The following is a 57,671-nucleotide window of genomic DNA, read 5'->3' on the forward strand; positions in this document are numbered from 1 at the left end:
GGCTTCTGGGTCTGTTCGTGCTCGGCTACACGCTGTTGGAATGGTCGGTCGGAAACGTGCTGCCCGGCTGGACCAGCCTTGCCGCGATCATGCTGATCCTCGGCAGCGTCCAGCTCATGGTGCTTGGCATCTTCGGCGAGTATCTCGGGCGCATGTACATGGAGACAAAGCGGAGGCCGCTCTACTTCGTCAACGAGGTCGTTTCGCGCAGCCAGGCAGCCGAGGACGGGGAACTGCCCGTCCATCGCTTGCAGGAGATGGCAAAGAGGGCCGCACGTGCTTGAGGCGGAGTTCGACCGGGCGCAGCGGGAACGGCATGGGCAGGATGCGATCGGCTTTTCCGTGTGATTTCTCGCGGATGCTGCGATTTGGTGCCATCGGGCTCCTTAACACGGCGCTCGGATATACGCTCATCCTGGCTGGGCTGGCGCTCGGCTTCGGCGATGTCGCCTCCAACGCGGCGGGCTATGCCGCCGGCCTCACCCTCGGTTTCTTCCTCAACAGCCAATGGACATTCAGCCGTGCCGGTCGCTTTCGCCCAGGCGCGGTCGTGCGATACGCGATCACCTTCCTTATCGCCTACGGTGCCAACCTGGGCGTCGTGGTCACCGCCATGTCTGCCGGCTACATCGAAAACCCGTTGGTCCATCTGGCGGGAAACTGCCTTTACTCAGTCATCTTCTATGTCGGCTCGGCCCGTTTCGTGTTCGTCGGCAGCGCGGATGATCCCGATCCCTTGACCGGAAAGAACGCAAAATGGCCTGGAGCTGCGACATGAACCAGACCAAGGCAATCTTGCTGGCCACGCCGTCAATCGAGGACGCACAGCGCACCCGGCTGGTCTTCTGCCTGCTCGCGGCCTTGGCGATGGCGGGGGCCCTGGCTGCCCAGGCCGGTGCCACCCTGCAGGATCCCGACAGTTGGTGGCACGTCAAGGTCGGGCTGGATTTCCTGGCAAACCGGACATTTCCGATGGTCGACCCTTATTCCTACACGTTTGCCGGCCAGCCATGGATTGCCAAGGAATGGCTGGGGCAGATCCTGCTGGCTCTTGCCTACCGGGCAGGAGGCTGGAACGGGGTGGTCACCCTTATCATCACCTCGATTTCCCTGACGGTTTTCCTGATGGGGTGGTTTCTCAGCGCGTGGCTGAAGCCGATCCTGGCGATTACACTGGCCTTCGCCGTGGTGTTCCTGATCAACCCGATCTTCACGGCGCGCCCGCATGTCTTCACTTTCCCGATCATCGTCATCTGGACGGAGATGCTCTTTCGTGCGGCACGGGAAGAACGGGCGCCGCCCTGGTGGCTGCTCGTGCTGGTCGTGTTGTGGGCGAACCTGCACGCCACCTTCACCTTGAGCTTCGTCATCGCGGCTTTCGCCGGTCTCGATCTGCTGGCGCGCACGGGCCTGTCAAAACCGGCCCTCCTGGCGAAATGGATCGCATTCGGCCTGCTTTGCCCACTGGTCAGCCTGATGCATCCCTACGGCGTGAAAGCCATCCTAGCCACGCTCACCGTCGCCTACGGCAACGAGGCGGTGCCGCTGATCATGGAATGGAAACCGTTCAGCCAGCCGGACAGCCCCGTCCAGGAAGTTGCGATACTGCTGGCGCTTTTCGGGCTTCTGGTGTCACGGTTGCGGATTGGCTGGGCCAAGGCGTTGTTCGTCGTCTTCACCTTGCATGTCTATCTCGCCCATGTGCGTTTCATGTATCTGTTCTTCCTGCTGGTTCCCCTGGTGATCGCGGTCGATGTCGCGCAGCAATATCCCTCTCTTTCAGCCACCGCATGGCTGGTGGAAATGCGCGACAGACTGGAAACATTCCTCGCAAGGCGGTTCTACGGGATCTGCGGTGCGGCGGCCGTCTTAACGATCGGCGGGATCGGCCTGCTCAGCAGTGCCTATCAGGTCGCGCCGAGCCCGAAGACGTCGGCCAGCGGCGCGCTGGCCTTCGCAGAAGGCCACCATCTGTCCGGCAACGTGCTGAATTCCTACAATTTCGGCGGCACGCTGATTTTCCACGGCATCAAGACCTATATCGACGGACGGACGGACCAACTGTTCCTGGGCGGATTCACAAAAACCGATGACGAAACGGGACACAGCGACGGCAAGCCGCTCCTCGAGGCCCGGCTGAAGAAATACGCGATAGGCTGGGCACTGCTGTCGACCGGCGACAGCCGTATTCCCTTCTTCGACCAGCTGGGCTGGAACCGGGCCTATGCGGACGATTACGCGGTGATCTACCTGCCCGGCGCCTGATCCTGCCGCGTGCCGGCGCGAACCGGCTTCGCCAGCATTCGAACCTTGGCATCCGGCCTGCACTGATCGTCAGAAAAAATCAGAGAAATAGTCCGGGAAAGTCGTCGGCGTTAACTTCATGCCTGGCTAATTCATGCTATCGCTGCCGGCTGGTGATGCTGGAGGGCTGGCATCCCACAGGGGATGACGTCAATTATGTTTATGTTAAAGCGACGGGTCGGAAAATTTTCCAGGGCCGTTTTCAGTCTGGCCTGGGCGCTGCATCTGGCAGCAATTCCGATTTCCTATTCGACAAACGCATACGCGCTCAACGGCGATGTCAAGCTGCCCAAGCCTTATATTTCCAGGGCGATCGAAGCGGTCCTGCTGCCAATCAATGGCACTGTACGCAAGGAGTTCAAACTCAAGCCACACGCCCACGGCGTCCTTGTGCTGTCGGTGAAGCCTGGTGGCACCGGCGAAAAGCAAGGCATCAAGCCGGGCGATGTGATTGCCAAGGTCCACGGCCACAAGATCTACAAGCCGATCGATGTCGATACGGTGGTCTACCATTGGGCCAAAGCAGGCAAATCCGACTTCCGATTCGACTGCTATCGCGATGGCAAGTCCTACAACTCCAACGGCACGATCACGCTTAGCAGCTACGAAACCGCCGTCGATGTCGTCACTGTCGCAACGTGGACAAGCTGGTCCGTCGCAACTGCCTTCAGCTATTCGGAGTTCTACAGCGAATATAGCCAGGAGATGACTGCCACCTACGAATCATCCGAGACGACGGTGGAGGCGACCGCCTCTTCCGAGGAATTCACCTCCGAGGCCAACAGCGAGGCTACCGACGAAAGCGCGGACAGCAAAGCGGACGCGACAACTGACGGCGCGAGCGATTCGGCGACGGAGCCGAGCGATCAGGCAGAGGCTTCCGGAACCGACGACACCGATGCTCCCGCCGCGGAAGACAATTCTGACGGCGGCGACGATGGCGATGCCGCCGACGACAGTTCCGGCGACGATGATTCCGGTGGCGGGGACGACGGCGGTGGGGATGACGGCGGTGGCGACGATAGCGGTGACGACGAGTAATCCGCCAGCCTGAGCGCTACCGGATCGGCAGAGATATTCAGATGTTGGGTTCGAGCGCACGGCAATCGCTTCGGGCTAATTTTCACCTTGCCGATGTCGACACTCAGTCTGACGCGATTGGCCTAGGTTCGGGCGGCTTTGCGGTTGCCCGAGCCTGTGCCGTCATGATAACCAGAACGCGCGCGGGTATGATGTAATGGTAGCTTGTCAGCTTCCCAAGCTGAACGCGCGGGTTCGATTCCCGCTACCCGCTCCAGCTTCTTCTGTCATCCCACCTCTCTCAGAATGAAATCATGTAGCATCTTGGCGGCTGGCGACAGCGCGCGGTTCCTCACAGTGATCAGACTGTAGGGCCTGACCTCAATGTCGAATTCCGTTTGGACGACATCGATGGCACCGGCCAGCCCATCGGGATTCTGGATGAACTTCGCCACCTGGATCGATACCGGCGCAATGGCATCGGACTGCGCAACCATGACCAGGGTCAAGAGCAGTGAGCTGGTGTTGAGGATGCGATCCGGCAAGGCGATGTTGCGGTTGAGGAAATTGCTCTCCATCGCCTGGCGCAAGGGCGAGCCGCCCGACTGGAAAACCCAATCATAGGCGGCGGTGTCTTCCAGCCGCACCGGCTCGCCCTTGGTGAGCGGATGGCCCCGGCGCACGATCAGGCAAGCCTTCTCGACGCCTATGACGCGCGACTCGAACAGCCGCGGGTTGAGATCATCGGGGATGCGCGCGATGATGAAATCATGGCGCGTGGCGATCAGCTCGCGCGCCAGCACGTTGGAGGTTTCGACCTGCATGGTGATCTCGATGCGCGGATAGATGCGGCGGATTTCGCGAATTGCCGGCACCGCCAGCTCGATCGCCGGCGCCGTAACGGCACCCAGGAACACCGCCCCCCCCTTGCCCGCCTTGAGCTCGGAAATCTCGCGATCGACCTCGCGCATCTCCAGCAGGATCGACCGCGCGCGCCTGGCCAAAGCTTTGCCGTAGGGCGTCAAGGTTATGCCGCGCGGCAGTCTCTCGCACAGCTTGACCTCCAGCACCGCCTCCATCTCGCCGATCATGCGCGAGGCCGCCGGCTGCGAAATGTTCATCACCTGGGCCGCCGCGCTGACCCGGCCATGGTCGTCGAGCGCGACGATCATTCGCATGTGACGTAGACTGAGACCGCTGCGCAGAAGCGTTTCGCCATCGCCCGGTTTTTCTTTGTAACGGTTTGAACCTGAACCAGAATTCCGCAGCGCAGGCATTGCGTTTCCCCTACTTGCCCTTACCGTCGCCAGAGAACGCGCCGGTCGATCTCGCCTCTTAGTGCATACCAAATGTGATATAGCAACCATCAAAGATCGCATTTGACAGTTATGGCAAAGGATCACACCCTTCGCGCGTTCCGAGACGTGACGGTCGATGACGAGAAAAATCGTATCGATTGAAATCAGCGCCTCGGGGCCATGGGAGGATACCGGAGATCCATATGACGGCAGCAGTGCTTTGGCACTTCTGCACGATTGCGCGGCCCGCGACCCCCGGGGTGCCGCGTCCATCAACCAGGGAGAGTTATAGTGAAAATCATCAAGACACTGGCCGCCGTCGCGGCCCTTGGCATCGCTGCCATGACCTACTCGGCGCATGCAGCCGATAAAGGTCTTGTCGGCGTGCTGATGCCGACCAAGACCTCGCAGCGCTGGATCAACGACGGCGACGCCGTCAAGTCCCAGCTCGAGGCTCTCGGCTACACTGTCGACCTGCAGTACGCACAGGACGATATCCCCAACCAGCTCAGCCAGTTGGAAAACGAGATCACCAAGGGGCCGAAGGCGCTGATCATCGCCTCGATCGACGGCACCACCCTGTCGGATGCGCTGCAGAAGGCCGCTGATGCGGGCGTCGTCGTCGTTGCTTACGACCGCCTGATCAAGAAGACCGGCAATGTCGACTACTACACCACCTTCGACAATTTCGGCGTCGGCGTCATCCAGGCGAATTCGCTGGTCAAGGGCCTCAAGGAGCGTTTCCCGAACACCAAGCCGTGGAACGTCGAACTGTTCGGCGGCTCGCCGGACGATAACAATGCCTTCTTCTTCTACAACGGTGCGATATCCGTCCTGCAGCCGCTGATCGACGATGGTTCGATCAAGATCAAGTCCGGCCAGACCGGCATGGACAAGGTCGGCACGCTGCGCTGGCTCGCCGCCACCGCCCAGGCGCGCATGGACAACCTGCTGTCGGCCAACTATTCGGATGGCAGCCGCGTCGATGGCGTTCTGTCGCCCTATGACGGCCTGTCGCGCGGCATCACCGCCTCGCTGCGCGCTGTCGGCTACGGCACGGACGCACAGCCCTGGCCTGTTGTGACCGGCCAGGATGCCGAGACCGCCTCGGTCAAGCTGATCATCTCGGGCGAGCAGTACTCGACCGTGTTCAAGGACACCCGTGAACTGGCCAAGGCCACCGTCCAGCTCGTCGACAAGGTGCTCTCGGGCGGCAAGCCGGACGGGCTTGATGAAAAGACCTACAACAACGACGTCAAGGTCGTCCCCTCGATCCTCTTGACGCCGCATGACGTCGACAAGTCGAACTACCAGGCACTGGTCGTCGACTCCGGCTACATCAAGGCCGACGAACTGAAGTAACCCCGGTTACAAAGTCAGGGGTCCTGCGCAACGCAGGGCCCCTTTTCGTTAACCAGCGAGCCCGGTATTGTTCACCGACCTCGCCGGCAGTGTTTGCCGACCTCTCAAGGAGCGGTAGTCCCCATGGTCTCGACGATTTTGGAGATGCGCGACATCACCAAGACGTTCCCCGGCGTGAAGGCGTTGTCGAATGTCAACCTCAGCGTCGAGGAAGGCGAAATCCACGCCGTGGTCGGCGAGAACGGCGCCGGCAAGTCGACGCTGATGAAGGTGCTGTCGGGCGTCTATCCCACAGGCACCTATGACGGCCAGATCATCTTCAACGCCCAGGAATGCCACTTCAAAGGCATCCACGACAGTGAACACAAGGGCATCGTCATCATCCACCAGGAGCTTGCCCTGGTGCCGATGCTGTCGATCGCCGAAAACATTTTCCTCGGCAACGAGCACGCCAGATACGGCGTCATCGACTGGAATGCCAACGAGGCGCGCACCAGCGCCCTGTTGAAGAAAGTGGGCCTCAAGGAGGACCCCAAGACGCTGATCACCAATATCGGTGTCGGCAAGCAGCAGCTGGTCGAGATCGCCAAGGCGCTGAGCAAGGAAGTCAAGCTGCTGATCCTCGACGAGCCGACGGCATCGCTCAGCGAAAAGGATAGCCAGGCGCTGCTTGACCTTCTGCTCGAATTCAAACGGCAAGGCATGACCTCGATCCTGATCTCGCACAAGCTCAACGAGGTGAACCGGGTCGCCGACAAGGTCACCGTCATCCGCGACGGGCGTACCATCGAGACGCTGGCCAAGAAGGACATCTCGGAAGACCGCATCATCACCTCGATGGTCGGCCGCTCGCTCGACGACCGCTATCCGCCGCGCGAGCCTGACATCGGCGAGGTCGTGTTCGAAGTGAAAAACTGGTCGGTCTATCATCCGCTCCACGCCGACCGGCAGGTGATCAAGGGCATCGACATCAATGTGCGCAAGGGCGAAGTGGTCGGCATTGCCGGATTGATGGGCGCCGGCCGCACTGAATTCGCGATGAGCTTGTTCGGCCGCTCCTATGGCCGCCATATCACCGGCGAAGTGCTGCTCAAGGGCAAGCCGATCGATGTTTCCTCGGTGAGCAGGGCAGTCGAACACGGCATTGCCTACGTCACCGAGGACCGCAAGACCTTCGGTCTCAACCTCATCGACCATATCAAGCACAACATCACTCTGGCCAATCTCGGCGGCGTGTCGCGCCATGGCGTGATCGATGACCTGGGCGAGCTCTCCGTCGCCAACGACTATCGCGGGAAGACCAATATCCGCGCTTCCAGCGTCTATCAGATGACCGGCAATCTTTCCGGCGGCAACCAGCAGAAGGTGGTCCTGTCGAAATGGCTGTTCGCCGACCCGGAAGTGCTGATTCTCGACGAGCCGACGCGCGGTATCGATGTCGGCGCCAAATATGAAATCTACACGATCATCGCCCGCCTCGCCGCCGAAGGTAAGGCGATCGTGGTCATCTCGTCGGAAATGCCAGAACTGCTCGGCATCACCGACCGCATCTACGTCATGAATGAAGGCCGCATCGTCGGCGAAATGCCCGCGGTGGACGCCAGCCAAGAAAAAATAATGCGCGCCATCGTTCGGGGAGAAGGAAAAGCAGCATGAGTACAGAAAGCGCCCCCGCCCCGCAGAGCAGCGTTGCCGAAGACGTGCAGCAGCGCCCCCGTATCGCCGTCTCGGCGCTGACGACGAACCTGCGCGAATACGGCCTGATACTGGCGCTGATCGCCATCATGGTGTTCTTCCAGTTCACCACCTCCGGAACGCTGTTCAAGCCGGTGAACCTCAGCAATCTGGTGCAGCAGAACTCGTTCATCATCGTGATGGCGCTGGGCATGCTGCTGGTGATCGTCTCCGGCCACATCGATCTCAGCGTCGGCTCCGTCGCCGGCTTCATCGGCGCACTGGCAGCGATGATGATGGTCATCTGGCCGCTCGGCCCATTGAGCAATCCGCTGGTGGTGTCGATCATCTGCCTCATCGTGGGTGGCGCGATCGGCGCGGCGCAAGGCTACTGGATCGCCTATCACCGAATACCGAGCTTTATCGTCACGCTGGCCGGCATGCTGATCTTCCGCGGCATCTGCCAGGCGCTGCTGGGCGGAGGATCCTCGGTGGGACCGCTTCCCGACGGCTTCAAGGCGCTCAGCTCCGGCTTTATCCCGGATGTCATCGGGCCACTGACGCTTATCCCGCCGACGGTGAACGCGGCCGGCAAGACCATCATAGGCAGCGGACTGACGCTGCACATGACGACGATCGTGCTAGGCCTGATCGCTGTGCTGGCCTACGCCTATTTCGGGCTGAGCACACGACGCAAACGCGAACGCCATGGCTATGAGGCCGAGCCCTTTCCCCTGTTCGTCATCAAGACGCTGGTTGGCAGCGCGCTGGCACTGTTCCTGGTCTACCAGTTCGCCAGCTACAGGGGCCTGCCGGTGGTGCTGCTCGTCATGGGCGTGCTGATCTCGCTGTTCGTCTTCGTCACCAAGCGCATGACCATCGGCCGCCGCATCTATGCAATGGGCGGCAACGCCAAGGCGGCGCAGCTGTCGGGTATCAAGACAGAGCGGCTCACGCTGATGGTGTTCGTCAATATGGGCGTGCTGTCTGCGCTTGGCGGCCTGATCATAGCGGCGCGGCTGGGACAAGCTGTGCCGGCGGCCGGCCTCGGCAGCGAGCTCGACGTGATTGCGGCCGTGTTCATCGGCGGCGCCTCGGCGATGGGCGGTGTCGGTCAGGTCATCGGCGCGGTTGTCGGCGGTTTCATCATGGGCGTGATGAACAACGGCATGTCGATCATGGGCGTCAATGTCGACTGGCAGCAGGTGGTCAAAGGCCTGGTGCTGCTCGGCGCCGTGATCTTCGACGTCTACAACAAGAACAAGGCTTGAACAGGTTTTAGGCGAGGCAAGCAGGAGGCAAACGATCGCGGCGCTGCTGGTAAACCTGCCGGCGTAAAGAAGTCCTTCAAGGACCAGGCCCGCGAGCGCAATCCGGACGAAGAGTTCAACCCGTGGCGCGGCGAGATCCGAGCCGCGCAGGTTAAGGTTTGCCAAATGGCAACCGGGCCAAGACAAATGAGAGAGGATCCATCATGCTGATCTCCCAGATTCTCGATGACGCCGAGACAATCCGTGTCGTTGCCCGCAACGGCGGCAAGACCCGGATCATCAATGGCGCCCGCAGCGTGTACTCGCTGGCGATGGAGGCCGCCCGCACCGGCGTCGGCCTCGTCGCGCTGATCGAGCGCAAGGGGCTTGGCGAAACGGTCGATCTCGAGGCCGCCTATAAGAAGGGCCGGCTGCTGTCGCCGATCAACCATCCAGACCCGGCGCATCTGCACCTGACCGGCACCGGGCTAACGCATCTGGGTTCGGCCGCGACACGCGATTCCATGCACAAGAAGCTCAGCGCCGACGGCGAGGAGCAGCTGACCGATTCCATGAAGATGTTTCGCATGGGGCTGGACGGCGGCAAGCCCGCGAAAGGCCAGATCGGCGTGCAGCCGGAATGGTTCTACAAGGGCAACGGCACGATGGCGGTGGCGCCAGGCGCGGCGCTCCTGTCACCGGCCTTCGCCAACGACGCCGGCGAAGAGCCTGAGGTGGCCGGCATCTACGTCATCGGCGATGATGGCGCGCCCTTCCGCGTCGGCTTCACGCTGTCGAACGAGTTTTCCGACCACGTCACCGAGCGCGTGAACTATCTCTTTCTCGCCCATTCCAAGCTGCGCAACGCTTCGTTCGGCCCGGAGATCCTGATCGGCGACCTGCCGGCTGACATCCGCGGCACCTCGCGCATCGTGCGCGACACCGAGGTGCTGTGGGAAAAGCCGTTCCTGTCCGGCGAAGCGAACATGTCCCACACCATCGCCAATCTCGAGCATCACCACTTCAAATATGCCGCCTTCCGCCAACCAGGCGACGTGCATGTGCACATGTTCGGCACGGCGACACTGTCCTTCGCCGACGGCATCAAGACCGAGCCAGGCGACGTGTTCGAGATCGAGGCCAGTGATTTCGGCCTGCCGCTGCGCAATCCGCTCGAGATCGAACAGCCGGTGAAGGTGGCGGTAAAGGCGCTTTGAAAGGGTGATCTCCCCCTCGTGGGGAGATGTCGCCAAAGGCGACAGAGGGGGGTGCCTCGCGTAAAGCGCCAACCTCCATCTGTCGCAAGAAGGTTGCATCCGGTCGAGCCGACCCCCTCTGGCCTGCCGGCCATCTCCCCCTCAAGTGGGGAGATTGCTGCTTCAATAGATATCGAAGTCGAAATACTTGGCCTGGATCTTCTTGTAGGTGCCATCGGCGACAATCGCGTCGATGGCAGCATTGAGCTTGTCGCGCAGTGCCGTGTCTTCCAGGCGGACGGCAATGCCGGCTTGTGTCTCCGTGCCCTTGACGTCGCCGACCAGCTTGCAGCAGCCCTCGCTTGCCTTCTTCAGCCAGTCCATCAGCACGAACTTGTCCGAGATCACGGCGTCAAGCCGGCCGTTGGTCAGGTCGGTGATCGCTTCTTCCTGGGTCGGGTAGAGTTTGGCCTCGGCGCCCGCTTTGCCATAGGTATTCTGGGCATAGTCGGCCTGCGTGGTCGAGGCCTGGGCGCCGACTGTCTTGCCTGCAAGGGCCGCCGGTTCGGTCGAGGTGAGGTCGCTGTCCTTCGGCGCCACCAGGGCGAGCGGTGTCGTGTAGTATTTGTTGGTGAAGGAGACCTGCTTCTTGCGCTCCTCGGTGATGCTCATCGAGGCGATAATGGCGTCGAACTTCTTCGCTTGCAGGGCTGGAATGATGCCATCCCAGTCCTGGGTGACGATTTCGCACTCGACCTTCATCTGCGCACACAGCGCGTTGGCGATGTCGATATCGAAGCCTTCGACTTTGCCATCCGAGGTGATGGTGTTGAATGGCGGATAGGCGCCCTCGGTGCCGATCTTGATTTTCTCAGCTGCCTGCACCGACAGAGAGCCAGCCGCCATCACCAGCATGGCAGCGCCTGCTGCCGATATGATCCATTTCGAAATCTGCATTTTCTTGGTTCCCCTTGAACGCCGCCAGCTTGACGACCAGAAAGGCAGCCAAGCATGGCGAGGCAGCGCAGGCAAGTATTTTGCCTGGGGGTAATGGGTTCAGCGCGCGGGGCGGAAATGCTTGGACAGCTTCAAACCCTGCGCCTGGTAGTTGGAGCCGAGATCGGTGCCATAGAGCGCCTGCGGCCGCTTCAGCATGTGCTCGTAGACCAGCCGGCCGACGATCTGGCCATGGTCGAGGATGAACGGCACTTCGTGGCTGCGCACTTCGAGCACCGCCCGGCTGCCGGTGCCACCGGACGCCGAATGGCCGAAGCCCGGATCGAAGAAGCCGGCGTAGTGGACGCGGAATTCGCCGACCAGCGGATCGAAGGGCGTCATCTCGGCGGCGTAGAGCGGTGGCACATGCACCGCTTCCTGGCTCACAAGAATGTAGAATTCATCGGGGTCGAGCACCAGTTCGCCAGCGCCGCTCTTGTGGATCGGCTCCCAGAAGTCGACGACTTCCTGCGCAGCGCGCTTGTCGACATCGACGAGACCGGTGTGATGCTTGCCGCGATAGCCGACCAGACCGCTTTGATCGCCGTTCAGGTCGATCGACAGCGCGATGCCGCCGCCGGAAATGTTGGGCGGCTCCGTCGCGACCAATATCTGCGCGCGATGCAACTGATGCAGTTCGGCTTCCGACAGCAGCGCATTGCCGGTGCGGAAGCGGATCTGCGACAGTCGCGAACCGGTGCGCGCGACGATCGGGAAGGTGCGCGGGCTGACCTCGAGAAAGAGCGGGCCATGATAGCCGGCGGCGATCTTGTCGAACTCGTGGCCGCGATCAGTCATGACACGGGTAAAGATGTCGAGCCGCCCGGTCGAGCTCTTGGGATTGGCCGAGGCCGAAATGTTGGCTGGCAATGCCAGGCTTTCGAGCAAGGGCACGATATAGACGCAGCCGGTCTCCAGCACCGCGCCCTCGGTCAGATTGATCTCATGCAGCTTCAGCCGGTCGAGCTTTTCCGAAACCTTGTGGTTGGGACCTGGCAGGAAGGAGGCACGCACCCGCCAGGCCTTGTCGCCGAGCCGGAGATCAAGACTGGCCGGCTGGATCTGGTCGGCATCGAGCGCACGCGCCGACTTCAGCGCGCCGGACTGGAAGAGCGCCGAAATGTCCTGATCGGGAAGAATGCCTGTTTGCCGCAAAGCTGACTCCGCTGCAACGCCGCTGGTACAAACCTCTTAATCAAGCCGGCAATTGACGCAAGCGTGGCGCGGGTCTAAAGGGTCGTTATCCCGTGGTGATTTGGCCGGTCGGCTTGCAGCCACGTTAAACAAGTCGCTAAAGGACCGTCGGGCCGCAAGGCCGTATGGACCGGTTGCGACTTTCGCGGCCGGTTTTTTTGTGTCTGGAAGAAGAGCGATGAGCACCAACAAGCGCAACTGGAAGCCTCAAACGGCACTCGTTCACAGCGGAACGCTGCGTTCCGGTTTCGGCGAAACGTCGGAAGCGATTTACCTCACCCAGGGCTACGTCTATCAAACGGCGCAGGCCGCCGAAGCCCGTTTCAAGGGTGAGGAGCCGGGCTTCATCTATTCGCGCTACGCCAATCCGACCGTCGACATGTTCGAAAAGCGCATGTGCGCGCTCGAGGGCGCCGAGGACGCCCGCGCCACCGCCTCCGGTATGGCTGCGGTAACGGCAGCGCTTTTGTGCAGCGCCAAGGCCGGCGACCATATCGTGGCGGCCCGTGCACTGTTCGGCTCCTGCCGCTGGGTGGTCGAGACGCTGGCGCCAAGATACGGCATCGAGGCGACGCTGGTTGACGGCACCGACGTCGCCAATTGGGAAAAGGCGGTCAAGCCGAACACCAAGCTGTTCTTTCTGGAAAGCCCGACCAACCCGACGCTGGAAGTGGTCGATATCGCCGCGGTTGCCTCGCTCGCCAATTCGATCGGCGCCAGGCTGATCGTCGACAACGTCTTTGCCACGCCCTTGCAACAGAAGCCCTTGCAACTCGGCGCCCACATCGTCGTCTATTCGGCGACCAAGCACATTGACGGCCAGGGGCGCTGTCTCGGCGGCGTCATCCTGTCGGACAAGAAGTGGATCGACGAGAACCTGCATGACTATTTCCGCCACACCGGGCCCAGCCTGTCGCCCTTCAACGCCTGGACGCTGCTAAAGGGCCTGGAGACGCTACCGCTGCGCGTGCGCCAGCAGACGGAAAGCGCCGGCAAGATCGCGGATTTCCTGGCCGAGCGGCCGGAAATCGCCCGCGTCATCTATCCCGGCCGCGCCGATCACCCACAGGCTGATGTCGTAAAGAAGCAGATGTCGGGTGGCTCGACGCTGATCTGCCTGGATGTCAAAGGCGGCAAGCAGGCGGCCTTCGCCTTGCAGAACGCGCTCGATATCGTGCTGATCTCCAACAATCTCGGCGATGCCAAGAGCCTGATCACCCATCCGGCGACGACAACTCACAAGAACCTGAGCGATGAGGCGCGCGCCGAACTCGGCATCGGGCCGGGCACGCTCAGACTGTCGGTTGGCCTGGAAGACACCGAAGATCTGCTTGAGGATATCGCGCAGGCGCTGAAGGCCAAATAGCAAGCCTTTGGCTTTCAGGCGCCGGATGGCGTCTCTTCCAGCTTGGCCGCCTTGGTGCCGATGGTCATCGCATTGCCGCGCCACTCGACGGCACCGCCGAGCCAGCCGCGCGCCCACATCGCAGGCAGGATCAGGTCGCGCGTTACCATCGCCGCGACCATGCGTGGCGACAGGCACCAGCCCTTTGACCAGGCCAGGACGCACTCGGGAAGGTAGAAGGCCGCCAGCACGGCAATGGCGGTTGCCCAGGGGCTGATGCCGGCGCTTGCCGCCGCAATCAGCGCCAGCACCAGCGGCACCACCGCGCCAGTCAGGATTTCAGGCGCGAAGAACAGCGGAAAGGTGACGCGGCGCAGGCGCGCCCAACGGGCCTGGCGCGACCAGATCTCGCCAAATGTGCGCCGGCCGAGTGGCTGCTCGAAAGGCGCGGCGACGAGATTGACGCGCAGGCCGAGGCCATTGACCAGCTTGGTCGCGGCGGCGTCCTCGGCGATCTCGGCGGCCAGCGCGCGAATGCCGCCATTGGCATCGAGGATCGGCTTGTTCCAGAGCATGCTCTTGCCTTGGGCAAAGCCAAGGCCAAGCGCCTCGCCCGCATATTGCCAGCGCGCCTGCAGCGTGTTGAGGAAAGCGCATTCGACTTCAGCCCAGAAGCCGGCCGGTCGCGAGCCGATTGGCGTCGAGCAGACAAGGCCGGTATTGGGTCGCCATGCAGCCATCAGGTGCTGGACGTAGTCTCTCGGCATCAGCACGTTGGAATCGGCCAGGACAACCCAGTCGTGCCGCGCCGCTTCCCAGCCCTTGACGCAATTGTTGAGCTTCGGATTGGCGCTGATACGGTCGTCGCCGACCAGCAGCCGGGCCGGCACCTTGGGAAACCGGGCAATCGCCCTGTTTATCAGCCTGACCACTGGATCGTCGGCATGGGCAACACAGAAGATCAGCTCGTAACGCGGCCAGTTGAGCGAGAAGGCGCGCTCCAGCGTCTCGAGGGTGAACGGCTCAACGCCACGCGACGGCACGACGATCGACACCGGCCGCGGCTTGCCGGCCGGCGGCGCCATAGCGCGGCGCCGTTTCAGACGCGAAGCCGCAAGCACGATGCTGGCGAGATTTGAGAGGATGAGAGCAATTGAAAGCGTGGCGACTACGAGAGTGAGTTCCATCGAGATCCGGTAACTCCAGGAAAGCCGCCCACCAGAACAATCTAGGGGCATGACGACAGATCTCAACAGTTCGACGGAGCGCCCGAGTCGCGCAGCATTGATCGGCACACACCATCATTGACCATCGTCACGTGTCACTTAAATGACATTCTTTGCCGGCACCTGCCCTGCAGACCGCGACGATAGGACGCGCACCGTTGACCGGCCATCACGGAGCGCCGAAAGTTACCGGATTGTATTGGAGCCGCTTATGTACAGCGCCGTCACGCGCAACATCGAAGTGCAGGTCAGGCCGTTCTATCTGGAGGATCGCTCGGATCCGTCCGAGAACCGCTATGTCTGGGGCTATCAGATAACGATCGACAATCAATCGGACGATTCCGTCCAGCTGTTGTCGCGCTATTGGCACATCACCGATGGCACTGGCCGGGTCGAAGAGGTACGCGGCCCTGGCGTCGTCGGCGACCAGCCCGAACTCAATCCCGGCGACAGCTACCAGTACACGTCCGGTTGCCCGCTCTCAACACCGTCCGGCATCATGGTCGGGCACTACACGATGCGCAACAAGCGGGGCGAGACGTTCGACATCGCCATCCCCGCATTTTCACTCGACCTGCCGGGGACGCGGCGGACGGTGAATTAATTTACCTCACCGGCCGCAAGGCAGCCGGCGAGGCGTGTTTTTCTCTACTGCGCCGCAAACTCCGCCGGGTCGAAGTCATATTGCTTCGAGCAGAACTCGCAGGCGACGTGGATGCCGCCGTCCTCGGTGCTGTCCTTGATCTCCTGGGCGGAAAAGCCTTCGAGGATGCCGCGGATCTTGTCCCGGGAGCACGAGCACTGGTCGGCGACCGGAACGCTGCCGAAAACGCGCACGCCATGCTCGTGGAACAACCTGTAGAGCAGCCGCTCGGCACCGATCGTCGGATCGATCAGTTCGGTCGGCTCGGTGGTGCCGAGCAGCGCCAGCAACTCCTGCCAGGAATTGTCGGCCGGATCGTGGATCTCCTCGCGCGGATCGCCATCGCCGCCCGGCAGATCCGGCACGCGCATGCGGTCGGGCGACTGCGGCAGGAACTGCGCCAGGATGCCACCGGCGCGCCACTGCTCACGGGTGCCGCCCGGGCCGGGCGTCAAGAGCTTGGCCACCGACAGCCTGAGATCGGTCGGAATCTGCTCCGACTGACGGAAATAGGTGCGCGCCGCATCTTCCAGCGTCTCGCCGTCGAGTTGGACGATACCCTGATAGCGCTGCGTGTGGGCGCCCTGATCGATGGTCAGCGCCAGCACGCCCGTGCCGAGCAGGGTCTGCTGGGACGTTTCGCCCGCCGCGACCAGCGCCTCCAGCCGGTCGGCATCGAAACGCGCATAGGCGCGCAGCGCCGAGGGCGTGGAAAAATCCGCGACCAGCATGTCGACAGGCCCGTCGGTGCGGGTCTGCAGGATGAACTTGCCCTCGAATTTGAGCGAGGTGCCGAGCAGCACCGTCAGCACGCACGCCTCCGCCAGCAGCCGCGCGACCGGCTCGGGATAATCGTGGCGACTGAGGATGGCATCGAGCATCGGCCCGAGTTGGACGGTGCGGCCGCGCACGTCGAGCGGGCCGACTTCGAAGGGCACGACATGATCGTCGCCGGCGTAGCCGAATTCGCCGAGTTTGGGGTGATGTTCAGTCACTCGATAGGTTTCCAACATAACAAAGCTCCAGGGCGCGGCCATGCCGCCCTCTCGGGAGCATGCGTCGAAACGCGCTTGATTTGCGTGATGCGGCGCAAATAGGCATCACGCGCCCGGAGATCAAGCGCCGAGGCACCAGGCGAGCACGGCCTTCTGGGCATGGAGCCGGTTCTCCGCCTCGTCGAAGACCACCGAGTGTGGCCCGTCGATGACTTCGTCGGTCACCTCTTCGCCGCGATGCGCCGGCAGGCAGTGCATGAACAGCGCGTCCGGCTTGGCCCTGGCCATCAGCTTGGCATTGACCTGGTAGGGCGAGAACACGTTGTGGCCACGGGCGCGATGCTCCTGGCCCATCGACACCCAGCAATCGGTGACGATGCAGTCGGCCTGGTCGACGGCTTCCTCGGGCGAGCGGGTGAAGTGCAGCTTGCCGCCATGCGCCTGCGACCAGTCGATATGCTTTTGTGCCGGTTCGCTGCCCTCGGGGACGGCGACGTTGAGATTGAAGCGGAAGCGCGCAGAGGCCTCGAGCAGCGAATGCAGCACATTGTTGCCGTCGCCGGTCCAGGCGATGGTCTTGCCGGCGACCGGACCGCGATGTTCCTCGAAGGTCATGATATCGGCCATCAGCTGGCAGGGATGGGTATCGTCGGTCAGTCCGTTGATCACCGGAACGGTAGCGTTCTCGGTCAGCTCCAGCAGCCGCTCATGCGACGTGGTGCGGATCATGATCGCGTCGACATAGCGCGATAGCACCTTGGCGGTGTCGGCAATGGTCTCGGAACGGCCGAGCTGCATCTCGGTGCCGGTCAGCATGATGGTCTCGCCGCCAAGCTGGCGCATGCCGACGTCGAAGGAGACGCGCGTGCGCGTCGACGGCTTGTCGAAGATCATCGCCAGCACCTTGCCTTCGAGCGGCTTGGTGCGCTCGCCAGCCTTGAGGCGGGCCTTTCGCACCACCGCATCGTCCAGCATCAGGCGCAGATCGCCTTCTGAGACAGCGGAAAGATCGGTGAAATGGCGAACTGACATCAGCAATGGTTCCGGGATTACTTCGCGGCGGCGGGGGCGCTCGCCTCCGCCAGGCCCTTGGCGCCGGCGCGGATGCGGTTGAGCGCGTCGTGAATCTCGGCGTCGGTGACGGTTAGCGGCGGCAACAGGCGAATGACGTTGTCACCGGCCGGAACCGCCAGCAGGTGCTGGTCACGCAATGCCATGTTCACCTTGGTGTTGGGCATGGCGCATTTGAGGCCGAGCATCAGCCCGGTACCCCTGATGTCCTCGATGACCTCGGGAAACTCGTCGGCGACCGACGCGAGCCCCTGCTTCATCAGCAGCGCCTTGCGCTGGACGTCCTCGAGGAAGCCCTCTTCCAGCACCACGTCGAGCACGGCGTTGCCGACCGCCATGGCCAGTGGATTGCCGCCGAACGTGGTGCCGTGCACGCCTGCGGTCATGCCGACGGCCGCTTCGTCGGTTGCAAGGCAGGCGCCCATCGGGAAGCCACCGCCAATGCCCTTGGCGATCGCCATGATGTCGGGGGTGACACCGGCCCATTCATGCGCGAACAGCTTGCCGGTACGGCCAATGCCGCACTGGACCTCGTCGAAGATCAAGAGCAGGCCGTGCTGCTCGCACAATTGCCGCAGCCGCTTCAGCGATTGCGTCGGCACCTGCCTGATGCCGCCCTCGCCCTGCACCGGTTCGATCAGGATCGCCGCCGTCTCTGGCGTGATCGCCTTTTCGGCGGCGTCGATGTCATCGAAGCCGACCTGGTCGAAGCCTTCGACCTTGGGTCCGAAACCCTCGAGGTACTTGTATTGACCGCCCGCCGCGATGGTCGCCAGGGTGCGGCCGTGGAAGGCGCCTTCGAAGGTGATGACGCGAAAGCGCTCGGGATGTCCGTTGACGAAATGGTAGCGTCGCGCCGTCTTGATCGCGCATTCGAGCGCCTCGGCGCCGGAATTGGTGAAGAACACCTTGTCGGCGAAGGTGGCGTCGACCAGCCGCTCGCCCAGCCGGCTCTGCCCCGGAATCTCGTAGAGGTTGGAGACATGCCACAGCTTGGCTGCTTGTGCGGTGAGTGCGGCGACCAGATGCGGGTGGCTGTGGCCCAGCGAATTGACGGCGATGCCGCCCGCGAAATCGAGATATCGCTCGCCCTTGTCGGTAACCAGCCAAGTGCCTTCCCCATGGTCGAAGGCCAGGGGTGCTCGAGCAAAGGTCTCGTAAAGCGCCGAACCGCTCATTATATGCGTCTCCGGTACCGGAAATCAAAAAAGCCGCCAAAGCGGCGGCTTGTGCGGCTTATCGTGTTTTTCGGCCATGAAGTCAACGAAAACGTCGCGTAGTGGCGCGCGGCAAGCCCTCCGACGAGACGCCAGCTCATAAGCGACCGGGCAAGTTGGGGAAAACCGAAAAAACCGATTCGTGTTGCACTTGGGACTCTTGTCACCGAGTCAGCGCATAAGGTAATTGTAGTTGAGAAATAACTAGATTTCGTGCGGCGGACCTAATCACCAGATATATGTGGTGTCTGCCCCGGTAAATGTTGCCGGGTCGGGAGTGGATTCCGATTGCCGCACGCTTAGCAGGAGCGCGGTCTCATGAACTGGACTGACGAGCGGGTAGAACTTCTCAGGAAATTGTGGTCGGAGGGTCTGAGCGCAAGCCAGATTGCCGCGCAGCTTGGAGGGGTCAGCCGCAACGCGGTCATCGGCAAGGTGCACCGGCTGAAACTGTCGGGCCGCGGCCGTTCGACCGCCACCCCGGCACGCCAAAAGAAGGCGACGCAAGGGGCGACCGTTCAGAAATCGGTATCGCGCGCAGCAACTGCTGTGCGTCACGTCACGACGTCGATCGGCGCGACGGCCCTGCAGACGCAGTTCGACGCCGAACCGGTGGCGCGCCACTACATCCGCCCGGTCGAGAATGTCGTGTTGCCGATCTCGCGGCATCTACAACTCGTCGAGCTGACCGAGCGGACCTGCAAATGGCCGAACGGTGATCCGCTTTCGGAGGACTTCCATTTCTGCGGCAACGAGGCCGCCGAAACCGGTCCCTACTGCAAGTACCACGCCCGCGTGGCGTTCCAGCCGGCATCGGAGCGGCGGCGGAGCCGCTGAGCGAATAGCGAATAGCGAATAGCGAATAGCGAATAGAAACGGCTGGCTTCTGTGACAGGAAGCAAGCCGTCTTTTGCTACTCCCTATTCGCTATTCGCCCTCTTTCACAGCCACCCATTCTTGCGAAATCGCCAGTAGAGGAACGTGCAGATCAGCGCGATCGTGGCCAGCACCATCGGGTAGCCGTATTCCATCTTCAGTTCCGGCATATCGCTGAAATTCATGCCGTAGATGCCGGCGAATGCCGTCGGCACCGCCAGGATGGCTGCCCAGGAGGCGAGCTTCTTGGAGATCGCCGTTTCCTGGCTCTGGCCGACCAGCAGGCTGGCTTCGAAGGCGAACGCCAGCACCTCGCGCAGGCTGTCGATCTTCTCCTGAACAGTGCGAATGTGATCGGTGACGTCGCGAAACAGCGGGTGCATGGCTGTATGAATTTGCGGCAGCTCGGCACTGGTCAGCCGACGGCAGACTTCGACCAGCGGCAGCGCTGCGTTGCGCAGGCGCAAAAGGTCGCGGCGCAGCATATAGAGCCGCTCGATGTCGGGACCGGTCATCGGCTTCAGCAAAACCCTGTCCTCGATCACCTCGACCTCGTCCTCGATCTGCTCGAGCACCGGCATGTAATTGTCGACGATGAAATCGAGAATGGCGTAGAGGACGAAATCCTCCCCCTTGGCCAGCGAATGCGGGCAGCTTTCCCAGTGCTGACGAACGGCGGCATAGGACGTCGAGGGGCCGTGCCTGACGCTGACAATGTAGCCGCTGCCGACGAACAAATGGGTCTCGCCGAAGGTGACCCGGCCGTCGATCAGCTGCGCGGTGCGGGCGACGATGAACAAGGCATCGCCATATTGCTCGATCTTCGGCCGCTGGTGCGGGTGCTCGGCATCCTCGATCGCCAGCTCATGCAGGTGAAATTGCGCCTGGACGCGCAGCAGCAGGTTGCGGTCGGGCTCGAGCAGGCCAATCCAGACGACATGACCGGATTTCTTTGCCCATTCGCCGGCTTCCTCGATAGGAATGTCGGCAATGCGACGTCCGGCCGTGTAGACGCCGCAAGCGATAATGCCGGAAGCCGACGCAGCCTCCGGGATCAGGTTCCGAACGTTTTCCATCACGACCTCCCGAAGCAAATCCACGGACGCGGATAGAGGCAAAGCCCGGAAAGCTTAGCTTAATTCGTGTGCCTGTTCGAGAGGCGGCCGTTCACTTCCCCGGCAGCGTCTCGGAAAGGCCTATCTTGTCGGTCTTGTCGCCCTTGGGCCGCTCAGCCGGCAACTGCTCGCCTGTGACGGTATAGTAGATGGTCTCGGCGATGTTGGTGGCGTGATCACCGATACGCTCGATGTTCTTGGCGCAGAACAGCAGATGCGTGCAGGGCGTGATGTTGCGCGGGTCTTCCATCATGTAGGTGAGCAACTCACGAAACAGCGACGTGTACATAGCGTCGATCTGGTCGTCGCGGTCACGCACGAAGCCGATTTTCTCTACCGAGCGCGATGCGTAGACGTCGAGCACTTCCTTTAGCTGGGCCAGCGCAAGGTTGGCCAGGGCCTCAAGGCCGCGGAACAGGCTGGTCGGCTGGCGTCCGTCGGTGACGGCGACCACCCGCTTGGCGACGTTCTTGGCGAGGTCGCCAACCCGTTCGAGGTCGGCGGAGATGCGAATGGTCCCGACGATCTCGCGCAAATCCGTCGCCATCGGCTGACGCCTGGCAATGATGATGATCGCCTTATCGTCGATTTCGCGTTGCCCTTCATCCAGCACGGCATCGTCGCGGATGACCTTCTCGGCCAGGCTCGGATCGGCATTGACCAACGCGGCGATCGCCTGCTCGACCATGCGCTCGGCATGGCCGCCCATCGCGGCGATGCGCTTCGACAGATATTTCAGCTCGTCGTCATAGGCGCTGACGATGTGCACGGACTGCATGGCAATATGCCTTCCCACGGGGTGTCTTTTGAGTCGTTTCCTCGAATCCCCGCTGATACGCTAGCCGGATGACAGAAAAAAGAAACCGTCCCCTCGAAAACTAGGGCGATATCAATGCGTCGGCAAATGAACCGTGAAGGCGGCGCCCTTGCCGACCTCGGACTTGATCGAAAGCCTGGCGTTGTGGCGCGTCAGGATATGCTTGACGATCGATAGGCCGAGGCCGGTGCCCTTCTGGGTCCGGCTGGTCTCGACATCGACGCGATAGAAGCGTTCGGTGATGCGCGGAATGTGCTCCTCGGGAATGCCAGGGCCAAAATCCCTGATGGTCACGTCGATGCCGGGCTCCGAGCCGGCATCGCTGTGCGCGATCGACACCGTCACGCGCCCGCCCGACTGCCCGTATTTGCAGGCGTTTTCCAGGAGGTTCTCGAAAACCTGGAAGAGCTCGTCGCGATCGCCGGGTACATCCAGCGGCCCATCGGCATAATCCCGCTCGATGGCAACGCCGTTTTCCTTGGCCAGCGGTCCGAGTGAACCGATGACGCTGTCGACTGTCTCGCGCAGATCGACCTCGGTTCCAGGCTTCAGATAAGGCTTCATTTCGAGCCGCGAGAGCGACAACAAATCGTCGATCAGACGCGCCATGCGACCGGTCTGGCTCTGCATGATCTGCAGGAACTGATCGCGCGCCGCCGGGTCGTTGCGGGCCGGCCCGCGCAGCGTTTCGATGAAGCCGGAGATGGAGGCGAGCGGCGTGCGCAGTTCGTGGCTGGCGTTGGCGATGAAGTCGGCGCGCATGCGGTCTATCCTGCGCGTTTCGCTCTGGTCCTTGAACACCAGCACATACAGATCGGTGGCGTGACCGACCGAGGATGCGCTCACCCGGTAAGCCCGTTCGACCGGCAGCTTCTCCGTGTAGTCGACGACATCGGAGGCGACATCACCCGACAGCACGCCATCCAGCAGAGCCTGCATTTCCGGCGCCCGGAACTTCAACGACAGCGACATGCCCGGCGCGATCCCGCCGAAGGCGGCGAAGGCGGCGGCATTGGCATGGACGATGGTGGCGGTCCGGTCGAAGATGATCAGCGGATCGGCGACGGCGGCCGCCAGATATTCACCGGAGAGCCGCTGCAAGCCGGTGGCCTCGATGGCGGAGCCGCTCTCGGTGGACCGGCGCGTGCCGGCGGCCGGCAGCATTGCCGCAGCAAGCAGCATCAGCAGTGCCGCGAGGACGACATAGGCTGAAATCGCGGCCAAGGCATAAACAGCGACAACCGCAACGACACCGGCCGCAAGCAGCCAGCGGCTGTTCCACAGCCGGCTGGCTACGGTTTGCGCGATGCTTCTCTGCTCTGCGTCCAGGTCAGCCATTTCTCGCGCGCCCGCACCCCATGCCTTCGCCCTCGGTTGTAGGGCGACGGAACCTTCCGCTGGACCGGTCCAGCGCATGACCCAAAATCGGAGATCGATTTTCTGAAAGGATCATGCGCAAATCAAAAGTGCTACGGCGTCCTTTGCCTGTCCAAAGCGGGCGCGGCGCTGCAGCACTCCCAATAGCATGAGTCCGGAAGCTGGAAAGGGTTCATCTCGATGAAAAAAGCCAAGGAAGTTTCAGCTGCACCGACTTCGGGGCCGCTGAAGATCAGGGTGGATGGCAAGGAACGGGAGTTCGACATCGAAAACCCCACGCTTCCCGACTGGGTTGAAGACAACAAGCTCACCGCCGGCGGCTATCCCTACGACAAGAAGATGAACAGCGAGGAGTATGACGAGACGCTCGAGAAGTTGCAGATCGAACTGGTCAAGGCCCAGGCGTGGCTGCAATCGACCGGCAAACGGGTGATGGCGCTGTTCGAGGGCCGCGACGCCGCAGGCAAAGGCGGCACGATCTTCGTGGTGCGCCAGTACCTCAACCCGCGCACGGCACGCAACGTGGCGCTGACCAAACCTACCCCGACCGAGATGGGGCAATGGTACTTTCAGCGCTATGTCGACCATTTCCCGACATCTGGCGAATTCGTCACCTTCGACCGATCCTGGTACAACCGGGCCGGCGTCGAGCCGGTGATGGGTTTCTGCACGCCGCAGCAGCACGAGCAGTTTCTCGACGAGACGCCGCATTTCGAACGAATGATCTCCAACGAGGGCATCCACTTCTTCAAGTTCTGGCTCAACATCGGCCGGGAAACGCAGCTGGAGCGCTTCCACGATCGCCGCTACAGCCCGCTGAAGAGCTGGAAGTTTTCACCGATCGACGTTGCCGGCATTACCAAGTGGGACGATTACACCGAGGTGCGCGATACCATGTTCGAGCGCACCCACAAGGAGTTCGCGCCGTGGATCATCGTGCGGGCCAATGACAAGCGGCGCGCGCGGCTGGCGGTCATGCGGCGCATTCTGATGTCGCTGCCCTATGACGGACGCGATCTCGACGTGATCGGCAAGGAGGACAAGAAGCTCATCGGCGAAGGGCCGTCGTTCCTGGGCAAACAGGACTGATGCCCTTGCGCCGCGCAGCCAAGGCCGCGCGGCGATGCTTTTCCCTCGTTTCTCTTAAAGCGCATCGCGTCGAAGCGGATTCATGCGCCGCGCTTTAGATCTTTGTTTCCATGCACGTCGTTGTCTCAAAACCTGGGGCACTTTTGAGCGACATGCATTAAGCCGCAAGCCGGGCGATGCGCTGCAATCGCCGCAGCGTGGTGTCGTCCTGCAGCGCCTGCTGGAAAAGCGAAATCTCCTGGTCGATACGGTCGCATAGTAGCTGCGTGTTCCCCTTCAGCAGGCCGCGCGTCTGCAGCAGGGCGGCGACCGGCTTCTTGACAAGCTGCCTTGCCCGGCCGAGCGCCGCTTCCTCGACGCTGCCGCCCGGCACGATCTCCGCGACGAGGCCGAGCGCCCTGGCATCTTGAGCGCGAAGCGTATCGCCGAGGCAGAAGAAGCGGAAAGCACCGGCGTAGCCAAGCTTCTGCGGCGCCAGAATGCTGGTCGCCGCATCCGGCACCAGGCCAAAATCGACGAATGGCACCCGGAACGTGCTTTCATCAGACGCGATCACCATGTCGCAATGAAACAGGATGGTGCAGCCGACCCCGACGGCATCGCCGTCGACGCAGGCAAGGAGGGGCTTTGGAAATGTCGCCAGCGTGCGGAACAGATCGGTGACGGCGGCGATCAGTTTCCGGTGTTTGCTGGCGTCGAGGAATTCGGAGAAGTCGCCGCCGAGACAGAAGCAACCTGCCAGGCCACGCAGCACGACGACGCGCACCTCGTCATTGTCGGCGGCTTCATGGAAAGTCTTTGCCAGGCTCTCATAGGCTCTCCTGTCCAGCACCGGCCGGCTGTCACTCGACGACACGGTGACCACCAGCGTGTGGTTGCGAAGTTCAGGTTGCGGATGTGTACTCACGACTGTCTCCGATCTCATGACGCACGCCTTTGCCCAAGCATGTCGGGGTACCCCCTGGTCAGCACCGGAGCAAAATGATTGCGGCGCGAACGCACCACATCGAGCGTGTGCGCGTTGAAGGTCAGCAAGGTGGCTACGACCTGCTGGTTGCCATAAGTGCGCTGATAGCCCAGCGGGGTTGCCAGGAAATGCAGTTGCAATGCGCGCAGCACCCACATCGGCTCGAACTCGATGATCACCTTGTCGACGCCGCGCTTCAGCCCCCACTCGACGAAGCCGGCGATCAATTCGGTGCCGACGGTTGAAACGCCGCGGCGGCCATCGCGGAAACCGGGAGCCACCGCATAGCGGGTCAATTCCCAGATGTTTGGGCCCGATGGCGGCGTTCCCTCGGAAAGGTCGGTCAAAACCTCGGTCAACAGATGTGGCCGCGTGGTTGGCAACATCCTTTGATAGCCTGCGACTTCGTTACCTCTGACGACGATCTGATGGACGGCCTCGTCATGATCGAACTGGTCGCGTTCGAGTCCGTCGGGGCGCCTGAGATCATCCCACCCCATCTCTTCGACGAATATCTTGTAGCGCAGCCGATGAACGGCCTCCCAAAGTTCGGGACGTTCCATCAATTCCTGGGTTGTAAGGGAAAAAAGCATTTCCGCCGTCTCCTGTGTTCAGAGGAAGATACGGCCGTGCTTCGATGAGAAAATTGCGTGATCGCGTAGGCAAGAATTTCCAGGCCGGCACGGCCGACCTAGCTAATATAGCCGCGCCTTATCGCTTCCGCGACGGCCTGGACCCGGTTGACGGCACCGAGTTTGCTTTTGGCGTTAAGAAGGTGTTTCTCCGAGGTGTGTTCGGAGATGCCGAGGATTTGCGAAATCTCCCATTCGGACTTGCCGACGGCGGCCCATTGCAGGCATTCGCGCTCGCGCGGCGTCAGCACGATATGCTCGACGGTCTTGCTCGCCATGGTGTGGAGTTGCATGGCGCGGCCAACCGCGTAGGTCGATACCAGCGACACCTGGCCAAACTCGGCAGCGGACAATTCCACGGCCTCGCCGCCCAGCGACACCATGACGATCTGGCCGTCGAGCGTGATCAGCGGGAAGGCCAGTCCATCGCGCAGTTTGAAGGCACCGGCATCGCCCATCACTTCGCCGCTGCTCTTGTTTATCTGAATGCTCTGCGAGGCGTCGCGCCACTGGAAGGGCGCCTGCAACTGTTTCATATGGCTGACGACCGGGTCGTGATCGACATAGTTGCGCGCGACGTAGCGCTCCAGCCACTCGCCCGGCCAATCGCAGAGAAGCACATGCTGCTTTTGCTGGCCGGCCGGCGTGCCCGGCTGCGGGACGGTTCCCGCCATCAGTGCGGTGAGACCGAAATCCGACGTTATGCCCAGCAGCGTTTCACAGACTGCTGCCGCCGTTGCGGCGTGCTGCAGTTGGTCTATGAATTCCAGCGTGCGATCGAACTGACCCATCGCAACATCAACCCCATGTTGCCTCATGCATTGCAGCCGATGATGCGTGCCTGATTTACACTTTGCCACCGACCACGGATTGCAAACCGCATACTTATTCTGTGGCTTCGACCCTGATCTTCTCACCAAGGCGGCCAAGGCTGATTTGCAAACCGGCTAATTCATATCCTGAAATCGGCGTGTTCAAAATCAAAAACCATTGTGCCTGTCCCATTTTCATACGAAAACCGGTGCGAGCACGACCGTGGCGGAGTTTTATCTTGGCGTTCCAGTGGAGGTCCTTCGCCCTTGCGATGATGATCGGATTGCTGTCGTTCGCCGTTGGCGCGCGCGCCGCGGCGCCTCAAGTTCCGGTTCTATGGGATGCCAAGGAGCGACTGCCCAAGCCAGACCTTTCGGCGCTGCCCCGGCTGAGATTCCTGACGACCACGGATTTCCCGCCCTTCAATTTCCTCGATGGCTCGGGAAAGCTGTCCGGGTTCCATATCGATCTGGCACGCGCCATCTGCGCCGAGCTTGGCATTGTCGAGAAATGCCAGATCCAGGCCTTGCCCTGGGCCGAACTGGAAGGCGCACTGCAGAAGGGTGAAGGCGAGGCAATCATCGCCGGCATCGCCGCAACGCCGGAATCGCGCGCGACCTATGCCTTCTCGCGCTCCTATCTACAGTTTCCGGCGCGCTTCATCATGCCGAAGGGCAAGGCACTGGCCGAACCGATCTTTGCCAAATTGCGCGACAAGCGTGTCGGCGTGGTCGCCGGCTCAGCGCATGAGCGCATGCTGCGCGACTATTTCAACACCGTTCAGATCGTCCCCTTCGACAGGCCGGAAGACCTCTATGCCGACCTCAAGACCGGCAAGCTCGACGCAGCCTTCGGCGACGGCATGCGCCTGGCTTTCTGGCTGGGCGGCTCGGATGCGGCGGGCTGCTGCCGCTTTGCCGGCGGCCCCTACCTGGCGCCCGAATATCTGGGCTCGGGCATGGCCATCGCCACCCGGGCGGACGATCCAGCGTTGGCCGCCGCGCTCGACTACGCGCTGCAGGAGATTTCGATGAAAGGCACGTTCGCGGAATTTTATTTGCGCTATTTCCCGGTCAGTTTTTTCTAATCCGGTCCCCGTCAGATTTTGCTAGGGCGCAGCTGATATTCAGGTCAGCGTGCGCAGCCGCGCCTTGGCCGCGCGGCCGATGGCAGCCACCGTCAGCGTGTCGAGATCGAGCTCACGCCGGATCAGCTGCAGCACCCGCACCTCTTCCATGCGCATTTCAAGATCGACGGCGGCCACCTCGAAAGCAGCAGCATAGGCAGTGTCGCGCAAGCGCTCGGGCAGGGCCTCGGCGACTTCTGCCAGAACGCCTTCCAGCCCATCCTTTTCGTGCAGGCGCTTCTGGCAGGCCTGGGCGACACTGACCAGCCGGTCGTGATTGAAATCCTCGAATACCGGCCAGGAGCGGACAACGTCGCCGATCCTGGCCAGTTCGACATCGGTCATGTCACGATCGGAGGCCGAGGTGATGACCATCAGGTAGATCAGGGCTTCATGCGGCGTCGGCAATTTTTTCTCCTTCAACCGGGACTCGAACGTAGGAATGCACAATCTGCATCGCAAGGAAAAAGCGCCGCACGCGTTGACGCTCCGGCAATGCACGCCTAGAGACCGGATTGAACAACCCCTGCTCCGGCCCCCGCCTTAAATGACTTGGGCCGGTGGACAATTTGGATAAAGTGACATGGCGGGATCAAACATCATCGATCTCAATCCCGAGGTGCTGGCGGCCGCGACCGAGAGCAAGGCGTGGCCGTTCGAGGAAGCCAAAAAGATAATCGAACGTTACAAAGACGCCGACTTTCCCCAAACGATCCTGTTTGAGACAGGCTACGGACCGTCCGGCATGCCGCATATCGGCACATTCGGCGAGGTGGCGCGGACGTCGATGGTGCGCCATGCCTTCCGTGTCCTGACGCAGGATAAGGTTGCGACCAAGTTGCTGTGCTTTTCAGACGATATGGACGGCATGCGCAAGATACCCGACAGCGTGCCGGACCGCGCCGCACTCGAGCCGCATCTGCACAAGCCGCTGTCGTCGGTTCCCAATCCGTTCGGCGGCGACTATGCCAGCTTCGCCGACCACAACAACGCGATGCTTTGCCGCTTCCTCGACACGTTCGGCTTCGACTACGAGTTCGCCAGCGCGACGCAATATTACAAGTCCGGACGTTTCGACGCGATGCTGCTGCGCGCCGCCGAACGCTATGACCAGATCATGGCGGTGATGCTGCCGACGCTCGGCCCTGAGCGTCAGGCGACCTACAGCCCGTTCCTGCCGATTTCACCGAAGAGCGGCCGCGTGCTTTACGTGCAGATGAAGCATGTCGACGCCAAGGCCGGCACCATAACCTTTGACGACGAAGGCACCGAGACCACGCTTTCGATCACCGGCGGCCGCGTGAAGCTGCAGTGGAAGCCGGATTTCGGCATGCGCTGGGCAGCGCTTGGCGTCGATTTCGAGATGTTCGGCAAGGACCACCAGACCAATGCGGTGGTGTACGACCGCATCTGCAACATACTGGGCGGACGGGCGCCGGAGCACTTCGTCTACGAACTGTTCCTCGACGAGAACGGCCAGAAGATCTCGAAATCGAAGGGCAACGGGCTGACCATCGACGATTGGCTGACCTATGCGCCGACCGAAAGCCTCGGGCTCTACATGTACCAGCGGCCGCGACAGGCCAAGAAACTGTATTTCGATGTCATCCCGCGCGCCGTGGACGAGTACTACACCTTCCTTGCCGCGTATCCGCGGCAGGACTGGAAGGAGCGGCTGGGCAACCCTGTCTGGCATATGCATGACGGCAACCCGCCCGCCATCGACATGCCGGTGCCGTTCTCGCTGCTGCTCAACCTGGTCAGCGCCTCCAACGCGCAGAACAAGGATGTGCTGTGGGGCTTCATTTTACGCCACACGCAAGGCGTGACGCCGGAGACGCATCCCGAGCTCGACCAGCTGGTCGGCCACGCGATCCGCTATTTCGACGACTTCGTGAAGCCGACGAAAACCTTCCGTCCGGCCGACGAAGTCGAGCGCGAGGCATTGCAAGCTCTCGACGCGGCGCTCGGCGCGCTGCCGGAAGACGCCAATGGCGAAGCGATCCAGAACGCATCGCTCAACGTCGCACGCAGGATCGAACGCTACCAGGACCATTCCAAGCAAAGCCCGGAAGGCGGCCCCGGCGTTTCTGGTGCCTTTTTCCAGATGATCTATCAGGTGCTGATCGGCCAGGAGCGCGGTCCACGCTTCGGTTCGTTCGCAGCGCTCTATGGCATTGCCGAAACGCGGGGGCTTATTGAGCGGGCGCTGGCTGGTCAGCTGGCTTGAGAACGCCGTCCACCTCTTCCAGGATCGAACCCGGCGCCTGAGGCGCCGGGCTTGGCGCGGCCGGCATTGCCGGCATTCCGGACAGATCAGGAGCCGATCCGAAAATGCCCTTCCTCGCCGTGCGTGCCTTGTCGCCGGCCTCGACATAGGGTCCACCCCTGGCGGCGCGCGCCCAGCCGTTTTCGACCAGCCATCGACCGACATCCTGCTTGCCGATCCGGCATTCGGCGGCGATCAGGTCGCGACCACCCTCGGGCGGTACGCTGCAAACCACCGCACGGCCGCGCAGGAAGGCACGGAACGCCGTCCGCGCCCGGACGCCGCATGGCCAGGATTTGCCGTCATCGCTGCAAATCTCGTCCTGACTGACGATGTCGATGCCGGAAACCGCGATCGAGTAACCCTTCGCTTCGATCCGGCCGGCGGCCGGCGCGACCGGCTGGAACAGCTTTGTGCCGTTCCAGCCGTCGGGCATTTTCGGCTTGGGCGGCACGGCCAGGGCCAGCTTGCTCAGCGGCTCGCGCGGCTCGACCCGTTCCAGTTCCTCGGCGGCACGCTGAGGCGGTGCAACGAGCTCGGGATCGATCGCCCTCGAATGCGGCGCAAGCTTCGGCGGCTGTGGATCTGAAATGGCCGAAGTGGCCGGCTCGTCGGGCACCGTCTCGGCGCCTTGCTGCGAAATCGTGTCGGCGCCCGCATCAAGCTGGTCCAGCGCGACAACGCTCTCGCCTCCTTTCAGCGTGCGGCCGCCCGTGACGACCATGGTCGCCATCACCGGGACCATCAGAACCGAAAGGGCAACATGAAGGAGACGCACCAGCCGACCTACTGGCTTGCCCATACGATCCGCGCCACCCATTCGACATCGCGCATGGGAATATCGCGGTCGGGATGATCGGGATTGAGCGAGACCAGCGCAATCGACTTGACGGTCTGGCGCTCCAGCACCTTGGCCATGACCTCGCCGGCAGTGGTCTTGACGACGACGCGATCGCCCTTGCGGGTGATGGCGCCCGGTTCGACGATGAGGACATCGCCATTGCGGTAGAGCGGCAGCATGGAATCGCCCTGCACCTGCAGCGCATAGGAATTCTCGGTGGATTGCGCCGGCAGTTCGACCAGATCCCAGCCCTGCCCGGCCGGAAAACCGGCATCGTCGAAATAGCCGCCGGCGCCCGCCTGGGCAAAACCGAGCAACGGCACGGAGCGTGTGCGGGCAAGGGCGGCGGCATGGCTGGTCGCGGCTCGGCCTTCGATCAGGCCGGTGAATTCATCGAGCGAAGCGCCCGTCGCCTCGATGATCTTGGCCAGCGATTCGGTCGAAGGCCAGCGCGGCCGGCCGTCCGACGACAGACGCTTCGACTTGTTGAACGCAGTGGAATCGAGCCCCGCGCGCTTGGCCAAACCCGAGGCCGAAAGCGAATAGCGCTCGGCAAGAGCATCGATGGCGGCCCAGACACGGTCATGCGAGAGCATTCTTGCTCTCCTTCAAACAGGAAAAAATACCTTTTTCGCTTCTAACCCGGAGCCATCCTCTTGTCCACAGTGCAAGGCTGCCTCACGCCGCCTTTCTGGTCTCGCCATTCGTATAGGGATCGAAGCGCTCGTAGAAGCTTTCGCCCTTCTCGGCCATGTCGAGCAGCAACTTGGGCGCCTTGAACTCGGCGCCGTATTTCTTCTGCAAGCCCTTGGCGATCTTGACGAATGCCTTGGCTCCGATGCCGTCGATGTATGACAGCGCGCCGCCGGTGTAGGGCGCGAAACCGAAGGCCAGGATCGAGCCGACATCGGCCTCGCGCGGATCGGTGACGATACCCTCTTCCATCACCCGGGCCGCTTCCAGCGCGATGGTGACCAGCAGCCGCTGCTGCAGTTCCTCATAGTCGACCTTCTCCGGCGCCAACTGCGGATAGAGCTCCTTGAGGCCCGGCCACAGCTTCTTCTTGGCCGGCTTGGCGGGATAATCGTAAAAACCTTTGCCGTTCTTGCGGCCAAAGCGGCCGTGATCGTCGACCATGGTGTTGATCAGCGCCATCTGCTTCGGATCGACCGCCTTGTCGCCGAGATCCCGGATGGTCTGCTTCATGATCTTCTGGGCAAGGTCGATGGCCGTCTCGTCGGTCAGCGCCAGGGGTCCGACCGGCATGCCGGCGGCCTTCGCGGCATTCTCGATCATCGGCGCCGGAACGCCTTCGATCAGCATCTTGTAGGCTTCCGACATGTAGCGCAGCACGCAGCGGTTGACGTAGAAGCCGCGCGTGTCGTTGACGACGATCGGCGTCTTCTTGATCGCACGGACGAAATCGATCGCCGTGGCCAGCGCCTTGTCGCCTGTCTTCTTGCCCAAAATGATCTCTACCAGCATCATCTTGTCGACAGGGGAGAAGAAGTGGATGCCGATGAAATTCTTTGGCCGCGCCGAATTCTTGGCCAGCGCCGAGATCGGGATGGTGGAGGTGTTCGACGCGAAGATCGCCGATGGCTTCAACACGGCCTCCGCCTGTTCGGTGGCGCTCTTCTTGACACCTGAATCCTCGAAGACCGCCTCGACCACCAGGTCGCAGCCGGCAAGGTCTGCATAGTCGGCTGTCGGCGTGATCAGCGACAGCAACTTGTCCTTCTCCTCGGGCTTGGCGCGGCCCTTCTTCAGTTGATCCGAGATCAGACTGTCGGAATGTGCCTTGCCCTTGGCGGCCGACTCCATGTCACGGTCGAGCAGCACAACCGGGATGCCGGCCTTGGCGGTGACGTAGGCGATGCCGGCGCCCATGAAACCGGCGCCGAGAATGCCGATCTTCTTGAACTTGGTTTCCAGTACGCCGGCCGGGCGGCGGGCGCCCTTATTCAGTTCCTGCAGCGAGACGAACAGCGAGCGAATCATCGCCGCCGCTTCCCTGGTCTGCATGATCTCGGTGAAATAGCGCTGCTCGATACGCAAGGCGGTGTCGAACGGCACCAGCAGGCCTTCATAGACGCATTTGAGGATCGCGGCAGCAGCCGGATAGTTGCCATGGGTCTCGCGGCGCAGGATGGCGATGGCCGGCGGCCACAGATTGAAGCCGGCGGGCGAATAAATCTGGCCACCGGGCAGCTTGAAGCCCTTCTCGTCCCACGGCGCCACCGGCTTCAAGCCATTCCTGATCATCGCCTTGGCCGTTTCGACCAGCTTGGCGGGCTCGGCGATCTCATGGATCAGACCCATCGACTTGGCCTTCTGCGGCGACAGCGTCTGGCCGGAGGTCAGCATCTGCAGCGCCTGCTGCTGATCGGTCAGGCGCGGCACGCGCTGGGTGCCGCCGGCGCCCGGGAAGATGCCGATCTTCACCTCGGGAAGCGCCATCTTGACCTTGTCACTGTCGGCGGCAACGCGCCCGTGGCAGGCCAGCGACATCTCGAAGGCACCGCCCATGCAGGTGCCGTTGATCGCCGACACCCATGGCTTGCCGCAAGTTTCCAGCTTGCGGAACAGGCCGGTCATCATGCCGGCATTGTCGAACAGCGCCTTGGTGGCCTTTTCCGCGTCCTTACCCTTTTCAGCGGCGAAGGTCGTCAACATCTTCTGCAGCAGGGTGATGTCGGCGCCGCCGGAGAAGGTATCCTTGCCGGAGGTGATCACCACGCCCTTGATGGCGGCGTCACCCGTCACGTGATCGACGATGGCGTTTAGTTCCCGCATCGCTTCTTCGGTGAAGACATTCATCGATCGGCCCGGCATGTCCCAGGTGACAAGCGCAATGCCGTCGGCGTCGATGTCGAGGGTGAAATTTGTATAGCTCATCGTTTCTCTCCCCGTCAGACGCGTTCAATGATCGTTGCGGTGCCCATCCCGGCGCCGATGCAAAGCGTCACCAAAGCGGTGTTCAAATCGCGGCGCTCGAGTTCGTCCAGCACAGTGCCCAAGATCATCGCACCGGTGGCGCCGAGCGGATGGCCCATGGCAATGGCGCCGCCATTGACGTTGATCCTGTCATGCGGAATGTCGAACGCCTGCATGTAACGCAAAACCACCGAGGCGAAGGCCTCGTTGAGCTCGAAAAGGTCGATGTCGGACAGCTTCATCTTGGCGCGCTTCAACAGCTTTTCGGTGACGTCGACCGGACCGGTCAGCATCAGCACCGGTTCGGAGCCGATGTTGGCGAAGGTGCGGATGCGGGCGCGCGGCTTGATACCCATCGCCTTGCCGGCCTTCTTCGACCCGAGCAGCACGGCCGCCGCACCGTCGACGATGCCGGACGAATTGCCGGCGTGGTGGACATGGTTGACCTCTTCCACCTCAGGATGCTTCTGCACGGCGACGGCATCGAAGCCGCCCATTTCGCCAGGCATGATGAAGGACGGGTTGAGCGAGGCCAGCGACTGCATGTCGGTCGACGGGCGCATATGCTCGTCATGGTCCAGGATGGTCAGGCCGTTTTGGTCCTTGATCGGAATGACGGACTTCTTGAAGCGGCCGTCGGCCCAGGATTTTGCGGCGCGCTTCTGGCTCTCGACCGCATAGGCGTCGACGTCGTCTCTGCTGAAGCCGTATTTGGTGGCGATCAGGTCGGCGGAGATGCCTTGCGGCACGAACCAGCCGGGCAGGCCGACCGAGGGATCCATGAACCAGGCGCCGCCGGAGGCGCCCATGCCGACGCGCGACATCGATTCGACGCCGCCGGCGATGACGATCTCGTCGGCGCCCTGCGCGATCTTGGCGGCGCCGAAATTGATGGCATCTAGCCCCGAGGCACAGAAGCGCGAGATCTGCATGCCCGGCGCCTTGGTGTCGTAGCCGGCCTCGAACGCGGCAGCGCGCGGAATGACCGAGCCCGCCTCGCCGACCGGATCGACGCAGCCGAAGATGATGTCGTCGACAGTGCCGGTGTCCAGCCCATTGCGGTCGCGCAGCGCCTCGAGCGTCTTGGCGGCAAGCCGAACCGCCGGCACCTCGTGCAGCGATCCGTCCTTCTTGCCCTTGCCCCGCGGCGTGCGCACGGCGTCATAGACATAAGCTTCGGCCATCTCTTGCTCCTTGGTTTATCCGACGGTTTTAGATTGATGCATGTCGATCTCCCAAAACCGGAACCACTTTTGGGCGACATGCATTAGAGCGAGCGTCCGATCAGCAATTTCATGATCTCGTTGGTGCCGCCGTAGATGCGCTGGACGCGGGCGTCGCGGAACATGCGGGCGATCGGATATTCATTCATGTAGCCATAGCCGCCATGCAATTGAAGGCATTCGTCGACGACTTTTCCCTGCAGGTCGCTGAGCCAGTACTTGGCCATCGACGCGGTCACCGGATCGAGGCCGCCAGCGATGTGGCGGGTGACGCAATCATTGTAGAAGACGCGGCCGATGGTGGCCTCGGTCTTGAGCTCGGCCAGCTTGAACTGGGTGTTCTGGAAATCGATGATCGCCTTGCCGAACGCCTTGCGCTCCTTGACGTAGTCGATGGTCAGCGCCAGCGCCCGCTCGATCATGGCAATCGCCCCGGTGCCGATCTGCAGACGCTCCTGCGGCAATTGCTGCATCAGCTGGACGAAGCCCTGCCCTTCCTCGTGGCCGAGCAGGTTTGAGGTCGGCACGCGCATGTCGTTGAAGAACAGCTCCGAGGTGTCGTTGGCTTTCAGGCCGATCTTGTCGAGGTTGCGGCCACGCTGGAAACCCTCGACTTCGTCGGTCTCGACGACGATCAGCGAGGTGCCCTTGGCGCCCTTCTCCGGATCGGTCTTGGTGACGACTATGATGAAGTTTGCAAGCTGGCCGTTGGTGATGAAGGTCTTTGAACCGTTGATCTTGTACTGGTTGCCATCCTTCTGCGCTCGCGTCTTGACGCCTTGCAGGTCGGAGCCGGCGCCGGGCTCGGTCATGGCGATGGCGCCGATCAACTCGCCGGTCGCCAGCTTCGGCAGCCATTTCTTCTTCTGCTCTTCGGAGCCGTAATGGAGGATGTAGGGGGCGACGATCGAGTTGTGCAGACCGATGCCGAAGCCATCCACACCGACATGGCCGATGGCCTCGATGATGGCACTCTCATGCGCGAAGGTACCGCCCGAGCCGCCATATTCCTCCGGCATCGAGGCGCAAAGCAGGCCGGCCGCACCGGCCTTCAGCCAGCTTTCGCGATCGACCATCTCATTCTTCTCGAACTCGTCGTAGCGCGGCGCGATCTCTTCCGACATGAAGCGGTGCGCCATGTCGTAGAGCATGCCGACCTCGTCCGCTGCCCAGGCGGGCTTGGGAAGGCCAAGGATTTCGACTGGGTTGGTCATGCTGGTACGATACTCCTCCCAGAGCGCATCTTCAGAGTTGAGGTCGGCGCGCTTCACGCAGGACCCCACCCGGCCCTTCGGGCCACCCTCCCCTCAAGGGAGGGGAACCATCTTTTAGAACGCTTCCGCCGGCAGTGCCATCAACGTGTCGGCGCCGCTCGAAATGCGGGCGAGATGCGCTGATGTCTCCGGCATGATCCGCTCCATGAAGAAGCGCCCCGTCACGACCTTGTTGTCGTAGAACGACTGAGCGCCATTGGCGTCCGTCTTGCCAAGTGCCGCCTTGGCCATCCGCGCCCACATGTAGCCCAGCGCCACAAGGCCGAAGAGATGCATATAGTCGGTCGAGGCGGCGCCCGCATTGTCGGGCCTGGCCATACCGTTCTGCACCAGCCACATGGTAGCGGCCTGCAGGTCGCTGAGGCCCTTCTTCAGTGCCTTGGTGAACGGCGCCATCTTATCGTCGGCGCGGTATTCCTCGCAGAATTCGCCGACCTCCTTGAAGAAGGCCTGCACCGCCCGGCCGCCGTTCAATCCGAGCTTGCGGCCGACAAGGTCGAGGGCCTGGATGCCGTTGGCGCCTTCATAGATCATGGCGATGCGGGCATCGCGCACGAACTGGCTCATGCCATGCTCTTCGATATAGCCGTGACCGCCGAACACCTGCTGCGCCATGACCGCATGGTCGAAACCCTTGTCGGTAAGCACGCCCTTGACCACCGGCGTCATCAGGCCGGTGTAGTCGTCGGCCGCCTGACGATCCTTGTCGTCACCGGCGCGGTGGGCGACATCCGACTTGATCGCCGTCCACAGCGCCAGCGCGCGGCCGGCCTCGTTGAACGCCTTCATGGTCATCAGGCTGCGGCGGATGTCGGGATGGACGATGATCGGGTCGGCCTTTTTGTCCGGTGCTTTCGGCCCCGACAGCGAGCGACCCTGCAGGCGGTCCTTGGCGTAGGCAACGGCGTTCTGATAGGCGATCTCCGACAGCGACAGTCCCTGCAGGCCAACGCCAAGGCGTGCCTCGTTCATCATCGTGAACATCGCCTTCAGGCCGCCATTGGCCTCGCCGAGCAGCGTGCCTTGCGCCTCGTCATAGTTCATGACGCAGGTCGAATTGCCGTGGATGCCCATCTTCTCCTCGATCGAGCCGCAGGAGACAGTGTTCCTGTCGCCTGGATTACCCGATGCATCGAGCTTGAGTTTAGGCACGATGAACAGCGAGATGCCTTTGACGCCTTCCGGCGCGCCCTCGATGCGGGCCAGCACCAGATGGACGATGTTGTCCGACATGTCGTGTTCGCCGGCCGAAATAAAAATCTTCTGACCTGAAATCTTGTAGGTGCCATCGCCATTCGGCACCGCCTTGGTCCGCAGCAGGCCGAGATCGGTGCCGCAATGCGGCTCGGTCAGGTTCATGGTGCCGGTCCAGACGCCGTCGATCATCCTGGGCAGCCACTTGGCCTTCTGCTCGTCGGTGCCGTGGGTGATTATTGCCGCGATCGCGCCTTGCGTCAGGCCCGGATACATCATCAGCGACATGTTGGCCGAGACCATGTATTCGGAGACCGCAGTGTGTACGGCGTAGGGCAGACCCTGGCCGCCGAACTCGACCGGTGCGGCCAGTCCCATCCAGCCACCCTCGCGATACTGGCCGAAGGCCTCTTTGAAGCCCTTCGGCGTCGTCACCGAGCCATCATCATGACGAACGCAGCCCTCTATGTCGCCGACACGGTTCAACGGGTGCATGACGTTTTCGGCGAGCTTGGCGCCTTCGGCGAGGATCGCCTCGAGCACATCGGGCGTGGCGTCGGAAAATCCGGGAAGGTTCGAATAGCGCTGGTAGCCCAGCAACTCGTTGAGCACGAACAGCGTATCCTGGACCGGAGCCCTGTATGTCGGCATGCGTTTTCTCCACCCTGCGAACCCGGTCCGAACGCCCCGATGACAGCCAGTGCGGCATGCGGACCCATGTTGAGAGCGGAGATAGCAAAAATTGACGTTTGCGTAAACGTCAATTTTTCGATGCAACAAGATTTCCCGCCCATCGCAGCAATGAGCGTGCCGGTGCGGCAGCGCGCGAGCCGAAACCCTATGGGTCGGGAGGCGAGAAAACGAAAAGCCGCGCGGCATTGCCACGCCGCTTTGATCGTCAGACAGTCAGCGGATGACTTTAGGCGTAGCGCAATTCCCAAGGGGAAACGCTATGCACTTACCCGGGAGAACCGTTTCACACTACTCCCGAAATTGCTTTAGCGAGCGACGCTAGCCTGTGGTGCCGAACGCTCGGCCAGCATCTGGCGCACCGCCGACATCGAGGCGCTCAGCTCGCTAATGGCGTCATCGATCAGTGCCCGTTGTTTCTGCAGGCGGGCAAGCTGCTTTTCCGACTTGTCCAGCGCCAGCCGCAGCTGCTTGGTGTTTGAACCCGTCGGATCGTAGAGATCCATCATCTGCTTGACGTCGCGCAGCGAGAACCCGACCTTGCGGCCAAGCAGGATCAGCTTCAGCCGGGCCTTGTCGCGGCGCGTGTAGAGACGGGTCGAACCGTCACGCTGCGGGTTGAGCAGGCCCTTGTCTTCGTAGAAACGCAGCGTGCGCAGCGTCACTCCGTATTTTTTCGCCATCTCGCCGATGCGGACAAGGTCCTCGCCGGCTTCGACAGACATATTGGTATTGGCCGCGGTCTCGCCGGCCGAGATAAGCTTCATGGTCACTGGCTTTCCCCGTCTGGTGGCGTCGCGGTCTCCTGGACCGTGCGTCGCCTGACTGGAAGCGGGGGCCTGCTTCCAGTCGTGGTTTCAACAAACAAATCGCAAAACGGCACGCTCGACGCGCCTTTTACGTTTACGTCAATTCTATACCGATTGCCGCCTTGTGACGCAAGGGTGTTCTACGCTCCGAACTTTATGCCGCACCGTCAGGCCGACATCCAACATCCTTGCAACTTCTTAAATTTGGTTAACGCGTTGTTTACCACGTTGGGTGAAATGTGGGCGCGTCGGCTACCCGTGTTTATCCTGTATCGAATTTTTCACGGTTTTTCGGAGCGCGGGTGGTAACCTGGGAAGCTCGTCTTCCACCGCGGCATTGTCGCCGGTCGCCTTCGTTCCGACAGAGACTTGGGGGAACTGGCCACGAGCCAGCCATTCTGAAAGACGGACGCACCTATGAACAGCAAGCGGTCCTATCTCGATACACTCAACGCCGGCAGGCAGCGCAGGCCGCAGACCACGCTCGAGCAGTTGAACCAGTCGCTGGAGACGCTGGAGCAGCGGCTGGAGCGGACGCGCGAGGACCCGATGGCACGTCCAGATCCCCGTCAATATGGCGCCGACGCGCGTTATCCCGCCGCCCGACCTGCCAGCCAGCAGCGCTGGTATGAGGATCCGCAGGCCGCGCCGCGCCCGAAGACCCAGATGCAGGGAGCCGCCGCTTTCGGGCAGAACTACCAGGCCATTGCCCGCGACATCGATCGCGTGCGCGGCCAGGAAGACGGCGTTGCCATGGTCGGCAAGATCGCCGGCGAACTGCGCGGCATGCGCGAGGAATTGCGCCACCAGATGACATCAGGGCTGCAGCGTGAATTCGAAGCACTGCGCAAGGACATCGAGCGGGCTTTCCAGTCAGGTGCCAAGCCCGGTACCCAGGCCAAGGGCAGTGCCGAACTCGGACTTGAATTCGAGCGGCTTTCCGGCGCCATCCAGTCGCTGGCCGAGAAGAGCGACGACAGAAGCGTCAACATGCTGCGGCTCGAACTCGAGCAGGTCAAAGCCGCGCTCGACACGCTGGCGCGCGAAGAGAGCGTGCAGAGGGTCGACCGCCGCTGGGACGATTTCGATCGCCGCTGGACGGCTTTTGAAGACCGTGTCGACGCCGACCAACGCAAGCGTTCGGACGACCCCGGCCTGTCTGTCCTGACCGACCGGCTGGAGCAGATCAGCAACGCCGTCAACAACTTGCCAGAATCGCTGTCGCTGCGTTCGCTGGAGGAGAAGGTGCGCGCACTTGCCGGCGCCGTCGACCATTTCGCCAGCCAGCAGGACAACCGCGGCAGCGACACGCTTGGCCTGATCGACGAGCGGCTGGACGAGATTTCCCGCGCCATCGTTGCCTCGACGGTAGCGGCACAAGCCAATTCATTCGACCACGAGGCTTTCGAGCGCATCGAGAAGCGGATCGACTCGCTTGCCCAGCAGATAGAGGAAGTGGCGCAGGATCGTCCCGGCAACGCGGTCATGGACCGGCTAAGCACTCTGTCGAGCCGGGTCGACGAACTCGCCGGCCGAGCCAATCTGCCCGAGCAGGCTATGGAGCGCCTGGCCAAGCAGATCGCACTCATCGCCGACAAGATCGACCAGGCGCCTACCATGCCTGACGCCGACTACATCTTCCACGGCCTGGATCAACGCTTCGACGTGCTGTCGGGCATGATGGAACGCCGCCAGGGCGACGCCATCGAACAGGGCAACATGCTGTTTCGCGATCTCGAACGCCGGCTTGACGAGGTTGCCGACAGGCTTGACCAGCGGATGCCGCAAATCGACAGCGCCGGCATCATGGACGCCATCGATGCCCGCTTCACCGCACTGGCCAAGCGCATGGAAACGCGCGTTCCCGATCCCGCGGGCGAAGCGGCGATCCGCGGCCTGGAAAGCCGGCTCGAAGACATTTCAAGCCGGCTGGATGCGTCGGCCGCGCACGTCGCCGGCATTGATCCGGCGCTGATCCGCAGCTTGGAGGCGCAGGTCGCAGGCCTGTCCGCCCATCTTTCCAAGCCCAGCACGCCGCTGCCGGAATTCGAAGACATCAGCCCACGTCTCGACGAAATCGAGAAGTCCCTGGCCGGAACGCGTGATTCCATCCTCGGCGCGGCGCGCGAAGCGGCCGAGAACGCGGTGCGATCGTTGGCCGGTTCGAGTGCCAACACGACGGCCGTTTCCGGCCTTGCCCAAGATTTGAAGACGCTTGAAACGCTGACGCGGCGCTCCGACGAGCGCAATTCGCGAACGTTCGAGGCCATCCACGACACGTTGCTCAAGATCGTCGACCGGCTTGGTTCGCTGGAACCTAGCGAGCCGGTCGAGGCGATGAGCGAATTGCTGGACGCGGCTTCGGCCGAACCGAGCAACTGGCGCGGCGCACGGCGACCCAAGATGGCCGTCGAGCCGCCGTCGATGGATATCGATCAGCCCTTGCCATTGACTGGGGACATGGCGGATCTCGATGGCGACGCCTCCAGCCTGCGCAATGAGCCGGAAGCTCGCAGCGGCCTGGGCACGCATGGCGGCCTGGGCACGTATGGCGGCCACGGTGTCGGCACCCGCACGCCAGCCGAGGCCGCCGCTGCCGCCGCCATGGCTGCGCTCGGCTCCGACATGGTTTCCGAAAAGAACGAACAAGCGGGCCGCAGATCGATCTTCGGCGGGCTGGCGCGCGCATTCAAGGGCAAGAAGGAGGCGGATATTCCGCCACTGGCCGGCTCGGCGCCGAGCGCCCCAATACCGAGCGTCGATCTCGACGAGCCGCTCGATCCGAGAATGGCCAACCGGCCGCTGGAGCCGGGCTCGGGCGCACCTGACCTCAACGCCATCATGAAGCGCGTGCGCGACGAGCGCGGCCAGCCGGCCAAGCCCAGCGACACCGATGCCGCGAAATCGGACTTCATCGCCGCGGCCCGGCGCGCGGCGCAAGCTGCGGCTGCCGAGGCCGATGCGCTGAAACGCCAGTCGACGATGACCGGACCGGTGAAGGCGCTGCGGATCGGCGACCTGCTCAAGGCACGGCGCAAGCCGATCCTGATGGGGACAACCGCGATTTTGCTGGCGCTGGGCGCCTTGCAACTGGGTAAGGCCTTTTTCGCCGATCCCGCCCAGGTGGCAAGCAACGATGTCGCGTCGATCATCGCCTCGCAGTCGGTGAAAACCGCCTCATTCGATGCCGCTGGCCAGCCAAAGACCGATATTCACCCCACGGCAGTGGAAAGCGCGCCGGATCGTGGCGTGAGACCAGCCGAGCCGTCCGAACCGGCAACCAAGGACGACGTAGCGGCGCAAAGCACGATAACCACGCCGCCAGGCGCCGATCCGTCGACGGCCGCGCTAGCAGCCGAGCCGCTTCCTGCGCCCGTCGATGCCAGCGCGGCGATGTTCGAAACGAAAGCTTCGGCTGCGCCGGCCACAACTGCCCCGGCCCCGACTGTTTCAACCGCCACGGACGCAACCGATGCCGACATCGGCACCCAGCCGTTGACGGCCCAGCCGGCGACAGCCAAGGACACCACGGGCGCGGTTCCCCCGACGGACGCTTCGCCGGCCGCAACCACGGCCAAGATCGACATTCCAGCTGACGCCGGCCCGGACGCCTTGCGCGACGCCGCCGCCAGTGGCGATGCCAAGGCGCTGTTCGAGATCGGCTCGCGTTATGCCGAGGCGCGCGGCGTCAAGGAAGACATGGCGGCAGCGGCCAAATGGTACGAGAAGTCGGCGGAGCTCGGCTTTGCGCCGGCCGAGTATCGCATCGGCAATTTCTATGAAAAGGGCATCGGCGTCGCGCGCGACATCAAGAAGGCGAAGATCTGGTACCAGCTTTCCGCGGAGCAGGGCAACGCCAGCGGCATGCACAATCTGGCCGTGCTCTTCGCCATGGCCGCGGACGGCGTGACCGACAATGAATCGGCCGCGCACTGGTTCCAGGCGGCGGCCGACGTCGGCGTCAAGGACAGCCAGTTCAACCTCGGCATCCTCGCCGCCAAGGGCGTCGGCATGAAGCAGAACCTCGAAGAGTCCTACAAATGGTTCGCGCTCGTCGCCAAGACCGGCGACAAGGATGCGGCGGCCAAGCGTGACGAGATCGCCAATGCGCTGCGGCCCGAGCAGCTCGAACGCGCCCGCGCCGCGGTCGAACTGTGGAAGGCCAAGCCGCTGGACGCGGCAGCCAATTCGGCCGACGTTCCCGAATCCTGGCAGAACGGCGCACCGCAGACAACCGCCAGCATCGACATGACGAAGGCCGTCCAGAATATCCAGCGCATTCTCAACAAGAATGGCTATGACGCCGGCGGCGCCGACGGCAAGATGGGCCAGAAGACCAAGATCGCGATCATGGCTTTCCAGACCGATAACAAGATGCCGGCGACCGGCGAGGTCGATGAAAAACTGGTCAAGGCGCTGCTGGCGCGCAAATAACGGCAGAGGCGTCGCTTCCACGACGCCCTTGCCACACATTTGCCTGTTAACTGATTGAGATGTTTTTTGTTTCGGCGGCGTAGCGCGGTTTGACTTCGCAGCACCTCCGGCGCAAGAACGAATTGGCTTGTCGGTCCAAGATGCCCGCAACGGTTGCATTCGCCGACAGGCAGAACTGATCGAGACTGACGGGTGGGCATCTATCTCCCGATCGCGGAAATTTCCGTCAACGTCTTCGTCCTGCTGGCCATGGGTGCGGCGGTGGGCTTCCTGTCGGGCATGTTCGGGGTCGGCGGGGGCTTCCTCATCACGCCGCTCTTGATCTTCTACAACATACCGCCGGCGATCGCGGTCGCCACCGGCGCCAACCAGGTCATCGCCTCCTCCGTCTCCGGCGTCCTTTCGCACATGAAGCGGGGGACGCTCGACTTCAAGCTCGGTGGGGTTTTGCTGGCCGGCGGCATCATCGGCTCCACTGCCGGCATCTACGTCTTCGCCTTCCTGCGCCGCCTCGGCCAGCTCGACCTGTTCATCTCGCTGCTCTACGTCGTGCTGCTTGGCACCGTCGGCGGGCTAATGCTGGTCGAAAGCGTCAATGCCTTGCGTGCCACGCGCAGCGGCGCCGCACCGGTGCTGAAGAAATCCGGGCAGCACAACTGGATCCATCGCTTGCCGTTGAAGATGCGTTTCAGGGCCTCAAAGCTGTTCGTCAGCGTCATCCCCGTGCTTGGCCTTGGCGCGGGCATCGGCTTCCTGTCGTCGATCATGGGCGTCGGCGGCGGTTTCATCATGGTGCCGGCGCTGATCTATCTCCTGAAAGTGCCGACCAATGTTGTTATCGGCACATCGCTGTTCCAGATCATCTTTACCTCCGCCTATACGACGCTGGTCCACGCCACCACCAACCAGACGGTCGACGTCGTGCTGGCCTTCCTGCTGATGGCGGGCGGCGTGGCCGGTGCGCAATATGGCGCCAAGGCCGGCCAGAGGCTGCGCGGCGAACAGCTCAGGGCCTTGCTGGCGGTGCTGGTGCTGGCGGTAGCGATACGACTGGCCATCAGTCTCTTCGTCACCCCGCCCAACCTCTATTCGCTGTCTGCCGCGGGCCTCAACTGATGAGGGCTCCGAACGTGTTCGCAACAGCCATTTTCCTGTCGCTGCTTGCGGCCGCCGTGCCGGCGAAGGCACAGGTCCCGCTGACGGAAGGCATCCAGATCGGGCTCTCCACCGACAATGTCTCAATCACCGCCGGCTTTTCCGGCGCCGACCTGACCATCTTCGGTTCGCTGGAAAATCCCGATCCACTCGTGGCGCGCCAGGGCCGCTACGATGTCATCGTCGTGCTCGAAGGGCCGCCCAAACCGGTGGTGGTGCGCCGCAAGGACCGGGTTCTCGGCGTCTGGATCAATCTGGACTCCGAGACCTTCGAGAACGTGCCGGTGTCCTATTCGGTGGCGACGACGCGGCCGCTGCAGGACATCACCGAGCCGAACAGCTATAAGCAGCTGTCGCTCGGCGCCTCCAACCTTTACATGCAACCCGCCGATCCCGGCGACAGCCCGGCGACGATCGAGGAATTCACCGCGGCGCTGCGGGAGCGCAAGTCGGCGACCGGCCTCTACAGCGAGAATGTCGGCGGCGTGCAATTCCTGTCGCAGAACCTGTTCCGCGCCACCGTCAGGCTGGCGCCGAATGTTCCGGTCGGCACCCACAAGGCGCGCGCCTTCCTGTTCAAGAGCGGCCTGTTCATCAAGGAAAGCTCGGCCCAGCTCGAAATCCGCAAATCCGGTTTTGAACAGTCGATCTTCCGTGTCGCGCACAATTATTCCTTCCTCTACGGCGTCTTCGCGATATCGCTAGCCATGCTGACCGGCTGGCTCGGGAGGCTGATCTTCCGGCGAGACTAATGCATGTCGCCCAAAAGTGGCCCCGGTTTTGGGAGAACGACATGCATCGAATCAAAAACCTAAAGCGCGTCGCCTGAATCCGTTCAAACGCGACGCGCTTTAGAACTTTTCCCGAAAAGTGGTTTCCCTTTGCGGGAGCATGCGGTAGACCGCGCTCCCCAGCCAACTGGCAGACACAAACAATTCGGTTCGGCAGAGCAGCCCGTCCCCGGGCAGCGCGCGATTTCTCGTGGCGCCTATCGGCTCGTCGACGACCAATACAGGAACTTGTCATGCGACCAGCCTTCGCCGGCATCGACTTCGGCACTTCCAATTCCACCGTGGGCGTGGTCAGGAACGGGCAGCCGCGCCTCGTCACGCTTGAGGACGACCAGGTCACGCTGCCCAGTGCCGTGTTCTTCAACTTCGAGGACAACCGCACCTGTTTTGGCCGCCACGCCATCGCCAACTACACCGACAGCATCGAGGGCCGGCTGATGCGCTCGCTGAAGAGCGTGCTCGGCAGTTCGCTTGCGCACGAGAAGACCCGTATCAAGGCGCGCTCGATCGGGTTCATGGAAATCGTCGGCCTGTTCCTCGGCCATCTCAAGAAGAAGCTCGAAGCTGATGCCGGCGATGCCGTCGAGACCGTGGTGCTTGGCCGGCCGGTGCAATTCGTCGATGACGACGCTGAGGCCGACGCGAAGGCGCAAAGCGAACTCGAGAACGCCGCGCGCGCCCAGGGCTTCAAGCACATCGCATTCCAGTTCGAACCGATTGCGGCTGCGCTCGACTACGAGCAGAAGGTGGCGAGGGAAGAGCTGGCGCTGATCATCGACATGGGCGGCGGCACCTCGGACTTCTCGGTCGTGCGCGTTTCACCGCAGCGCTCCCGGTCGCTCGACCGCAAGGACGACATCCTGGCCAGCCGGGGCATCCATATTGGCGGCACGGATTTCGACCGGCTGCTGAGCATCGCCCATGTCATGCCGCAGCTTGGCTATTTGACGCCGACCAAGGACGGCAAGCGCAATCTGCCGGCCAGCTACTTCATCGACCTCGCGACATGGCAGCGCATCAATCTGGTCTACACCGCCAAGGCGATGACGCATCTGCGCCAGATCCGCTACGAGGCTGAGCGCGCCGACCTGGTCGACCGCTTCATCCACATCGTCGAGCACCGCTACGGACACGCGCTGGCGGCGCTTGTCGAAAAAGCCAAGATCGAGCTCACCGACAGCTCGTTCGCAGAGGTCGCGGTGAAGCTGCCGGGCGCGGAGTTCGCCGCCGAGATTACGCGCAGCGGGCTGGAAGCCACGATCGCCAGGGATATCGAGCGGGTCACAGGAACGGTGGCGCAGACCATCCGGGACGCTGAGGTCAGGCCATCCGATATCACCGCGGTGTTCCTGACCGGCGGATCGACCGCGATTCCGCTCGCCAGACGAGAGATCCTGTCGCTGGTGCCGCAGGCATCCGTCATCGAAGGCGACATGTTCGGCTCGGTCGGACTTGGCCTGGCGCTGGATGCTCAGCGAAAGTTCGGCTGAGGCTTTCTTGGAGCGGTTCTGCTTTACCGATCCGCGTTGGACTAGGCCATATGCACATAAACGCCGCAGGCGTGACGCGACGAAGGCCTGGACAGGGACTTACCCGCGCGTTGTCAAAGTCGAGAGCTGGTCAGTGTCGTAGCGGTTTCGCAAATCGGCGAGCGCTTTTGGGTCCGGCGCACCTTGCGCCGCGAGTTTGGCAAGTTCTTCGAAGTAGTGTTCGTGGCCAGGCGGAGAGACGGTCATCAGCACGCGCGCGGGCCTCTCACTGACATTCGTGATGTCGTGCGGTACTCCCGGTGGAATGAACAGATAGGTTCCGGGCGTTGCACGGATCGTCTTGTCGCCGACATGCCACGCACACTCGCCCTCGAGCAGGTAGAACGTCTCTTCCTGGACGCGGTGAACATGCCGTCCGGTGGCGAATCCCGCTGGGATCGTCCAGTCAAACATGCTCGTGTGCTTGGTATTTTCGCCGGTGACGAGGAAGACCATAGGTTGACCACGCAGCATGATACCCTTCTTCTCATCGGGCATGCGAATGACGGCATTGGCACTCATAGGATCCTCCTTTGACTGGGCGCTTACTTCTGGCAAGCACCTGTGCAACATTGGCCGTCGATGCCGGAAAGTCGTGAATTCGTTCCCAAAAATTTGCTAAAAGCGTTGGATGGCACTCGGAGGCGACCTTTATCAGTTTGGCCCGTTCCGTCTCGATCAGGTGGCGGGCATTTTGTACCACGGTGCCGAGCCGACCATGCTTGGGCAACGCGCCGTCTCGCTTTTGCGCTTGCTGCTCCAAAACGCGGGCGTACCGGTATCCAAGGACGCGTTGGTCGAGGCCGGCTGGGGCGAGTTGGCGGTTGCCGATAACAACCTAACGGTCCAGATCGCGGCCTTGCGCCGGGTATTGGCCAACGCAGCGAATGCTGAGAGCTGGATCGAAACACTGCCGCGACGCGGCTATCGCTATGTAGGACCGGCTGTTGCGACGAATGTCCCTGCATCCCGCATCGCGTTGGCGCTGACCTTGCCTGAGAAACCGTCCGTCGCGGTCCTGCCGTTTTCGAACTTGAGCGGAGATCCACAGCAGGAGTATTTCGCTGATGGAATGGTCGACGACATCATCACCGGCCTGGCACGCATAAACTGGCTTTTCGTAATCGCGCGAAATTCGACCTTCACCTACAAGGGCCGCGCCGTGGACGTGAAGCAGGTCGGCAGCGAGCTTGGCGTGCGATATGTCATCGAAGGCAGCGTGCGCAAGGCCGGCGGCAGTGTGCGCGTGACCGGTCAGATGATCGATGCATCGACCGGCGCGCATGTGTGGGCCGAGCGCTACGACCGCAGCTCCGAGGACATTTTCGCGCTTCAGGACGAGATCGCGCTATCAGCGGTGGGCGCGATCGCCCCGAGCATGCGAAAAGCGGAAATTGAACGCGTCAGACGGAAGCGCCCGGAGAGTCTCGATGCCTACGATCTCGTGCTTCAAGCCCAGCCTGACGTTGACACAGGTATGCCGGCGCAAGTTATTAGAGCGCTGGCGCTTCTTGAGCGTGCCATCGCACTCGAGCCCGCCTATGCCCTTGCACATGGCAATGCCGCGATGTGTCATCATTGTTTGTTCCTTCGCGCCGGGCTGCAGGAGGTCAACCGTACGGCTTCGATCCGGCATGCCCGATGGGCCATTGTTCATGGGCAAGATGATGCGCTCGCTCTGACATGGGCAGGGTTTTCGATCGGCATGGACGCGCATGATCGCGCCGCCGCATTCACAGCATTGGAAGCAGCGCTCGCCATTAGCCCGTCATCGGCGCTGACCTACATTCTTGGCAGCGTCATTCTCGGATGGGGCGGCGAAGCAGAGCGCGCGATAGAATGGAGCGAGAAGGGTATGCGGCTAAGCCCGTTCGATTCGTGGACTTGGGCCGCGTTTGACGCGCAAGCTATGAGCCATTTGCTGCGCGGGCGTTACGAAGAAGCCTGTCGTGCGGCATACAAGTCCGTTCAAGCCAATCCGGCACACAGCATCACCTATGTGCAACTAGCCGCTGCGCTCGCTAAACTCGGGCGGCTGGACGAAGCACGGGCGGCGGCCGCGCGCGTGCGCGAGCTTCAGCCGGGCTTTCGCTACAGCCGCCAGTTTGCTGGCGTGCGCTGCGCGCCAGCGCTCGCGGAAACTCTTGGAAGCGCGCTGCGGGACGCCGGATTGCCGGAGTGACGGTCGAGCGCCGAGGCGGACAGCGCTTGCGATGGTCCAACTTGGGTCATTTCGACGGACTCAGCGGGATTGACGCAGCATCCGCCTTGCCGCCGAGGTGCGCCTTCAGCGCCATCTGGGCAAGGCTTGCCTGGCGATCGCGATGCGTGATCATGGCGAAGTCGCGCTTCGGCAATTCGAGCGGCACGGACCTGAGACTGCCTTCGGCCACTGCACGGGCCACGACAAGCTCCGAAATGATGGTGGCGCCGGCCCCCGCCTCGACCGCCTGGCGAATCGCTTCATTGCTCGGCAGCACCAGGAATATCTGTAAATCGGCGAGCGAAATTCCTTCGCGACGCGCCAGATCCTCCAGCACTTCGCGCGTGCCCGAGCCGCCCTCGCGGATGATCCAGCGCAGGCCCTTGATGTCGGGGTGGCCGGGCGCAATCTCGGCGATCTCCGGATGCGAGCTGGCAACCACCAGCATGAGCCTGTCGACGTCGACCTTGGCGCGGCGCAATATGTCGGACTCGGTGCGCCCCTCGACCAGGCCGAGATCGGCCGCACCATCAAGGACATTGGCCTCGACCTGCCTGGTGTTGCCGATGGTGACGCTCAGCCTGACGGCCGGATAGGCTTCATGGAAGGACGCCAGCCGGCGCGGCAGCCAATAACTGGCGATGGTCTGGCTGGCGGCGATCGAGAGGCTGCCGGTGACCGTCTGCGAGACATGCTCCAGTACATTGCGCGCGGCAGCCGCCCGTTCGAGCACTGCCTTGGCTTCGGGCAGGAACCGGTGTCCGGTCTGGGCAAGCTCGATGTTGCGGCCAACCCGGTTGAACAGATGAACGCCATGCTGTTCTTCAAGCGCCCGGATGGCGGCCGATGCTGCCGACTGCGAAATGCCCAGCAGTTCCGCCGCCTTGGTCATATGGCCGCGCTCGGCGACGGCGACGAAAATCCGCAACTGGTCCAGGGTCATGAGCGCATTAAGAACCAATATCGATCGAATTTACAAGAACAACTAATTAGACAGATCGATGCCTCTATTCTAAGTTTTCTGGGGAGTTTAGAACAAATTCGCCGAGATATCGCAGAGAGCAGAATGATCGAGCGGTTCAGATCCCTGTTTGCGCATTGGACCCGCGGCATAAGGCGACGGTTGGCGGGCGATCGCTATCATCCGGAAGAGCACTACATGCGCGGCCCCGGACCGAGGACACGTGCCAAATCCGTTGGCCGTACAGGCACCCCCGGATCATGATGCACAGACCGCCGCGCGGCGCGAATTCGGCACCATCGCAACGCCCGCTTGCCGACACGCGCGCACCGGATGAAGGCGATGGTGTCGACACCTCGCCTGATGTCTCCGACAGCATCGCCAAGACGACCTGCTACATGTGCGCCTGCCGCTGTGGCATCGACGTGCACATCAAGGATGGCAAGGTCCGCTACATCAACGGCAACAAGGACCATCCGGTCAATCGCGGCGTGATCTGCGGCAAGGGCAGCTCCGGTATCATGCAGCACTACAGCCCGGCAAGGCTGAGGAAGCCATTGCTGCGCACCGGTCCGCGCGGCTCTGGCGAGTTCCGGGAAATCGAGTGGGAAGAGGCGTTTTCGATCGCGACGGAGCGGCTGTCGAACATCCGCCGGACCGACCCCAAGAAACTGGCCTTCTTCACGGGCCGCGACCAATCCCAATCCTTGACCGGCTGGTGGGCAAGCCAGTTCGGCACTCCGAACTTCGCCGCCCATGGCGGCTTCTGTTCGGTCAACATGGCGGCGGGCGGCCTTTACACGATCGGCGGCTCGTTCTGGGAGTTCGGCGAACCGGACTGGGACAACACCCGATATTTCATGCTGTTCGGCGTTGCCGAGGACCATGATTCCAACCCGATCAAGATCGGTCTCGGCAAGCTCAAGGCGCGCGGCGCCAAAGTCGTCTCGATCAATCCGTGCCGGACCGGCTACAATGCGATCGCCGATGACTGGATCGGCATCCGGCCCGGCACCGACGGACTGTTCGTGTTCGCGCTTATCCATGAATTGCTCAGGGCGGGCCGCGTCGATCTCGACTATTTGCTGCGCTACACCAACGCTCACGTCCTCGTCGTCCAGGAGCCGGGTGCGGCCGATGACGGGCTGTTCGTCCGTGACGGCGAGGGCAATCCGCTGGCCTGGGACAGGATGGCGAAGATACCGATCAGCGCCACCGATGCCAGCGCGAAACCGGCGCTGACCGGCAGCTTCACGATCGACGGACGCCACTGCGTTCCGGTGTTCCAGTTGATCGCCGACCGCTACCTCGATGAGAGCTATGCACCGGACGCGGTCGCCGAGCGCTGCGGCATTGCCGCCGATACGATCCGCAGGATCGCCGCCGAACTCGCGCACGTCGCCTTCGAACAGACGATCGAACTGCCGATCGCCTGGACCGACTGGGCCGGGCGTCGGCACGAGACGATCAAGGGGCGACCTGTTTCGATGCACGCCATGCGCGGCATCTCGGCCCATTCGAACGGTTTTCATACCTGCCGCGCCCTCCATTTGCTTCAGGTGCTGCTGGGCACGGTGGATGTGCCGGGCGGTTTCCGCTTCAAGCCGCCCTACCCCCGATCTGCGCCGCCCGGTCCGAAGCCGGCCGGCAAGACCGTCAAGCCGATGACGCCGCTTGAAGGCATGCCGCTCGGTTTCGTCTGCGGGCCGGACGACCTGCTGGTCGACGAGGCCGGCGCACCTCTTCGCATCGACAAGGCCTATTCCTGGGATGCGCCGCTGGCCGCGCACGGCCTGATGCACACCGTCATCCGCAACGCCTGGGCCGGTGACCCTTACCCGATCGACACGCTGATGATGTATATGTCCAACATGGCTTGGAATTCCTCGATGAACACCGTCGAGACCATCGCCATGCTGACCGACCATGATGACGCGGGAAAATACAGGATCCCCTTCATCATCTATTCCGACGCCTATTATTCCGAGACCGTGCCGTTCGCCGACCTCGTCCTGCCGGATACGACCTATCTCGAGCGGCATGACTGCATCAGCCTGCTCGACCGGCCGATCAGCCACGCCGATGGCCCGGGCGACGCTATTCGCCATCCCGTCGTCGAACCGGACCGTGATGTCCGGCCGTTCCAGTCGGTGCTGATCGAACTCGGCGCGCGGCTTGGATTGCCAGGGTTTGTCGACGAGGACGGCACGGCCAAGTACCGCGACTATGCCGACTACATCGTCAACCATGAGCGCACATCAGGCATCGGCCCGCTTGCCGGCTGGCGCGGCAAGGATGGGACCTCGATCGGCAGAGGCGAGGCCAACCCGGACCAATTGCAACGCTACATCGACAATGGCGGCTTCTGGCATCACGATTTCGCGGATGACCAACGTTACTACAAGATGGCCAATCGCTCCTATCTCGACTTCGCGGAGCAGATGGGCTTCATCCCCAACGCGGAGCCGATCATCTTTCAGCTCTATTGCGAGCCGATGCAGCGCTTCCGCCTGGCCTCACGCGGCCATGGCCGCGTCTTGCCGCCGGAGGGCGATCGCCAGCGCATCGAGACCTTCATGGACCCGCTGCCCTTCTGGTACATGCCCTTCGAGGAAGCAGCCATCGACCTCGAAAAATATCCGCTGCACGCGCTGACGCAGCGGCCCATGCACATGTACCACTCGTGGGGGTCGCAGAATGCGTGGCTGAGACAGATCACCAGCCAGAACCGGCTGTTCGTGCATCAGCGGACGGCAGCAGATCTAGGCCTTGTCGATGACGACTGGGTGTGGATCGAAAGCATCAATGGCAGAGTGAAGGGGCAGATCAAGCTGATCGACGGGGTGAACGAAAGCACGGTCTGGACCTGGAACGCCATCGGCAAGCGGCGCGGCAGCTGGGGGCTGAAGGACGACGCGGCCGAATCCAATCGTGGCTTCCTGCTCAACCATATCATCGGCGACCAGACTTCCGCCGATGCTCAGGGCAAACGCTATTCGAACTCCGATCCTGTCACCGGACAGGCGGCGTGGTTCGATCTGCGCGTGCGCGTCGTCAAATGCGCGGCCGAGGAAGCCGGCTTCACCGAGCCGCAGTTCGAGCGTTTTCAGCAGCCACCGCATTTCGAACCCTCGCCCGACAAGCTGACCTTCGGCGCTGAGTTCCGCAGGGCAAGAGAGGCGGCCGAATGACCTGTCTGCCAAGTCAGAGCGGCAAGAAACTAGGGCTAGTCATCGATCTCGACACCTGCGTCGGCTGCCAGGCCTGCGTCACCGCCTGCAAGGAGTGGAACACCGGCGGCCACATGGCGCCGCTGACCGACATCGATCCCTATGGTGGCCATGTCGACGGCGTCTGGTTCAACCGTGTTCACAGCTACGAGCACACCACCGAGATGGGCGGGCGCACGGTCAACTTCCCGCGCTCCTGCCTGCATTGCGAGACGCCGGCCTGCGTCACCGTCTGCCCGACCGGCGCCTCCTACAAGCGGGCCTCGGACGGCATCGTGCTGGTCGACGAGGACAAGTGCATCGGCTGTAAATTGTGCAGCTGGGCCTGCCCCTATGGGGCGCGCGAATTCGACACCGATGTCGGGGTGATGAAGAAGTGCACGCTGTGCGTCGACCGCATCTACAATGACAATCTGGCCGAAGAAGACCGCGTGCCGGCCTGCGTCGCAGCTTGCCCGACCAGCGCTCGGCATTTTGGCGACCTGGGTGATCCCCTGTCGGCTGTCTCGCAACTGGTGGCGGAGCGCGGCGGCGTCGATCTGATGCCGGAGCTCGGCTATCGCCCGACCAACAAATACCTGCCGCCGCGCGCCCATACCAAGCGCGCCGCATCGGTGGCCGCGCCGGCCCTCGAACCGGTGCGGGCCGAAGGCGGTTTTCTTGGCTGGGTCGACCGCATGCTTTCGAACTGACCATGCATCCAGCTTTCTCCGTCGTCTTCTTCACCACCGCCACCGGCGCCGGCTATGGATTGCTGGCGCTGCTTGGCGTGCTCGGAGGATTCCAGATCATTCCGCCTGACTTCTGGCTGGGCTTCATCGGCATGGGCCTGGCACTCGGGCTGATCGCGGCCGGGCTGTTGTCCTCGACCGGCCACCTCGGCAGACCCGAACGGGCTTGGCGGGCCTTCTCGCAATGGCGCAGCTCGTGGCTGTCGCGCGAAGGCGTCGCCTCGGTCATCACCTTCATCCCGGCGGGCCTGTTCGGTATCGGCTGGATATTTTTTGGCCGGACCAATGGCTGGGTGGCCATTGCCGGGTTGTTGGCCACCTGCGGTGCCGTGGTCACCGTCTGCACGACCGGCATGATATACGCGTCGCTGAAACCGATCGCCCAGTGGCACAGCCGCTTCACCCTGCCCGGCTACCTCATTTTTTCGGCAATGACCGGCAGTGTGCTGATGAACGCGCTGTTGCAGGGATTTGCGCTTGGTTCGAAGGTGCTCCTGGCGGCTTGCCTGCTGCTAACCATGCTCGGCTGGGGCTGGAAGCTGGCGACCTGGCGCTACAATGACCGGCTGGAGATCGCAACCAACGCCAACACCGCGACGGGGCTGGCCGGCGGCACGGTGCGGTCGCTGGAATGGCCGCATACCGAGGAAAACTACCTGCTCAAGGAAATGGGTTTTCGCATCGCACGCAAACACAGCGCGCGGCTGCGCCAGATCACGCAACTCCTGGCCTTCGCACTGCCCGTCTTACTGTTGGTCGCCGCTTTTTCCTTGCCATGGCCGTTCGTGGCGGTGGTTTCGGTGATCGCCGCGATGGCACAATTCGCCGGCATGCTGGTCGAGCGCTGGCTGTTCTTCGCCGAGGCGAAGCACACGGTTACCCTGTACTACGGACGTTAATCTCAGCCCGGCCGCAACATCGAGCGGGATATCGCAAAAATGCGGTCCGCGCCGAGCATGTAGGCCATCAAAGTATCCAGCCGGAACAGCCCGGCATAGGCGCGGTCGAGCACGTTGAGGGAGCCGGTATAGGCGCCGAAGGCCGGCATGATCATGCGGCCGCCGTCGCCAGCGAAGCAGCGCCGCCGCACCGAGCGGCCCTGTTGCACGATGCGGGCGCAGGGATGCAGATGTCCTGCTATTTCGCCCTCGACGCGCACCTTCGATGGCTCATGCCGGAACAGCAGCGAGCCTATGGCGAGTTCGCGCACCGTTTCGCCCGGCAGGTCGCCGGGTGCTTCCGGATCGTGATTGCCGGCAACCCAGAACCAGTCGCGGCCTGACATCAGCGCCTCCAGCCGCTCGCGAAAGCTCGCATGCATGCGTCCGGCGCCGCCGCCATCGTGAAAACTATCGCCCAGGCTGATGACCATGGATGGCTGATAGTCAGCGATCACGGCCTGCAGTCTCAGCAAGGTTGCACCGGTGTCGTAAGGCGGAATCAGCGTGCCGCGCCTTGCCAGCGACGAACCCTTTTCCAGATGCAGGTCGGACACGGCCAGAAGCCTGAACTCGGGAAAATAGAGCACACCGCGCGGATCGCAGACGGCGCGCTCGCCGGCGATGCCGACAAGGTCGGCCTCGCCGATCAGCGATGTGCGCGCCAGCGAAAAATTCATTCCTCGACCATCCCCGGCCCCATTGCCTCCTCGACCAATGTCGCCGCATCCATAAGCAGCGTTTCATCAGCCTCGCCGTTCACCGGCATCTTGCCGATCTCAAGCATGATCGGCACGGCAAGCGGCGAAATCTGTTCAAGCGCCTTATGCACGATTCGACCCTGGATGCGCGAGAGCATGTCGGCAAGTCTGCTGACATCGAGCAGACCGGTCGCCGCATCCGCACGTGTCGCCTGCAGCAGGATGTGGTCCGGCTCATGGCTGCGCAGCACATCGTAAATGAGATCGGTCGACACGGTGACCTGGCGGCCGCTCTTTTCCTGCCCCGGATGGCGTTTTTCGATCAATCCCGAAATCAGCGCGCAGTTGCGGAAGGTGCGCTTGAGAAGCCAGCTGTCGGCCAGCCAGGCTTCGAGGTCGTCGCCAAGCATGTCCTGGTCGAAAAGTGCACTGAGCGAAGGCTTCCGAGCTTTGAACATCGTGCCCATGTCGCCCAGTGACCATATCGCCAGTGCATAGTCGGTGGCGACAAAGCCGAGCGGCCTGGCTCCCGTCCTGTCGAGGCGGCGGGTGAGCAGCATGCCGAGCGTCTGGTGCGCTAGCCTGCCCTCGAACGGGTAGGCCACGAGATAATGGCGATTGCCTCGTGGAAAGGTCTCGATCAGCAGGTCATCGCGTTTGGGCAGCACCGATTTGTCGGCCTGGAACCGCAGCCAGTCGGCGACCTGCTCGGGCAGCTTCTTCCAGCGCTGCGGGTCGTCCAGCATGATGCGGACCTGTTCGGCGAGATAGGTCGAAAGCGGGAACTTGCCGCCGCCATAATAGGGCACCTTGGCATCGCTGCCCGGCGCGTTCGACACGAAGCATTCATTCTCGCGAATGCCTTCGAAGCGCAGCACCTTGCCGGCAAACATGAACGTGTCGCCATGCGTCAGCGTTTCGAGGAAGGCTTCCTCGATCTTGCCGAGAACCCGGCCGCCGCGCGAAGCCGCGCCTTTGCTGCCGGCCTTGATGTAACGCACGTTGAGGGCCGGCACCTCGATGATGGTGCCGACATTCAACCTGTATTGCTGGGCAATGCGCGGATTGGACACGCGCCACAACCCATCCTTGTTTAGCCGGATGCGGGCATAGCGCTCATAATTCTTCAGCGCATAGCCGCCGGTGGCGACGAAATCCACGACACGATCGAATGTCGACCGATCGAGGCTGACATAGGGCGCGGCTGTTCGCACTTCCTCGAACAGATCATCGGCACGGAATGGCGCGCCGCAGGCGCAGCCCAGCACATGCTGGGCCAGCACATCGAGGCCGCCATCGATCAGCGGCGGCGTGTCCTGCGCGCCGAGATAATTGGCATCGAGGGCGGCCCGGCACTCCAGCACCTCGAAACGATTGGCCGGGATCAGGATCGCCTTGGACGGCTCGTCCATGCGGTGGTTGGCACGGCCGATGCGCTGTGCCAACCGGCTCGCCCCTTTCGGCGCGCCGACATGCACGACCAGGTCGACATCGCCCCAGTCGATGCCGAGATCGAGCGTCGAGGTGGCGACGATGGCACGCAGCGCATTCTCGCCCATCGCCTTCTCGACGCGTCGGCGCTGCGCAACGTCGAGCGAGCCGTGATGCAACGCGATCGGCAAGGTATCCTCATTGACCCGCCACAATTCCTGGAACAGCAGCTCCGCCTGGCTGCGGGTGTTGACGAACAACAGGGTCGTCTTGTGGCGCTTGATCTCGCGGTAAATCTCCGGCGTGGCGTAGCGCGCCGAATGCCCCGCCCACGGCACGCGCTCTTCCGAATCGAGGATGGAGATCTCCGGCTTCGCACCGCCCGTGACGACGATCAATTCGGCCATCCCCGGGCTTGTCGACTCTTTGGGTGGATTCTGGCTGACCAGCCAGCGCCGCAACTCGTCCGGCTCGGCCACCGTCGCCGACAGCCCGATCGTCTGCAGGCCAGGGACAAAGCTGCGCAACCGCGCCAGCCCGAGCGCCAGCAGATGTCCGCGTTTCGACGTCACCAGTGAATGCAATTCGTCGAGCACGACGTAGCGCAGGTCCTCAAAGAAGCGCCTTGCATCGCCTGCTGCGATCAGCAGCGCCAGTTGCTCGGGCGTGGTCAGCAGAATATCGGGCGGCACCAGTTTCTGGCGCTGGCGCTTGTGCCCGGGGGTGT

At 62.5% G+C, this 57,671-nt stretch carries 47 protein-coding genes, 1 tRNA gene and 1 riboswitch (2 of these 49 cut by a window edge); of the genes, 23 read left to right on the forward strand and 25 right to left on the reverse strand.

Features of this window, described 5'->3' with window-relative positions; all coding sequences use genetic code 11:
- From NKJ89_RS07825 to NKJ89_RS07845, 5 genes are all read left to right on the forward strand, one after another.
- Nucleotides 1-284 carry the final stretch of a glycosyltransferase family 2 protein gene (locus tag NKJ89_RS07825; RefSeq protein WP_352601513.1) on the forward strand. The gene continues 706 nt to the left of window position 1, outside the view, so only the last 284 of its 990 coding nucleotides appear in the window; its start codon lies off the left edge, out of view; the stop codon is at nt 282-284.
- Between the two features lie 74 nt (nt 285-358).
- Nucleotides 359-778 carry a GtrA family protein gene (locus NKJ89_RS07830; protein ID WP_352601312.1) on the forward strand — a complete coding sequence of 140 codons (420 nt, stop codon included), beginning with the start codon at nt 359-361 and terminating at the stop codon, nt 776-778.
- Nucleotides 775-2,265 carry a hypothetical protein gene (locus NKJ89_RS07835; protein WP_352601314.1) on the forward strand — a complete coding sequence of 497 codons (1,491 nt, stop codon included), beginning with the start codon at nt 775-777 and terminating at the stop codon, nt 2,263-2,265. The genes NKJ89_RS07830 and NKJ89_RS07835 overlap by 4 nt, the downstream gene beginning before the upstream one ends.
- A gap of 195 nt (nt 2,266-2,460) precedes the next feature.
- Nucleotides 2,461-3,345, forward strand: coding sequence for a PDZ domain-containing protein (locus NKJ89_RS07840; protein WP_352601316.1), 885 nt, complete (start codon nt 2,461-2,463; stop codon nt 3,343-3,345).
- 182 nt (nt 3,346-3,527) lie between these two features.
- Nucleotides 3,528-3,601: transfer RNA gene (locus tag NKJ89_RS07845), tRNA-Gly, on the forward strand.
- Between the two features lie 10 nt (nt 3,602-3,611).
- Here the strand turns inward: NKJ89_RS07845 and NKJ89_RS07850 are convergent.
- Entirely contained in the window at nt 3,612-4,601 is a 990-nt protein-coding gene (locus NKJ89_RS07850; RefSeq protein ID WP_352601318.1) for a LysR family transcriptional regulator, read from the reverse strand.
- 312 nt (nt 4,602-4,913) lie between these two features.
- Between NKJ89_RS07850 and chvE the strand changes: the two genes are divergently transcribed.
- The 4 genes from chvE to araD1 all read left to right on the forward strand — a co-directional run bounded on the left by chvE (nt 4,914) and on the right by araD1 (nt 10,125).
- Nucleotides 4,914-5,984 (forward strand): multiple monosaccharide ABC transporter substrate-binding protein, encoded by a 1,071-nt coding sequence (gene chvE / locus NKJ89_RS07855; protein ID WP_352601320.1) that lies wholly within the window; start codon nt 4,914-4,916, stop codon nt 5,982-5,984.
- A 123-nt stretch (nt 5,985-6,107) separates the two neighbouring features.
- Nucleotides 6,108-7,640 carry a multiple monosaccharide ABC transporter ATP-binding protein gene (mmsA, locus tag NKJ89_RS07860; protein ID WP_352601322.1) on the forward strand — a complete coding sequence of 511 codons (1,533 nt, stop codon included), beginning with the start codon at nt 6,108-6,110 and terminating at the stop codon, nt 7,638-7,640.
- Nucleotides 7,637-8,929: a multiple monosaccharide ABC transporter permease gene (mmsB, locus tag NKJ89_RS07865; protein ID WP_023758038.1), complete on the forward strand. Its 1,293-nt coding sequence runs from the start codon at nt 7,637-7,639 to the stop codon at nt 8,927-8,929. The genes mmsA and mmsB overlap by 4 nt, the downstream gene beginning before the upstream one ends.
- Nucleotides 8,930-9,132: 203 nt before the next feature.
- A complete protein-coding gene (gene araD1 / locus NKJ89_RS07870; protein WP_352601324.1) occupies nt 9,133-10,125 on the forward strand; it encodes an AraD1 family protein in 993 nt (330 codons plus the stop codon).
- A gap of 162 nt (nt 10,126-10,287) precedes the next feature.
- Here araD1 and NKJ89_RS07875 read toward each other — a convergent pair whose 3' ends face one another.
- A complete protein-coding gene (locus tag NKJ89_RS07875) occupies nt 10,288-11,061 on the reverse strand; it encodes an ABC transporter substrate-binding protein (protein WP_352601326.1) in 774 nt (257 codons plus the stop codon).
- A 99-nt stretch (nt 11,062-11,160) separates the two neighbouring features.
- Nucleotides 11,161-12,255, reverse strand: coding sequence for a 2'-deoxycytidine 5'-triphosphate deaminase (locus tag NKJ89_RS07880; RefSeq protein WP_352601328.1), 1,095 nt, complete (start codon nt 12,253-12,255; stop codon nt 11,161-11,163).
- A gap of 82 nt (nt 12,256-12,337) precedes the next feature.
- Nucleotides 12,338-12,415, forward strand: a riboswitch (SAM riboswitch).
- Between the two features lie 57 nt (nt 12,416-12,472).
- Between NKJ89_RS07880 and NKJ89_RS07885 the strand changes: the two genes are divergently transcribed.
- Entirely contained in the window at nt 12,473-13,660 is a 1,188-nt protein-coding gene (locus NKJ89_RS07885; RefSeq protein ID WP_352601330.1) for an O-succinylhomoserine sulfhydrylase, read from the forward strand.
- 14 nt (nt 13,661-13,674) lie between these two features.
- Here NKJ89_RS07885 and NKJ89_RS07890 read toward each other — a convergent pair whose 3' ends face one another.
- Nucleotides 13,675-14,826, reverse strand: coding sequence for a ceramide glucosyltransferase (locus NKJ89_RS07890; RefSeq protein ID WP_352601332.1), 1,152 nt, complete (start codon nt 14,824-14,826; stop codon nt 13,675-13,677).
- Between the two features lie 250 nt (nt 14,827-15,076).
- On the opposite strand from NKJ89_RS07890, the gene apaG reads away from it, so the two are divergent.
- Nucleotides 15,077-15,469, forward strand: a complete 393-nt coding sequence (apaG, locus tag NKJ89_RS07895) for a Co2+/Mg2+ efflux facilitator ApaG/CorD (RefSeq protein WP_023758044.1) — start codon at nt 15,077-15,079, stop codon at nt 15,467-15,469.
- Nucleotides 15,470-15,513: 44 nt separating this feature from the next.
- Here the strand turns inward: apaG and NKJ89_RS07900 are convergent, their stop codons facing one another.
- From NKJ89_RS07900 to NKJ89_RS07910, 3 genes are all read right to left on the reverse strand, one after another.
- Nucleotides 15,514-16,545, reverse strand: coding sequence for an Hsp33 family molecular chaperone (locus tag NKJ89_RS07900; RefSeq protein WP_352601334.1), 1,032 nt, complete (start codon nt 16,543-16,545; stop codon nt 15,514-15,516).
- Nucleotides 16,546-16,623: 78 nt separating this feature from the next.
- Nucleotides 16,624-17,535, reverse strand: a complete 912-nt coding sequence (gene argF, locus NKJ89_RS07905; RefSeq protein ID WP_031259776.1) for an ornithine carbamoyltransferase — start codon at nt 17,533-17,535, stop codon at nt 16,624-16,626.
- Nucleotides 17,536-17,552: 17 nt separating this feature from the next.
- Nucleotides 17,553-18,752, reverse strand: coding sequence for an aspartate aminotransferase family protein (locus tag NKJ89_RS07910; protein WP_352601336.1), 1,200 nt, complete (start codon nt 18,750-18,752; stop codon nt 17,553-17,555).
- A 357-nt stretch (nt 18,753-19,109) separates the two neighbouring features.
- Between NKJ89_RS07910 and NKJ89_RS07915 the strand changes: the two genes are divergently transcribed.
- The gene (locus NKJ89_RS07915; protein WP_023758048.1) at nt 19,110-19,628 is read left to right on the forward strand and encodes a GcrA family cell cycle regulator; all 519 of its coding nucleotides are present in this window, start codon (nt 19,110-19,112) and stop codon (nt 19,626-19,628) included.
- Nucleotides 19,629-19,732: 104 nt separating this feature from the next.
- Here NKJ89_RS07915 and NKJ89_RS07920 read toward each other — a convergent pair whose 3' ends face one another.
- The 3 genes from NKJ89_RS07920 to NKJ89_RS07930 all read right to left on the reverse strand — a co-directional run bounded on the left by NKJ89_RS07920 (nt 19,733) and on the right by NKJ89_RS07930 (nt 22,937).
- Nucleotides 19,733-20,743 (reverse strand): magnesium and cobalt transport protein CorA, encoded by a 1,011-nt coding sequence (locus tag NKJ89_RS07920; protein ID WP_023758049.1) that lies wholly within the window; start codon nt 20,741-20,743, stop codon nt 19,733-19,735.
- 91 nt (nt 20,744-20,834) lie between these two features.
- Nucleotides 20,835-21,560: a phosphate signaling complex protein PhoU gene (gene phoU / locus NKJ89_RS07925; protein ID WP_023758050.1), complete on the reverse strand. Its 726-nt coding sequence runs from the start codon at nt 21,558-21,560 to the stop codon at nt 20,835-20,837.
- Between the two features lie 111 nt (nt 21,561-21,671).
- Complete coding sequence (locus tag NKJ89_RS07930; protein WP_352601338.1) at nt 21,672-22,937, reverse strand: ATP-binding protein; 1,266 nt, start codon at nt 22,935-22,937, stop codon at nt 21,672-21,674.
- Nucleotides 22,938-23,156: 219 nt separating this feature from the next.
- On the opposite strand from NKJ89_RS07930, the gene ppk2 reads away from it, so the two are divergent.
- Complete coding sequence (gene ppk2 / locus NKJ89_RS07935) at nt 23,157-24,065, forward strand: polyphosphate kinase 2 (RefSeq protein ID WP_023758052.1); 909 nt, start codon at nt 23,157-23,159, stop codon at nt 24,063-24,065.
- 157 nt (nt 24,066-24,222) lie between these two features.
- Here ppk2 and NKJ89_RS07940 read toward each other — a convergent pair whose 3' ends face one another.
- The 3 genes from NKJ89_RS07940 to NKJ89_RS07950 all read right to left on the reverse strand — a co-directional run bounded on the left by NKJ89_RS07940 (nt 24,223) and on the right by NKJ89_RS07950 (nt 26,455).
- Entirely contained in the window at nt 24,223-24,990 is a 768-nt protein-coding gene (locus NKJ89_RS07940) for an enoyl-CoA hydratase-related protein (protein WP_352601341.1), read from the reverse strand.
- Entirely contained in the window at nt 24,987-25,625 is a 639-nt protein-coding gene (locus tag NKJ89_RS07945) for an acyl-homoserine-lactone synthase (RefSeq protein ID WP_352601343.1), read from the reverse strand. The genes NKJ89_RS07940 and NKJ89_RS07945 overlap by 4 nt, the downstream gene beginning before the upstream one ends.
- A gap of 98 nt (nt 25,626-25,723) precedes the next feature.
- The gene (locus tag NKJ89_RS07950; protein ID WP_352601345.1) at nt 25,724-26,455 is read right to left on the reverse strand and encodes a helix-turn-helix transcriptional regulator; all 732 of its coding nucleotides are present in this window, start codon (nt 26,453-26,455) and stop codon (nt 25,724-25,726) included.
- A 296-nt stretch (nt 26,456-26,751) separates the two neighbouring features.
- Between NKJ89_RS07950 and NKJ89_RS07955 the strand changes: the two genes are divergently transcribed.
- The gene (locus NKJ89_RS07955; protein WP_502904112.1) at nt 26,752-27,564 is read left to right on the forward strand and encodes an ABC transporter substrate-binding protein; all 813 of its coding nucleotides are present in this window, start codon (nt 26,752-26,754) and stop codon (nt 27,562-27,564) included.
- A 39-nt stretch (nt 27,565-27,603) separates the two neighbouring features.
- Here NKJ89_RS07955 and NKJ89_RS07960 read toward each other — a convergent pair whose 3' ends face one another.
- On the reverse strand, nt 27,604-28,011 hold the full coding sequence (locus tag NKJ89_RS07960) for a tellurite resistance TerB family protein (protein ID WP_023758057.1): 408 nt from the start codon (nt 28,009-28,011) through the stop codon (nt 27,604-27,606).
- Nucleotides 28,012-28,186: 175 nt separating this feature from the next.
- Between NKJ89_RS07960 and NKJ89_RS07965 the strand changes: the two genes are divergently transcribed.
- Nucleotides 28,187-29,833, forward strand: coding sequence for a lysine--tRNA ligase (locus NKJ89_RS07965; RefSeq protein ID WP_352601349.1), 1,647 nt, complete (start codon nt 28,187-28,189; stop codon nt 29,831-29,833).
- Here NKJ89_RS07965 and NKJ89_RS07970 read toward each other — a convergent pair.
- The 7 genes from NKJ89_RS07970 to NKJ89_RS08000 form a co-directional block, all read right to left on the reverse strand.
- Nucleotides 29,799-30,650 carry a thermonuclease family protein gene (locus NKJ89_RS07970; protein WP_352601515.1) on the reverse strand — a complete coding sequence of 284 codons (852 nt, stop codon included), beginning with the start codon at nt 30,648-30,650 and terminating at the stop codon, nt 29,799-29,801. The two genes, NKJ89_RS07965 and NKJ89_RS07970, sit on opposite strands and share 35 nt — an antisense overlap.
- Before the next feature lie 8 nt (nt 30,651-30,658).
- A complete protein-coding gene (locus tag NKJ89_RS07975; RefSeq protein ID WP_023758060.1) occupies nt 30,659-31,309 on the reverse strand; it encodes a S24 family peptidase in 651 nt (216 codons plus the stop codon).
- An 82-nt stretch (nt 31,310-31,391) separates the two neighbouring features.
- On the reverse strand, nt 31,392-33,611 hold the full coding sequence (locus NKJ89_RS07980; RefSeq protein WP_352601351.1) for a 3-hydroxyacyl-CoA dehydrogenase NAD-binding domain-containing protein: 2,220 nt from the start codon (nt 33,609-33,611) through the stop codon (nt 31,392-31,394).
- Between the two features lie 14 nt (nt 33,612-33,625).
- Complete coding sequence (locus tag NKJ89_RS07985; protein WP_023758062.1) at nt 33,626-34,834, reverse strand: acetyl-CoA C-acetyltransferase; 1,209 nt, start codon at nt 34,832-34,834, stop codon at nt 33,626-33,628.
- A gap of 83 nt (nt 34,835-34,917) precedes the next feature.
- On the reverse strand, nt 34,918-36,087 hold the full coding sequence (locus tag NKJ89_RS07990) for an acyl-CoA dehydrogenase family protein (protein ID WP_352601353.1): 1,170 nt from the start codon (nt 36,085-36,087) through the stop codon (nt 34,918-34,920).
- A 114-nt stretch (nt 36,088-36,201) separates the two neighbouring features.
- A complete protein-coding gene (locus NKJ89_RS07995) occupies nt 36,202-37,992 on the reverse strand; it encodes an acyl-CoA dehydrogenase (protein ID WP_352601355.1) in 1,791 nt (596 codons plus the stop codon).
- A gap of 347 nt (nt 37,993-38,339) precedes the next feature.
- The gene (locus tag NKJ89_RS08000) at nt 38,340-38,798 is read right to left on the reverse strand and encodes a MerR family transcriptional regulator (protein ID WP_352601517.1); all 459 of its coding nucleotides are present in this window, start codon (nt 38,796-38,798) and stop codon (nt 38,340-38,342) included.
- Between the two features lie 459 nt (nt 38,799-39,257).
- On the opposite strand from NKJ89_RS08000, the gene NKJ89_RS08005 reads away from it, so the two are divergent.
- The 4 genes from NKJ89_RS08005 to NKJ89_RS08020 all read left to right on the forward strand — a co-directional run bounded on the left by NKJ89_RS08005 (nt 39,258) and on the right by NKJ89_RS08020 (nt 46,710).
- Nucleotides 39,258-43,274, forward strand: a complete 4,017-nt coding sequence (locus tag NKJ89_RS08005; RefSeq protein WP_352601357.1) for a peptidoglycan-binding protein — start codon at nt 39,258-39,260, stop codon at nt 43,272-43,274.
- Nucleotides 43,275-43,466: 192 nt separating this feature from the next.
- Nucleotides 43,467-44,390: a sulfite exporter TauE/SafE family protein gene (locus NKJ89_RS08010; RefSeq protein WP_352601359.1), complete on the forward strand. Its 924-nt coding sequence runs from the start codon at nt 43,467-43,469 to the stop codon at nt 44,388-44,390.
- Nucleotides 44,390-45,181, forward strand: coding sequence for a TIGR02186 family protein (locus NKJ89_RS08015; RefSeq protein WP_352601361.1), 792 nt, complete (start codon nt 44,390-44,392; stop codon nt 45,179-45,181). The genes NKJ89_RS08010 and NKJ89_RS08015 overlap by 1 nt, the downstream gene beginning before the upstream one ends.
- 272 nt (nt 45,182-45,453) lie before the next feature.
- The gene (locus NKJ89_RS08020; RefSeq protein ID WP_352601363.1) at nt 45,454-46,710 is read left to right on the forward strand and encodes an Hsp70 family protein; all 1,257 of its coding nucleotides are present in this window, start codon (nt 45,454-45,456) and stop codon (nt 46,708-46,710) included.
- Between the two features lie 99 nt (nt 46,711-46,809).
- On the opposite strand, the gene NKJ89_RS08025 is transcribed toward NKJ89_RS08020, so the two are convergent.
- Complete coding sequence (locus NKJ89_RS08025) at nt 46,810-47,271, reverse strand: cupin domain-containing protein (RefSeq protein WP_352601365.1); 462 nt, start codon at nt 47,269-47,271, stop codon at nt 46,810-46,812.
- A gap of 109 nt (nt 47,272-47,380) precedes the next feature.
- Between NKJ89_RS08025 and NKJ89_RS08030 the strand changes: the two genes are divergently transcribed.
- On the forward strand, nt 47,381-48,931 hold the full coding sequence (locus NKJ89_RS08030; protein WP_352601367.1) for a winged helix-turn-helix domain-containing tetratricopeptide repeat protein: 1,551 nt from the start codon (nt 47,381-47,383) through the stop codon (nt 48,929-48,931).
- Nucleotides 48,932-48,977: 46 nt separating this feature from the next.
- On the opposite strand, the gene NKJ89_RS08035 is transcribed toward NKJ89_RS08030, so the two are convergent.
- Entirely contained in the window at nt 48,978-49,895 is a 918-nt protein-coding gene (locus tag NKJ89_RS08035; RefSeq protein WP_352601369.1) for a LysR substrate-binding domain-containing protein, read from the reverse strand.
- Between the two features lie 278 nt (nt 49,896-50,173).
- Here NKJ89_RS08035 and NKJ89_RS08040 point away from each other — a divergent pair, with 278 nt between their 5' ends.
- The 3 genes from NKJ89_RS08040 to NKJ89_RS08050 are packed head-to-tail and all read left to right on the forward strand — an operon-like array spanning nt 50,174 to nt 54,773.
- Nucleotides 50,174-53,104, forward strand: a complete 2,931-nt coding sequence (locus tag NKJ89_RS08040) for a molybdopterin oxidoreductase family protein (protein ID WP_352601371.1) — start codon at nt 50,174-50,176, stop codon at nt 53,102-53,104.
- The gene (locus NKJ89_RS08045; protein ID WP_352601373.1) at nt 53,101-53,835 is read left to right on the forward strand and encodes a 4Fe-4S dicluster domain-containing protein; all 735 of its coding nucleotides are present in this window, start codon (nt 53,101-53,103) and stop codon (nt 53,833-53,835) included. Before NKJ89_RS08040 ends, NKJ89_RS08045 begins: the two co-directional genes overlap by 4 nt.
- A gap of 2 nt (nt 53,836-53,837) precedes the next feature.
- Nucleotides 53,838-54,773 carry a dimethyl sulfoxide reductase anchor subunit family protein gene (locus NKJ89_RS08050; protein WP_352601375.1) on the forward strand — a complete coding sequence of 312 codons (936 nt, stop codon included), beginning with the start codon at nt 53,838-53,840 and terminating at the stop codon, nt 54,771-54,773.
- Nucleotides 54,774-54,775: 2 nt separating this feature from the next.
- On the opposite strand, the gene pdeM is transcribed toward NKJ89_RS08050, so the two are convergent.
- Nucleotides 54,776-55,492, reverse strand: coding sequence for a ligase-associated DNA damage response endonuclease PdeM (pdeM, locus tag NKJ89_RS08055; protein ID WP_352601377.1), 717 nt, complete (start codon nt 55,490-55,492; stop codon nt 54,776-54,778).
- A protein-coding gene (locus NKJ89_RS08060; protein WP_352601379.1) for a ligase-associated DNA damage response DEXH box helicase crosses the window boundary here: on the reverse strand, nt 55,489-57,671 show its 3' portion. 367 nt of this gene lie beyond the right edge of the window; 2,183 of the gene's 2,550 nt are visible here — the last part of the coding sequence; its start codon lies beyond the right edge, outside the window; the stop codon is at nt 55,489-55,491. The genes pdeM and NKJ89_RS08060 overlap by 4 nt, the downstream gene beginning before the upstream one ends.

The organism is Mesorhizobium sp. M0047, assembly GCF_040323315.1.
Classification (GTDB): Bacteria; Pseudomonadota; Alphaproteobacteria; order Rhizobiales; family Rhizobiaceae; genus Mesorhizobium.

Excerpts from the sequence above, each read along its gene's own strand:
- NKJ89_RS07835 (WP_352601314.1), top strand. The coding sequence starts at position 775 with ATGAACCAGACCAAGGCAATCTTGCTGGCCACGCCGTCAATCGAGGAC.
- pdeM (WP_352601377.1), bottom strand. The coding sequence starts at position 55,492 with ATGAATTTTTCGCTGGCGCGCACATCGCTGATCGGCGAGGCCGACCTT.
- araD1 (WP_352601324.1), top strand. The coding sequence starts at position 9,133 with ATGCTGATCTCCCAGATTCTCGATGACGCCGAGACAATCCGTGTCGTT.
- NKJ89_RS07945 (WP_352601343.1), bottom strand. The coding sequence starts at position 25,625 with ATGCTTTTTTCCCTTACAACCCAGGAATTGATGGAACGTCCCGAACTT.
- NKJ89_RS07985 (WP_023758062.1), bottom strand. The coding sequence starts at position 34,834 with ATGGCCGAAGCTTATGTCTATGACGCCGTGCGCACGCCGCGGGGCAAG.
- NKJ89_RS07955 (WP_502904112.1), top strand. The coding sequence starts at position 26,752 with ATGATCGGATTGCTGTCGTTCGCCGTTGGCGCGCGCGCCGCGGCGCCT.
- NKJ89_RS08030 (WP_352601367.1), top strand. The coding sequence starts at position 47,381 with ATGGCACTCGGAGGCGACCTTTATCAGTTTGGCCCGTTCCGTCTCGAT.
- argF (WP_031259776.1), bottom strand. The coding sequence starts at position 17,535 with ATGTCAGTTCGCCATTTCACCGATCTTTCCGCTGTCTCAGAAGGCGAT.
- NKJ89_RS07920 (WP_023758049.1), bottom strand. The coding sequence starts at position 20,743 with ATGGAAAACGTTCGGAACCTGATCCCGGAGGCTGCGTCGGCTTCCGGC.
- NKJ89_RS07890 (WP_352601332.1), bottom strand. The coding sequence starts at position 14,826 with ATGGAACTCACTCTCGTAGTCGCCACGCTTTCAATTGCTCTCATCCTC.
- NKJ89_RS08035 (WP_352601369.1), bottom strand. The coding sequence starts at position 49,895 with ATGACCCTGGACCAGTTGCGGATTTTCGTCGCCGTCGCCGAGCGCGGC.
- NKJ89_RS08025 (WP_352601365.1), bottom strand. The coding sequence starts at position 47,271 with ATGAGTGCCAATGCCGTCATTCGCATGCCCGATGAGAAGAAGGGTATC.
- NKJ89_RS07850 (WP_352601318.1), bottom strand. The coding sequence starts at position 4,601 with ATGCCTGCGCTGCGGAATTCTGGTTCAGGTTCAAACCGTTACAAAGAA.
- ppk2 (WP_023758052.1), top strand. The coding sequence starts at position 23,157 with ATGAAAAAAGCCAAGGAAGTTTCAGCTGCACCGACTTCGGGGCCGCTG.
- apaG (WP_023758044.1), top strand. The coding sequence starts at position 15,077 with ATGTACAGCGCCGTCACGCGCAACATCGAAGTGCAGGTCAGGCCGTTC.
- NKJ89_RS07990 (WP_352601353.1), bottom strand. The coding sequence starts at position 36,087 with ATGACCAACCCAGTCGAAATCCTTGGCCTTCCCAAGCCCGCCTGGGCA.
- NKJ89_RS08040 (WP_352601371.1), top strand. The coding sequence starts at position 50,174 with ATGATGCACAGACCGCCGCGCGGCGCGAATTCGGCACCATCGCAACGC.
- NKJ89_RS08005 (WP_352601357.1), top strand. The coding sequence starts at position 39,258 with ATGAACAGCAAGCGGTCCTATCTCGATACACTCAACGCCGGCAGGCAG.
- NKJ89_RS07875 (WP_352601326.1), bottom strand. The coding sequence starts at position 11,061 with ATGCAGATTTCGAAATGGATCATATCGGCAGCAGGCGCTGCCATGCTG.
- mmsA (WP_352601322.1), top strand. The coding sequence starts at position 6,108 with ATGGTCTCGACGATTTTGGAGATGCGCGACATCACCAAGACGTTCCCC.
- NKJ89_RS07915 (WP_023758048.1), top strand. The coding sequence starts at position 19,110 with ATGAACTGGACTGACGAGCGGGTAGAACTTCTCAGGAAATTGTGGTCG.
- NKJ89_RS08000 (WP_352601517.1), bottom strand. The coding sequence starts at position 38,798 with ATGAAGCTTATCTCGGCCGGCGAGACCGCGGCCAATACCAATATGTCT.
- NKJ89_RS08020 (WP_352601363.1), top strand. The coding sequence starts at position 45,454 with ATGCGACCAGCCTTCGCCGGCATCGACTTCGGCACTTCCAATTCCACC.
- NKJ89_RS07980 (WP_352601351.1), bottom strand. The coding sequence starts at position 33,611 with ATGAGCTATACAAATTTCACCCTCGACATCGACGCCGACGGCATTGCG.
- NKJ89_RS07910 (WP_352601336.1), bottom strand. The coding sequence starts at position 18,752 with ATGAGCGGTTCGGCGCTTTACGAGACCTTTGCTCGAGCACCCCTGGCC.
- NKJ89_RS07995 (WP_352601355.1), bottom strand. The coding sequence starts at position 37,992 with ATGCCGACATACAGGGCTCCGGTCCAGGATACGCTGTTCGTGCTCAAC.
- NKJ89_RS07965 (WP_352601349.1), top strand. The coding sequence starts at position 28,187 with ATGGCGGGATCAAACATCATCGATCTCAATCCCGAGGTGCTGGCGGCC.
- NKJ89_RS07830 (WP_352601312.1), top strand. The coding sequence starts at position 359 with ATGCTGCGATTTGGTGCCATCGGGCTCCTTAACACGGCGCTCGGATAT.
- NKJ89_RS07950 (WP_352601345.1), bottom strand. The coding sequence starts at position 26,455 with ATGGGTCAGTTCGATCGCACGCTGGAATTCATAGACCAACTGCAGCAC.
- NKJ89_RS07930 (WP_352601338.1), bottom strand. The coding sequence starts at position 22,937 with ATGGCTGACCTGGACGCAGAGCAGAGAAGCATCGCGCAAACCGTAGCC.
- NKJ89_RS07840 (WP_352601316.1), top strand. The coding sequence starts at position 2,461 with ATGTTTATGTTAAAGCGACGGGTCGGAAAATTTTCCAGGGCCGTTTTC.
- phoU (WP_023758050.1), bottom strand. The coding sequence starts at position 21,560 with ATGCAGTCCGTGCACATCGTCAGCGCCTATGACGACGAGCTGAAATAT.
- NKJ89_RS07940 (WP_352601341.1), bottom strand. The coding sequence starts at position 24,990 with ATGAGATCGGAGACAGTCGTGAGTACACATCCGCAACCTGAACTTCGC.
- NKJ89_RS08045 (WP_352601373.1), top strand. The coding sequence starts at position 53,101 with ATGACCTGTCTGCCAAGTCAGAGCGGCAAGAAACTAGGGCTAGTCATC.
- NKJ89_RS07885 (WP_352601330.1), top strand. The coding sequence starts at position 12,473 with ATGAGCACCAACAAGCGCAACTGGAAGCCTCAAACGGCACTCGTTCAC.
- NKJ89_RS08050 (WP_352601375.1), top strand. The coding sequence starts at position 53,838 with ATGCATCCAGCTTTCTCCGTCGTCTTCTTCACCACCGCCACCGGCGCC.
- NKJ89_RS07975 (WP_023758060.1), bottom strand. The coding sequence starts at position 31,309 with ATGCTCTCGCATGACCGTGTCTGGGCCGCCATCGATGCTCTTGCCGAG.
- NKJ89_RS08015 (WP_352601361.1), top strand. The coding sequence starts at position 44,390 with ATGAGGGCTCCGAACGTGTTCGCAACAGCCATTTTCCTGTCGCTGCTT.
- NKJ89_RS07900 (WP_352601334.1), bottom strand. The coding sequence starts at position 16,545 with ATGGCCGCGCCCTGGAGCTTTGTTATGTTGGAAACCTATCGAGTGACT.
- mmsB (WP_023758038.1), top strand. The coding sequence starts at position 7,637 with ATGAGTACAGAAAGCGCCCCCGCCCCGCAGAGCAGCGTTGCCGAAGAC.